This window comes from Mesorhizobium qingshengii (assembly GCF_900103325.1).
Classification (GTDB): domain Bacteria; phylum Pseudomonadota; class Alphaproteobacteria; order Rhizobiales; family Rhizobiaceae; genus Mesorhizobium; species Mesorhizobium qingshengii.
The window spans coordinates 54961-110661 of sequence record NZ_FMXM01000009.1; the positions used below are offsets into that span (position 1 = coordinate 54961).

The 55701-nt window shown below is 63.7% G+C and carries 55 protein-coding genes (2 of these 55 cut by a window edge); 24 read left to right on the plus strand and 31 right to left on the minus strand.

Features of this window, described 5'->3' with window-relative positions:
* The 6 genes from BLS48_RS15905 to BLS48_RS15930 all read right to left on the minus strand — a co-directional run.
* A protein-coding gene (locus tag BLS48_RS15905; RefSeq protein WP_091579037.1) for a cation diffusion facilitator family transporter crosses the window boundary here: on the minus strand, positions 1-565 show its 5' portion. Its footprint begins 383 nt before the window's first position; only the first 565 of its 948 coding nucleotides appear in the window; it begins with the start codon at positions 563-565; its stop codon lies off the left edge, out of view.
* A gap of 5 nt (positions 566-570) precedes the next feature.
* Entirely contained in the window at positions 571-2760 is a 2190-nt protein-coding gene (locus tag BLS48_RS15910) for an anthranilate synthase (protein WP_091579431.1), read from the minus strand.
* 247 nt (positions 2761-3007) lie between these two features.
* Positions 3008-4063 (minus strand): M14 family metallopeptidase, encoded by a 1056-nt coding sequence (locus BLS48_RS15915; protein ID WP_091579038.1) that lies wholly within the window; start codon positions 4061-4063, stop codon positions 3008-3010.
* 86 nt (positions 4064-4149) lie between these two features.
* Complete coding sequence (locus tag BLS48_RS15920; RefSeq protein ID WP_091579040.1) at positions 4150-5328, minus strand: MFS transporter; 1179 nt, start codon at positions 5326-5328, stop codon at positions 4150-4152.
* Between the two features lie 114 nt (positions 5329-5442).
* The gene (locus tag BLS48_RS15925; RefSeq protein ID WP_091579041.1) at positions 5443-6819 is read right to left on the minus strand and encodes an FAD-containing oxidoreductase; all 1377 of its coding nucleotides are present in this window, start codon (positions 6817-6819) and stop codon (positions 5443-5445) included.
* The gene (locus BLS48_RS15930; protein ID WP_091579043.1) at positions 6816-7277 is read right to left on the minus strand and encodes a DUF4126 domain-containing protein; all 462 of its coding nucleotides are present in this window, start codon (positions 7275-7277) and stop codon (positions 6816-6818) included. Before BLS48_RS15930 ends, BLS48_RS15925 begins: the two co-directional genes overlap by 4 nt.
* A gap of 184 nt (positions 7278-7461) precedes the next feature.
* Here BLS48_RS15930 and BLS48_RS15935 point away from each other — a divergent pair, with 184 nt between their 5' ends.
* Positions 7462-8019: a sugar O-acetyltransferase gene (locus BLS48_RS15935; protein ID WP_091579044.1), complete on the plus strand. Its 558-nt coding sequence runs from the start codon at positions 7462-7464 to the stop codon at positions 8017-8019.
* Between the two features lie 5 nt (positions 8020-8024).
* Here BLS48_RS15935 and BLS48_RS15940 read toward each other — a convergent pair whose 3' ends face one another.
* Positions 8025-9020 (minus strand): GlxA family transcriptional regulator, encoded by a 996-nt coding sequence (locus BLS48_RS15940; RefSeq protein ID WP_091579046.1) that lies wholly within the window; start codon positions 9018-9020, stop codon positions 8025-8027.
* A 127-nt stretch (positions 9021-9147) separates the two neighbouring features.
* Here BLS48_RS15940 and BLS48_RS15945 point away from each other — a divergent pair, with 127 nt between their 5' ends.
* Positions 9148-9792 carry a cysteine hydrolase family protein gene (locus BLS48_RS15945; RefSeq protein ID WP_091579434.1) on the plus strand — a complete coding sequence of 215 codons (645 nt, stop codon included), beginning with the start codon at positions 9148-9150 and terminating at the stop codon, positions 9790-9792.
* A 65-nt stretch (positions 9793-9857) separates the two neighbouring features.
* Here BLS48_RS15945 and BLS48_RS15950 read toward each other — a convergent pair whose 3' ends face one another.
* From BLS48_RS15950 to BLS48_RS15990, 9 genes are all read right to left on the minus strand, one after another.
* Entirely contained in the window at positions 9858-11537 is a 1680-nt protein-coding gene (locus BLS48_RS15950; protein WP_091579048.1) for a formate--tetrahydrofolate ligase, read from the minus strand.
* A 416-nt stretch (positions 11538-11953) separates the two neighbouring features.
* Positions 11954-13078 carry a DUF2333 family protein gene (locus BLS48_RS15955; RefSeq protein ID WP_091579049.1) on the minus strand — a complete coding sequence of 375 codons (1125 nt, stop codon included), beginning with the start codon at positions 13076-13078 and terminating at the stop codon, positions 11954-11956.
* Between the two features lie 104 nt (positions 13079-13182).
* The gene (locus tag BLS48_RS15960; protein ID WP_091579051.1) at positions 13183-14484 is read right to left on the minus strand and encodes a DUF6638 family protein; all 1302 of its coding nucleotides are present in this window, start codon (positions 14482-14484) and stop codon (positions 13183-13185) included.
* Between the two features lie 109 nt (positions 14485-14593).
* Positions 14594-15010, minus strand: a complete 417-nt coding sequence (locus BLS48_RS15965) for an endonuclease domain-containing protein (RefSeq protein ID WP_091579052.1) — start codon at positions 15008-15010, stop codon at positions 14594-14596.
* Between the two features lie 131 nt (positions 15011-15141).
* Positions 15142-17052, minus strand: coding sequence for an AAA family ATPase (locus BLS48_RS15970; RefSeq protein ID WP_091579054.1), 1911 nt, complete (start codon positions 17050-17052; stop codon positions 15142-15144).
* 24 nt (positions 17053-17076) lie between these two features.
* Positions 17077-18222 carry a hypothetical protein gene (locus BLS48_RS15975; protein WP_091579056.1) on the minus strand — a complete coding sequence of 382 codons (1146 nt, stop codon included), beginning with the start codon at positions 18220-18222 and terminating at the stop codon, positions 17077-17079.
* A gap of 40 nt (positions 18223-18262) precedes the next feature.
* On the minus strand, positions 18263-19351 hold the full coding sequence (locus BLS48_RS15980; protein ID WP_091579437.1) for a hypothetical protein: 1089 nt from the start codon (positions 19349-19351) through the stop codon (positions 18263-18265).
* 331 nt (positions 19352-19682) lie between these two features.
* Positions 19683-20072: a c-type cytochrome gene (locus tag BLS48_RS15985; RefSeq protein ID WP_091579058.1), complete on the minus strand. Its 390-nt coding sequence runs from the start codon at positions 20070-20072 to the stop codon at positions 19683-19685.
* A 160-nt stretch (positions 20073-20232) separates the two neighbouring features.
* Positions 20233-21090 carry a LysR substrate-binding domain-containing protein gene (locus tag BLS48_RS15990; RefSeq protein WP_091579060.1) on the minus strand — a complete coding sequence of 286 codons (858 nt, stop codon included), beginning with the start codon at positions 21088-21090 and terminating at the stop codon, positions 20233-20235.
* Between the two features lie 100 nt (positions 21091-21190).
* Here BLS48_RS15990 and BLS48_RS15995 point away from each other — a divergent pair, with 100 nt between their 5' ends.
* Complete coding sequence (locus BLS48_RS15995) at positions 21191-22087, plus strand: DMT family transporter (RefSeq protein WP_091579062.1); 897 nt, start codon at positions 21191-21193, stop codon at positions 22085-22087.
* 6 nt (positions 22088-22093) lie between these two features.
* Here BLS48_RS15995 and BLS48_RS16000 read toward each other — a convergent pair whose 3' ends face one another.
* Positions 22094-22705, minus strand: a complete 612-nt coding sequence (locus tag BLS48_RS16000) for a thymidine kinase (RefSeq protein WP_091579063.1) — start codon at positions 22703-22705, stop codon at positions 22094-22096.
* 239 nt (positions 22706-22944) lie between these two features.
* Here BLS48_RS16000 and BLS48_RS16005 point away from each other — a divergent pair, with 239 nt between their 5' ends.
* The 3 genes from BLS48_RS16005 (at position 22945) to choV (ending at position 26045) form a co-directional block, all read left to right on the plus strand.
* The gene (locus tag BLS48_RS16005; protein ID WP_091579065.1) at positions 22945-23880 is read left to right on the plus strand and encodes a choline ABC transporter substrate-binding protein; all 936 of its coding nucleotides are present in this window, start codon (positions 22945-22947) and stop codon (positions 23878-23880) included.
* Positions 23881-24012: 132 nt separating this feature from the next.
* Complete coding sequence (gene choW, locus BLS48_RS16010) at positions 24013-24867, plus strand: choline ABC transporter permease subunit (protein WP_091579066.1); 855 nt, start codon at positions 24013-24015, stop codon at positions 24865-24867.
* Complete coding sequence (choV, locus tag BLS48_RS16015; RefSeq protein WP_091579068.1) at positions 24864-26045, plus strand: choline ABC transporter ATP-binding protein; 1182 nt, start codon at positions 24864-24866, stop codon at positions 26043-26045. Before choW ends, choV begins: the two co-directional genes overlap by 4 nt.
* Positions 26046-26096: 51 nt before the next feature.
* On the opposite strand, the gene BLS48_RS16020 is transcribed toward choV, so the two are convergent.
* Entirely contained in the window at positions 26097-27503 is a 1407-nt protein-coding gene (locus tag BLS48_RS16020; RefSeq protein ID WP_091579069.1) for an ATP-binding protein, read from the minus strand.
* Complete coding sequence (locus tag BLS48_RS16025) at positions 27500-28216, minus strand: response regulator (protein WP_091579440.1); 717 nt, start codon at positions 28214-28216, stop codon at positions 27500-27502. Before BLS48_RS16025 ends, BLS48_RS16020 begins: the two co-directional genes overlap by 4 nt.
* A gap of 256 nt (positions 28217-28472) precedes the next feature.
* On the opposite strand from BLS48_RS16025, the gene BLS48_RS16030 reads away from it, so the two are divergent.
* The 4 genes from BLS48_RS16030 to clpS all read left to right on the plus strand — a co-directional run bounded on the left by BLS48_RS16030 (position 28473) and on the right by clpS (position 30065).
* Positions 28473-28775: a hypothetical protein gene (locus BLS48_RS16030; protein WP_091579071.1), complete on the plus strand. Its 303-nt coding sequence runs from the start codon at positions 28473-28475 to the stop codon at positions 28773-28775.
* Positions 28776-28813: 38 nt separating this feature from the next.
* Positions 28814-29089 carry a hypothetical protein gene (locus BLS48_RS16035; protein ID WP_091579072.1) on the plus strand — a complete coding sequence of 92 codons (276 nt, stop codon included), beginning with the start codon at positions 28814-28816 and terminating at the stop codon, positions 29087-29089.
* Between the two features lie 215 nt (positions 29090-29304).
* Positions 29305-29619, plus strand: a complete 315-nt coding sequence (locus BLS48_RS16040) for a hypothetical protein (protein WP_091579074.1) — start codon at positions 29305-29307, stop codon at positions 29617-29619.
* A 140-nt stretch (positions 29620-29759) separates the two neighbouring features.
* Positions 29760-30065: an ATP-dependent Clp protease adapter ClpS gene (clpS, locus tag BLS48_RS16045; RefSeq protein WP_091579443.1), complete on the plus strand. Its 306-nt coding sequence runs from the start codon at positions 29760-29762 to the stop codon at positions 30063-30065.
* A gap of 135 nt (positions 30066-30200) precedes the next feature.
* On the opposite strand, the gene BLS48_RS16050 is transcribed toward clpS, so the two are convergent.
* Genes BLS48_RS16050 through BLS48_RS16065 form a run of 4 tightly spaced genes read right to left on the minus strand, consistent with a single transcriptional unit; the run spans position 30201 to position 37143 of the window.
* Positions 30201-32279 (minus strand): hypothetical protein, encoded by a 2079-nt coding sequence (locus tag BLS48_RS16050; protein ID WP_091579075.1) that lies wholly within the window; start codon positions 32277-32279, stop codon positions 30201-30203.
* Between the two features lie 48 nt (positions 32280-32327).
* A complete protein-coding gene (locus BLS48_RS16055) occupies positions 32328-35150 on the minus strand; it encodes a DUF4159 domain-containing protein (protein ID WP_091579077.1) in 2823 nt (940 codons plus the stop codon).
* Complete coding sequence (locus BLS48_RS16060; RefSeq protein WP_091579079.1) at positions 35147-36139, minus strand: DUF58 domain-containing protein; 993 nt, start codon at positions 36137-36139, stop codon at positions 35147-35149. The genes BLS48_RS16055 and BLS48_RS16060 overlap by 4 nt, the downstream gene beginning before the upstream one ends.
* Entirely contained in the window at positions 36139-37143 is a 1005-nt protein-coding gene (locus BLS48_RS16065; protein WP_091579445.1) for an AAA family ATPase, read from the minus strand. The genes BLS48_RS16060 and BLS48_RS16065 overlap by 1 nt, the downstream gene beginning before the upstream one ends.
* A gap of 142 nt (positions 37144-37285) precedes the next feature.
* Here BLS48_RS16065 and BLS48_RS16070 point away from each other — a divergent pair, with 142 nt between their 5' ends.
* Genes BLS48_RS16070 through BLS48_RS16080 form a run of 3 tightly spaced genes read left to right on the plus strand, consistent with a single transcriptional unit; the run spans position 37286 to position 39806 of the window.
* Entirely contained in the window at positions 37286-37915 is a 630-nt protein-coding gene (locus BLS48_RS16070) for a DUF1285 domain-containing protein (protein ID WP_091579080.1), read from the plus strand.
* The gene (locus BLS48_RS16075; protein ID WP_091579448.1) at positions 37915-38547 is read left to right on the plus strand and encodes a CoA pyrophosphatase; all 633 of its coding nucleotides are present in this window, start codon (positions 37915-37917) and stop codon (positions 38545-38547) included. The genes BLS48_RS16070 and BLS48_RS16075 overlap by 1 nt, the downstream gene beginning before the upstream one ends.
* Positions 38544-39806, plus strand: coding sequence for a CCA tRNA nucleotidyltransferase (locus BLS48_RS16080; RefSeq protein ID WP_091579082.1), 1263 nt, complete (start codon positions 38544-38546; stop codon positions 39804-39806). The genes BLS48_RS16075 and BLS48_RS16080 overlap by 4 nt, the downstream gene beginning before the upstream one ends.
* 67 nt (positions 39807-39873) lie before the next feature.
* Here BLS48_RS16080 and BLS48_RS35950 read toward each other — a convergent pair whose 3' ends face one another.
* From BLS48_RS35950 to hemF, 5 genes are all read right to left on the minus strand, one after another.
* Complete coding sequence (locus BLS48_RS35950; protein ID WP_244529622.1) at positions 39874-40929, minus strand: S8 family serine peptidase; 1056 nt, start codon at positions 40927-40929, stop codon at positions 39874-39876.
* 11 nt (positions 40930-40940) lie between these two features.
* Positions 40941-41495 carry a hypothetical protein gene (locus BLS48_RS16090; RefSeq protein ID WP_244529624.1) on the minus strand — a complete coding sequence of 185 codons (555 nt, stop codon included), beginning with the start codon at positions 41493-41495 and terminating at the stop codon, positions 40941-40943.
* 332 nt (positions 41496-41827) lie between these two features.
* Complete coding sequence (locus BLS48_RS16095; protein ID WP_091579087.1) at positions 41828-42013, minus strand: DUF1059 domain-containing protein; 186 nt, start codon at positions 42011-42013, stop codon at positions 41828-41830.
* Between the two features lie 230 nt (positions 42014-42243).
* Positions 42244-42504 (minus strand): DUF1344 domain-containing protein, encoded by a 261-nt coding sequence (locus tag BLS48_RS16100; protein WP_091579451.1) that lies wholly within the window; start codon positions 42502-42504, stop codon positions 42244-42246.
* A gap of 313 nt (positions 42505-42817) precedes the next feature.
* Positions 42818-43732 (minus strand): oxygen-dependent coproporphyrinogen oxidase, encoded by a 915-nt coding sequence (gene hemF, locus BLS48_RS16105; RefSeq protein WP_091579088.1) that lies wholly within the window; start codon positions 43730-43732, stop codon positions 42818-42820.
* Positions 43733-43901: 169 nt separating this feature from the next.
* Between hemF and BLS48_RS16110 the strand changes: the two genes are divergently transcribed.
* On the plus strand, positions 43902-44159 hold the full coding sequence (locus BLS48_RS16110) for a hypothetical protein (RefSeq protein WP_091579453.1): 258 nt from the start codon (positions 43902-43904) through the stop codon (positions 44157-44159).
* Between the two features lie 27 nt (positions 44160-44186).
* Here the strand turns inward: BLS48_RS16110 and soxR are convergent, their stop codons facing one another.
* Positions 44187-44630, minus strand: coding sequence for a redox-sensitive transcriptional activator SoxR (soxR, locus tag BLS48_RS16115; protein ID WP_091579090.1), 444 nt, complete (start codon positions 44628-44630; stop codon positions 44187-44189).
* A gap of 131 nt (positions 44631-44761) precedes the next feature.
* Positions 44762-45220, minus strand: coding sequence for a tRNA (cytidine(34)-2'-O)-methyltransferase (locus BLS48_RS16120; protein WP_091579091.1), 459 nt, complete (start codon positions 45218-45220; stop codon positions 44762-44764).
* Positions 45221-45504: 284 nt separating this feature from the next.
* On the opposite strand from BLS48_RS16120, the gene BLS48_RS16125 reads away from it, so the two are divergent.
* The 5 genes from BLS48_RS16125 to BLS48_RS16145 are packed head-to-tail and all read left to right on the plus strand — an operon-like array spanning position 45505 to position 50654.
* Positions 45505-46062: a hypothetical protein gene (locus tag BLS48_RS16125; RefSeq protein ID WP_167365105.1), complete on the plus strand. Its 558-nt coding sequence runs from the start codon at positions 45505-45507 to the stop codon at positions 46060-46062.
* Positions 46063-46091: 29 nt separating this feature from the next.
* Positions 46092-47978, plus strand: coding sequence for an ABC transporter ATP-binding protein (locus BLS48_RS16130; protein WP_091579093.1), 1887 nt, complete (start codon positions 46092-46094; stop codon positions 47976-47978).
* Positions 47975-49858: an ABC transporter ATP-binding protein gene (locus BLS48_RS16135; RefSeq protein WP_091579095.1), complete on the plus strand. Its 1884-nt coding sequence runs from the start codon at positions 47975-47977 to the stop codon at positions 49856-49858. Before BLS48_RS16130 ends, BLS48_RS16135 begins: the two co-directional genes overlap by 4 nt.
* A gap of 3 nt (positions 49859-49861) precedes the next feature.
* Entirely contained in the window at positions 49862-50341 is a 480-nt protein-coding gene (locus BLS48_RS16140) for a GNAT family N-acetyltransferase (RefSeq protein WP_091579096.1), read from the plus strand.
* Position 50342: 1 nt separating this feature from the next.
* Positions 50343-50654: a DUF6665 family protein gene (locus BLS48_RS16145; RefSeq protein ID WP_091579098.1), complete on the plus strand. Its 312-nt coding sequence runs from the start codon at positions 50343-50345 to the stop codon at positions 50652-50654.
* Between the two features lie 61 nt (positions 50655-50715).
* On the opposite strand, the gene BLS48_RS16150 is transcribed toward BLS48_RS16145, so the two are convergent.
* Positions 50716-51060, minus strand: a complete 345-nt coding sequence (locus tag BLS48_RS16150) for a cupin domain-containing protein (protein ID WP_091579100.1) — start codon at positions 51058-51060, stop codon at positions 50716-50718.
* 315 nt (positions 51061-51375) lie between these two features.
* Between BLS48_RS16150 and petA the strand changes: the two genes are divergently transcribed.
* From petA to BLS48_RS16175, 5 genes are all read left to right on the plus strand, one after another.
* Positions 51376-51936 (plus strand): ubiquinol-cytochrome c reductase iron-sulfur subunit, encoded by a 561-nt coding sequence (petA, locus tag BLS48_RS16155; RefSeq protein WP_091579102.1) that lies wholly within the window; start codon positions 51376-51378, stop codon positions 51934-51936.
* A gap of 16 nt (positions 51937-51952) precedes the next feature.
* Complete coding sequence (locus BLS48_RS16160; protein WP_091579103.1) at positions 51953-53254, plus strand: cytochrome b; 1302 nt, start codon at positions 51953-51955, stop codon at positions 53252-53254.
* A 27-nt stretch (positions 53255-53281) separates the two neighbouring features.
* Positions 53282-54139: a cytochrome c1 gene (locus BLS48_RS16165; protein ID WP_091579105.1), complete on the plus strand. Its 858-nt coding sequence runs from the start codon at positions 53282-53284 to the stop codon at positions 54137-54139.
* A 196-nt stretch (positions 54140-54335) separates the two neighbouring features.
* Positions 54336-55481: an alpha-hydroxy acid oxidase gene (locus tag BLS48_RS16170; RefSeq protein WP_167365106.1), complete on the plus strand. Its 1146-nt coding sequence runs from the start codon at positions 54336-54338 to the stop codon at positions 55479-55481.
* Positions 55482-55670: 189 nt separating this feature from the next.
* A protein-coding gene (locus BLS48_RS16175; protein WP_091579108.1) for an adenine phosphoribosyltransferase crosses the window boundary here: on the plus strand, positions 55671-55701 show its beginning. It continues 515 nt past the right edge of the window; only the first 31 of its 546 coding nucleotides appear in the window; the start codon lies at positions 55671-55673; its stop codon lies beyond the right edge, outside the window.

Here is a 55701-nt window from a genome sequence, read left to right on the forward strand (position 1 = left end):
TCTGCCAGCCGGTCAATATCGCCCCGACCAGACCGCCAAAGACGCCGATCGAGGTGACGACGTCGGTCATGATGTGATTGCCGTCGGCGACCAGCGCCGGCGATTTCTCCGCCCTGCCGGCGCGGATCAGCGTCCAGGCCCAGAAGGCGTTGATGACGGTGGCGACGCCGTTGATGGCAAGGCCTTTCCAGGGCTGGTCGAGCGGCGCGGGCGCCTGCCAGGAGCGCCAGACCTCATTGAGGATCAAAAGGGCGGCGAGCACGATCAGCACGCCTTCCAAAACCGCCGAAAAGTATTCCGCCTTGTGGTGGCCGAAGGGATGATCCTGGTCGGCCGGCTTGTAGCTGACCTGGATCGCCCAGAAGGCGGCGACCGAGGCAATGACGTTGACGATCGATTCCAGCGCGTCCGAATAGAGCGCGACGGAGCCGGTGACGTACCAGGCGGCAAGCTTCAGGCCGAGCACGACAAAGGCGACCACGATCGACCAGAAGGCAAGGTTGGCGACCTTGCGCCTAGCTGCGGCCTTGGCCGCGATCGCCATCGTGCTTTCGGTTTCGGCCATCGAGGTCAGGCGGCCTTTTCCTTGGCCTTGCGCGGCAGATGGGCGACGATGTTCTCGATGATGCGCATGCCGGCATTGTGGCCGAGCGTCATGATCGATTCCGGGTGGAACTGTACCGCGGCGATTGGCTCCTTTCGGTGCTCGAAAGCCATGATGATGCCGTCCTCGGTCTCGGCCGTGACGATGAAATCGTCGGGCAGGCGCACCGGATCGGCGAAGATCGAGTGGTAGCGGCCGACGGTGACTTCCTTGGGCAGGCCGGAGAAGATGATGCCCGGCTTGGAGACGCGGATGCGTGACGGCTTGCCGTGCATCGGTATGTGCAGTTGCCTGAGTTCACCGCCATAGGCCTCGGCCAGGGCCTGCAGGCCAAGGCAGACGCCGAAGATCGGCAGGTCGCGGGCACGCGCCTTCTTGATGGTGGCGGCGCAGTCGAAGTCCTTCGGTGTGCCGGGGCCTGGCGACAGCACGACGAGATCGGGCTTCAGCCGGTCGAAGACCTCCTCCGGAACCGGGGAGCGCACGGTCGAGACATTGGCGCCGGTCTGGCGGAAATAGTTGGCCAGCGTGTGGACGAAACTGTCCTCGTGGTCGACGAGCAGGATGTTGACGCCGTCGCCGACGCGCGCGGTGGTGCGCTCGGTGCTGGCGGAATTGCCTGCTTTGGCGTCGCGGATGGCGGAGAGCATGGCGGATGCCTTCAGTTCGGTTTCGGCTTCTTCTTCCTCGGGAATGCTGTCGAAGAGCAATGTGGCGCCGGCGCGCACTTCGGCGATGCCGTCCTTGATGCGAATGGTGCGAAGGGTGAGGCCCGTGTTCATGTCGCCGTTGAAGTTGACCATGCCGATCGCGCCGCCATACCAGGCGCGCGGGCTCTTCTCGTTCTGCTCGATGAAGCGCATGGCCCAAAGCTTCGGCGCGCCGGTGACGGTGACCGCCCAGGCGTGCGACAGGAAGGCGTCGAAGGCATCCATGCCTTCGCGCAGGCGGCCTTCGATGTGGTCCACGGTGTGGATCAGGCGCGAATACATCTCGATCTGGCGGCGGCCGATGACGCGCACCGAACCCGGCTCGCAGACGCGCGACTTGTCGTTGCGATCGACGTCCGAGCACATGGTGAGCTCGGATTCGTCCTTCTTCGAGTTGAGCAACTTCAGGATCTGCTCTGAGTCGGAGATGGCATCGTCGCCGCGCTTGATGGTGCCCGAGATCGGACAGGTCTCGACACGGCGGCCATTGACGCGCACGAACATTTCCGGCGAGGCGCCGATCAGATATTCGCCTTCGCCCAGATTGATGAAGAAGGAATAGGGCGAGGGGTTGATCGACTTCAGCTTGCGCGAAATCTCGGACGGCTGCGTCTCGCAACGCTCGTAGAACATCTGGCCGGGCACGACCTCGAACAGGTCGCCGCGCTTGAAGCTCTCCATGGCGCGGCGCACCAGGTTGGCATATTCGCCCGGCTCATGGTCGCCGCGCGGCGGGATGCGGTCGGCGATCTTGAACGGCTCGGCGATTTCGTCGCGCGGCAGCCCTTCGGTCGAAAAACCTTCGCCCGCATAGTCGTAACGATCGGTCCAGGCCTTGGCCGAATAGTGGTCGACGACCAGGATCTCGTCGGGCAGGAACAGCACGAGGTCGCGCTGGCTTTGCTTGCGCTCGAGCTTGTAGTCGACCGGGTCGAACTGGAAGGCGAGGTCGTAGCCGAAGGCGCCGTAGAGACCAAGGTTGGCGTCTTCCTCGGTCTTGAACAGGGCAGTGATGGCGCGCAGCACGGTGAAGACGGAGGGAACACGGCTGCGCTCCTCCTCGGTGAAGACACGGCCGGGTTTGGCGACGTCGAGGCGGATCAGTTTCTTCGATGTCTCGGCGATGGTGACATCGGCCAGACTTTCCAGCGCCTGGCCGATGACCGGCAACAGCACCTCGCCACGGCTGTTCAACGCCTCGATACGCATGGCGCGACCGCGCGCCGAGATGACCAGCGGCGGATCGATGATGGCCGTGTCCCAGCGCGTGTAGCGGCCGGGATATTCGTAGTTCGAGGAAAACACCGCGCCCCGGCGCGAATTCAAGCCGTCGACATAGCTGTCGATCGCGCCCTCATAAGGCCGGTCGTGGCGCTCGCGGGTGATGGTTATGCCACCCGCCGTCACGAAGCTCTCAGCGCCGTTTTCCAGAACCTTCATCGTCATTGCCGTCTCCATCAGCGTCTTGGGTATGTCAGCTTCTTGGGGCAACGGACCCGGGAATGGCTTGAAAAAACAAATGGCCGCCCGGACTTTCCGTTGCGGCCACCCTCTATTTTCACGCGCACGCGTTCGAACAGGCCGCTGTCAGCAGGCCCACCACCAAATGGTCTTGGTCGAACGCATGTTCATGAAGATTCCCATAGCGGCGATTGACCAGCCGCGCAACTGGATTCCATGAAGGTGGTGAAGTTCAGTCCTCCAGCGTGCCGGACCTTGCGTCGGCGCTCTTCCTGTTGCCGACCAGTTTCAAGAGGTCCTCGCCGGCGCGGATGATGCGGCGCGAGCGGCGCGTCAGGATGAGTCCGTCCTGAGGCGCGAACACCTCCGTGCTACCGTCGGCTTCGCCCGGCGCATGGACGATGGTGGCCAGCCGCGTGCCCCTGGCGACGCGGTCGCCGGGCTTTACGTCGTAGAGCACCGCGCCGGCCCGGGGTGAGGGCATCATGTCGATGTTCTCCAGCGGGGCAACGACGCCGGTGAAGGGGCCGGGCGCGGGCAAGGCGCTATCGACGATCACGCCACGCGCCACCAGCAGCCGGTAGAGCCCGTCGGCGTCGGCGGCGGCGAGGGCGCCATCGACATCGAGGATGCCGCGATATTCGACCGTGGTGGCGACGCGACGGTCGAGCTTGGCCACATCGGCGGGAACGTTCTGGTAGGGCATGATCGAGGCGCCTTCGAAGGTGCCGTCGGTGTCTTCGCTCCACAGCACCACTGCATCGACGCCCATGGCGGCGGCGCAATCGGCTATGGCCGGCCACAGGCTGGTGTGGACGTAGAGATAGGCGAGACCTTCGTCGTCGCAATGCAGGTCGAGCACGATGTCGTGGCCGAGCGAAAGCTGCAGCAACCGGGTCTTCAGCCGCTGGTCGGCCGAACCAAGGGCGGCGTTGGGCAAAAGCGCGGTATCGGGCGCGGCGAGCAGCGGAAAGCCGCGGTTGAAGTTGGCGCGGGTGCCCAGATGAAAGCGGCCCTGGTGTTCGCCGAAATGATATTGCGCCCGGCCGATCGGGTTGGCCCAGGGCACGATGGTGATGTTGCCCTTGATGCGGCCCTCGGCCTCGGCCCTGTTGAGCATCGGCATCAGCGCGTCGATCGCGACGACGCCCGGCAACTCGCCGGCATGGAGTGCGGCCTGCAGATAGGCGGATGGGGCGGCCTTGTCGGCGCCGCCAAAGCGGAACACCGGGAATTCGTAGGAAACGCCTTCGCTTTCGCCGGCGATGCGTTCGATCGATTTCTGCATGGGATGTCTCCGAAAAGTCAGCGGAAGACATGCATCTTTGTTGCTAGGCTGTCGATTGGTCCAGCATCCGGCGCGATGGGCGCAAGCTACTCGGCAGGGGCCTGAAGGGTCGCAACGGATGCCGACCGGTCGAGCGCCTGCGACAGCACCGCGACGGCAACCGCCAGCAGGGCCAGGGCCGCGCCGACCAGCGGCAGGTTGGCATAGGAAACGCCGGCGGAAAGGGCCAGGCCGCCAATCCACGCGCCACTGGCGTTGCCGACATTGAAGGCGCCCTGGTTCAGCGTCGCGGCAAGGTTCGGTCCCTCGGAAGCCGCCTCGACGACGCGGATCTGCAGTGGCGGCACGACGACGAAGATCAGCAGGCCCCACAGGAAGACGATGCCGATGGCGACGCTGGCCATGGCGCCGAACTGCATGAAGCCGACAAACAGCAGCGCCAGCAACAGCAGCGTGCCGATGACCGTCGGCATCAGCTTCCAGTCGGCCAGCCTGCCGCCGATAATGTTGCCGATGGTCATGCCGGCGCCGAACAGCAGCAGCACCCAGGTGACCGCCGAGGTGGACAGGCCGGACACGTCGGTCAGATAGGGCTTGATGTAGGTGAAGACTGCAAACAGGCTGGCCGAGGCAAGGGCCGCGATCAGCATCGCCAACCAGACCTGCAGCTTGCCAAGCACGCGCAACTCGCCGCGCAGTCCGCCACCGCTCGGCTCGGTTACGTCGGATGGCACCAGCCAGGCGATGGCAGCGACAGAGATCAGGCCGATGCCGACCACGGCCACGAAGGTGGCGCGCCAGCCGAAGGCTTCGCCAAGCGCGGTGCCGGCGGGAACGCCGAGGATGTTGGAAAGCGTCAGTCCGGCAAACATCAGCGCCATGGCGCTGGCGCGCTTGTTGCGTGGCACCAGGCTGGCGGCGACGACCGAGCCGATGCCGAAGAAGGCGCCGTGGCCGAAGGCGGTGAAGACGCGCGCGGCCATCAGCGTCCAATAGTCAGGTGCGATGGCGCAGAACAGATTGCCGACGACGAACGAAGCGGTCAGCCCGACCAGCACAGGCTTGCGCGGCAAATGCGCCGTGGCCATGGCGACGACAGGCGCGCCGAAGACGACGCCGAGCGCATATCCGGTGACCAGCAGGCCCGCCGAAGGGATGGACACGCCAAGGTCGGCGGCGACCTCCGGCAGCAAGCCCATGATGACGAATTCGGTGGTGCCGATGCAGAAGGACGCAATGGCAAGCGCAAGAATCGGCAAGGGCATGGGGCGTCCAGACTGAATCGGTTCAAATGGAGACTGCGCGGAGGAGGATGCCGTGCGCAAGCGGCGTTGCTGCATTGCAGCAATGCAGAAAAGGAAGGGCTGGGCCGCAGGCCATCAGGCCAGCGGCGTCAGCTCCTGGGCGATGGTGGGCAGCAGTTCCGAGACATTGGGGTGGATGTGCACGGCGCGCGCCAGCGTGTCGACAGGCGTCTTGGCGTACATCAGGTCGAGCACGCAATGCACCGCCTCGTCGCCACCGGGGCCGAGCACTGAACAGCCAAGGATCTCCCGCGTATCGGCATCGACCAGGATCTTCATGAAGCCCTGCGTTTCGCCCTTTTCGACGGCGCGGCCAACGCGGGTCATCGGCCGCTGGCCAACCAGCGCGCGGCGGCCGGATTTCTTGACCGCTGCCTCGGTCATGCCGCAGCGGCCGAGCGGCGGATCGATGTAGAGCGCATAGGCCTCGATGCGATCGCTGACCTTGCGTGGATCATTGTCGAGCAGGTTGGCGGCGACGATCTCGTAGTCGTTGTAGGAGGTATGGGTGAAGGCGCCCTTGCCGTTGCAGTCGCCCATCGCCCAGATGCCGGGCACGCTGGTGCGCAACTGGTCGTCGACAGTGACGAAGCCGCGCTTGTCGACCTCGACGCCGGCCTTGTCGAGGCCGAGGTCGTCGGTGTTGGGAGTGCGCCCGAGCGCCAACAGCACATGCGAGCCGACCGCAGGCGCCTTGCCGGCGGAGAAGGTGACGGCGATGTCCTTGCCCTGTTTGGCGAAGCCGATGCCGTCGGCGCCGACATGGACGGATATGCCTTCGTTTTGGAGGATCGACAGTATGGCGGCGGAGACGTCCTCGTCCTCGCGGCCGGTCAGGCGCGGGCTCTTTTCGATGACGGTGACTTCGCTACCGAAGCGGCGGAACATCTGCGCGAATTCGAGCGAGATGTAGCTGCCGCCGACGACGATCAGATGGCGCGGCAACACGTCGAGATCCATCATCGAGGAATTGGTCAGGTAGTCGATGTCGTGGATGCCCGGCAAATCGGGCACCGAGGCGCGGCCGCCGGTGTTGAGGAAGATCTTCTCGGCGGTCAGCAGGTCGTCGCCGACGCGCACCGTGTTGGCGGATTCGAAGCGCGCATGGCCGCGATAGAGCGTGCATTTGTCCATGCCGGCGATCCAGGTTTCCAGCCCGGTGCGGGAGGCGCCCGAAACCTTGTCCTTGCGCGCCTTGATCGCCTTGTAGTCGACGCCGACAGGGCCACCGAGCGTCACGCCATAATCGGCGGCGCGGCGGGCGAGATGCGCGGCATAGGCGCTCGCCACCATCGTCTTGGTCGGAATGCAACCGGTGTTGACGCAGGTGCCGCCGACCAGCTTGCGCTCGATCAGCGCCACGCTCATGCCGGCTGCGTTCAGCCTGCCGGCGAGCGGTGTGCCGGCCTGGCCGGCGCCAATGATGATGGCGTCGAAGGTCTTCGCCGTCATGCGACCGCCGCTACGATCAGCAGACCGCCGATGATCGCCACCGCGTCCTCGATGAAGGCGGCGGGTGGATCCTTGCCGAAGCTTGCCGCCAGCCGGCCGCGCGCCTCGGCGCCGCCCAGCGTGCCGATGACAGCGCCGATGGCGCCGGCGATCAGGCCGCCGATGGTGGCGCCGCCAGTCGCGCCGATCACAGCGCCGGTAAAGGCGCCCATGATGATGCGTGCGCCGAACTGCTGCGGCACTTTGCGGCTCGGCGTCGACGGCAGTTGGTCGGTGACCAGCTCGACAATGGCCAGGATGGTGAAGATGCCGACAGCGGCCCAGTGACTCATGAAGCTCGCCCAGGTGCCGGCGACCGGCAGCCAACCGAGATAAGCGCCCCAGGCGACGGCGGCCGGCGCGGTCATGGCGCGAAGACCCGCAATGACGCCGATCAGGAGTGCGAGAATATACAACATGGTTGATCCCCTCGATCCCGGACCAGGACAGCCCGGCAAGAGCAGGCTAGCATAGGCTTTGGATTTGACCAGCGCATGACTGCGAAAATTGGAATGGATTCTGCGCTCGATGCCACAGTGACGCCGGCACTTTCCCGTTCATTGCAATTGTGCTTTGGCAATCACGTCAAATGGAGACACCGCCATGGCTGGAACCGAGCGCGTGAAAATGGCGACCGGGGAATGGTACACATGCCTCGATGACGAATTGGAGGCACTGCGCGTCTTAGCGCGCGACGCGGTTTTCGAGCACAATTCGCTGCCACCACGACAGCGCGGAAACCTCGGGCCGGGCCTGCAAGCCCTGCTCGGCAAGATGGGTGAGGGCGCTCGCATCGAGGCGCCTTTCCACTGCGCCTATGGCTTCAACATCTTTCTCGGCAACGGCGTCTTTCTCAATGCCGGTTGCACCATCCTCGACACGGCGACGGTGCGCATCGGCAACGGAACCCTGCTTGGCCCGAATGCGCAGATCTATTGCGCCGAGCATCACAGGGAGGCGACGGGCCGGCAAGCCGGGCTGGAAATCGCCAGGCCGGTCGACATCGGCGCCAATGCCTGGATCGGTGGCAGCGCCGTCATCCTCGGCGGCGTCAGCATCGGGGAGGGCGCCATCGTCGGTGCCGGTGCCATGGTGACGCGCGACGTGCCCGACAACACCACCGTGGTCGGTAATCCGGCACGGGCGATCAAGCGGAACTGAGCGGATCAGGACGAAAGGGCGTGCGCCATGCGCTCGTCCTGATCGGCGCGCTGCGAGAATTCGCGCCGGTACTGCGCCGGCGACGTCCTGAGCCGGGCGGCGAAATGCTGGCGCAGCGACGTGGCGCTGCCGAAGCCGGCCTCGAAGGCCACGATGTCCATCGATTTCTCCGTTGCCTCCAGCAGGCGCTGCGCCAGTTCGATCCGCTGGCTGGTCAGCCATTCGCCGAAACTGGTGCCGATCGATTTCTGGAAGCGGCGGGTGAAGGTCCGCCGTGTCAGGCCGGCGGCTTCGGCGACGCGGTTCAGGCTGTGCGTTTCGCCAAGCGTTGCGCGAACCGCGTCGAGGGCCTGGGTGAAACGGTCGGCGTCCGCGCTCCTCGCCACCGGGTGCTCGATGAATTGCGCCTGCCCGCCCTGCCGATGCGGGGACAGGACAATCTGGCGGGCGAGCCGAAGTGCGGCTTCCGCGCCGTAACGGGCGCGCACGATGTGGAGACAGCAGTCGAGGCCGGCGGCGACGCCGGCCGATGTCACGACGTCGCCATTGTCGACATAGAGCACCGAGGCATCGACAGCGATGTCGGGATGGAGTTTCTGCAGCTGCTCGGCATAGGCCCAGTGCGTCGCCGCACCGCGCCCGGAAAGCAGCCCCGCCGCGGCAATTGCAAAGGTTCCCAGACACAGGCCGACAATCAATGCGCCGCGCCGGTGCGCCTGGCGCAGCGCCTCCGTCAGCAGCGGTGCTGGCGGCTCGGCGAGATGGTGCCAGCTCGGGATGATGACGATGTCGGCGCCGTCGAACCCTTCGAGCCCATGCGGCGCGGCAACGGTCAATCCGGCTTCGGTATGGACCGGGCCGGCCTTGCCCGCGCAGATGCGGAAGTCGAAGCGCGGCAGGCCAAGTGCCGTCCTGTCCTCGCCGAACACCAGGCACGGCACGGAAAGATGGAACGGGCTGATGCCATCGAAGGCGAGGACGGCGATGATCGGGTCGGTCATGGGCGCTTCCAGCAATTGAATGCGGATTGTCCCAATTCTTTTGAATGATGTCAATCGGGACACTTTTGGTTGGCTGACGATCCGCCTATTTTCGACCCATCGCATTCAAGCCGGAAAGGAAAACACCATGTCTGACCCAGTCAACACCACACCGCGCCGGGCGCTGATCGTCGTCGATGTCCAGAACGACTATGACGGCGGCAACCTGGCCATCCAGCACCCGCCGTTTCGCGACAGCGTCGTCAATGTGGCGCGCGCCATGGACGCGGCGGCGGCGGCCGGCGTCAAGGTGGTGGTCGTCAAGCAGATGGCGCCCGAGACGTCGCCGATCTTCGCCAAGGGCAGCCATGGCGGCGAGCTGCATCCCGAGATCGCCAGGCGCGGCCGCGATCATTATGTCGAGAAGATGCTGCCCTCCGCCTTCACCGGCACCGACCTCGAGGACTGGCTGCGCGCCAACGCCATCGATACGATCACGGTCGTCGGCTACATGACGCACAATTGCGACCTGTCGACCATCATCCACGCGGTGCATATGGGCTTTGCGGTGGAATTCCTGTCCGACGCCACCGGCTCGGTGCCTTATGCCAACAGCGCCGGCTATGCCTCGGCCGAGGAGATCCACCGCGTGGTGACGATCATCCTGCAGTCGCGCTTCGCGGCCGTGCTGAAGACCGCCGAATGGGTCGAGTGCCTGAACACCGGCACCCCGCCGGAACGCGACACCATCTTCAGCTCCAACCAGCGGGCGCTGGCGCGCAACGCCGCATAGAGCCTCTGAAACAGGAAAGGCGCCGCATCGCTGCGGCGCCCTTTTGTTGTCGACACGGCAAGATCTCAGAACAGGCCTTCGATCTGACCGGCCTCGTTGAGGAAGATCTTCTCCGAGGACGGCGCCTTGGGCAGGCCGGGCATGGTCATGACCTCGCCGCAGATGATGACGACGAAACCGGCGCCGGCCGACAGCCTGACCTCGCGCACGGGCACGGTGTGGCCGGTCGGCGCGCCGCGCAGGTTCGGGTCGGTCGAGAAGGAGTACTGCGTCTTGGCCATGCAGACCGGCAGATTGCCATAGCCGGCTTCTTCCCAGGCCTTCAACTGGTCGCGCACCGACTTGTCGGCGATCGCCTCGGAGCCGCGATAGATGCGCTGGACGATAGTGTTGATCTTCTCGAACAGCGGCATGGCGTCGGGATAGAGCGGCGCGAACTGCGAGGCGCCGGATTCGGCCAGCGCCACCACCTTGTTGGCGAGATCCTCGATACCGGCCGAGCCCTTGGCCCAGTGCTTGCACAGGATCGCCTCCTCACCCATCGAGGCGACATAGTCCTTCATCGCCTGGATTTCGGCGTCGGTGTCGGAATAGAAGTGGTTGATGGCGACCACCGCCGGCACACCGAACTGGCGGATGTTCTCGATGTGGCGGCCAAGGTTGGCGCAGCCCTTCTTCACCGCCTCGACATTTTCCTTGCCGAGGTCTTCCTTCTTGACACCGCCATTCATCTTCATGGCGCGCACGGTGGCGACGATGACGGCCGCCGCCGGCTTGAGGCCCGCCTTGCGGCACTTGATGTCGAAGAACTTTTCAGCACCCAGGTCGGCGCCGAAGCCGGCTTCGGTGACGACATAGTCCGCCAATTTCAATGCCGTCGTGGTGGCGACGACCGAGTTGCAGCCATGCGCGATGTTGGCGAACGGGCCGCCATGCACAAAGGCCGGGTTGTTCTCCAGCGTCTGCACGAGGTTGGGCTGCATGGCGTCTTTCAGCAGCACGGCCATGGCGCCGTCGGCCTTGAGGTCGCGGGCGTAGACCGGCGACTTGTCGCGGCGATAGGCGACGATGATGTCACCGAGGCGCTTTTCGAGGTCCTTCAGGTCGGTGGACAGGCACAGGATGGCCATGACTTCCGAGGCGACGGTGATGTCGAAGCCAGCCTCGCGCGGGAAGCCGTTGGCGACGCCGCCGAGCGAGCAGATGATTTCGCGCAGCGCGCGGTCGTTCATGTCCATGACGCGACGCCAGACGACGCGGCGGGTGTCGATGCCGAGCTCATTGCCCCAGTAGATGTGGTTGTCGATCAGGGCCGACAAAAGGTTGTGCGCCGTGGTGATGGCGTGGAAGTCGCCGGTGAAGTGAAGGTTCATGTCCTCCATCGGCACAACCTGCGCATAACCGCCGCCGGCGGCACCGCCCTTGACGCCGAAATTCGGCCCGAGCGAGGCCTCGCGGATGCAGACGATCGCCTTCTTGCCGATGCGGTTCAGGCCGTCACCAAGGCCGACCGTGGTGGTCGTCTTGCCTTCGCCGGCAGGCGTCGGGTTGATGGCGGTAACGAGGATCAGCTTGCCGTCCTTGTTGCCCTTCACCGACTTGATGAACTCAGCGGAAATCTTGGCCTTGTCGTGGCCATAGGGCAGCAGATGTTCGGTCGGGATGCCGATCTTGGCGCCAATCTCCTGGATCTGCTTTTTCTTGGCGCCGCGCGCGATCTCGATGTCGGACTTCACTTCGGCCATGATGGCTTTCCTCTGGATTGGACGGTGGAGGGGACGGGTTTGATCTCTATCGCGAGCAGGTTGAAACCAGGCGCGGGCGCACAGGCATGTTCTAACCCTGTCGCTGCCGTGGCGTCAACTTGCATGCAACTATGTTTCCTGTGAAGAAAATTCCTCTGCGGCGGCCGACCTGCCATCGGTTCTTTCTGCTCCGCTTGCCGCGCCGTATAGAAGCCAGAGCAGAGGCGCTTCCGCCGTCTCAAAACAGCCGCACAATGCACGGAATGCGACAGAGGCGACGGCGCAAATTCGCCATCGCCCGAGCCTGAAGGGCATCGCGCTTGATCGGGTTCAGGCGATGCGCTTCAGGTCTTTGTTCTAGGCATGTCGCCCAAAGCCGAGGCCGCTTTGGGCGACATGCCTTGGGCTGTACAGCGTTACTGCATCAGGACGTTGCTGATTTCGACCATGTTGGAGCGCACCCTGAGCACGTAGAAGCCCATCGTCGTCAGGTGCGTCGGCAACAGCCAGCCATCCTCGCGGCCATTGGCGATGATGAAGGGCTGGATCTTCAGAGCCGAGACGAATTGCGAGTCCATCGTATCCCACAGGTTCTGCAGGTGCTTTTCCTTGATGACGTCCTCGAAATCGGCTTGGGCGCCTTTCATCAGGCCGTAATAGGCATAGAGCTGGCCATAGGCGAACCAGTAGCGGTCGTCGGCGCGGAAATCGAACCAGCCATTGTTGTGGTTCTCGGCGCGCTCCTTGAGGATCGCCGACGTCGAACCGATGTCCGACGAGATGCGATCGATATACTGCTTCAGATTGTCGGCGCGGGCATCGAAGGTGGCCTGGCAGGTGGCGAGCCGGGCGTTGAAGGAACGCAGCATGCGCACGGCGTCGCGATAATAGCTCGGCGTCGGCGTCTTGGGGCCGAACGGGTTCAGGCCGAAATACCAGGTCTCCTCGTCGAACTGCAGATTGCCGCGGGCATTCTGCAGATCGCTGTCGATCTGCGAGGTGGTGCGCACGCGGCCGAGATTGTCGGCAAGCTCGGTCGCCGTGCGCCGCACCGCCTGGTTGATGCCGCGCTGGAACGAAGCCTTGTTGTCCATCCACGGCGTGTGGTCCCAGTCGATGCCGAACAGGCCGACCTTGTAGAGGATCATCGACGAGATCCAGGCATTCTGGTTGACATTGAAGTCGGTGAGGTCGGCCGCCACCTGGGCGATGCCGGAGTTTCCGCAGGTCTTGGCGGTGTCGGTGCCGGCGCCGGCGGCGACTTGTTCGCCAGCGGAAATGTTGCGCTTCTCGAAGGTGTAAGTGTCGGGATAGTTCGGGTTGAAATTGTTCCACCACTGGGTGGCGTAGAAGAAATTGGCGTAGAGGCCGATCAGCACCAGCAGAGCCACGCCGACCGCGGCCTTCAGGATCCAGCCGCGCTGCGTGTACCAGCGCCCTGCCCACAGGAACGGCCACAGGACAACGCCGATGAGCAGGCCGATGCCGCGGCCGATCCACTGGAAAATCCGGGTGAAGAAGTTCACGATCGGATCAAGCATGGCGATGTCACCCCTCAAAGCATGATGCCAAAAAGTTGTAGACTTTCTGGATAACATCATGCGCCAAAACAACAAGTTAGAACGAAATGACGGCTCATTTCGTTCTAGTCAGTCAGGCCGTAGAGGCGTGTGCGAAACGCCACCTTGTCCTTCAAATATGTGGTTTTCAGAACGTCCACAACATGCGATCGCCAGGCGTCGCTGAAGCCGTCATAGTCCTTGTAGAAGCCCTGCTTGTTGAAGATGTAGCGTGAGACGAAGTCCGACGGCACGAAATCCGAGATCAGCCGGTTGGTCAGCCAGGCGTCAGGATGATCGGGCTTGGCGCGGACGACCAGGAAACGCTGCTGCGGGAAGACATCGTCGATCTTGAGGTGGCCAAGCTGGGCGATCTCGCGCTTGGCGGCGTTGAGGAAGGGAAAATTGCCGTCCCTGGTGATCAGGTCGGCATGGCTCTGGATCCAGGTCTGCAGCCAAACCTTGTCGACATCGGTCAGATTGCGGTCAGGTTCGGCGTCGCGGATCAACGCGCGCACCACCATCTCGGCACGGTGCTCGAGATAGCCCGATGCCTCGACCCAGGACGCGCGCGGCAGTTCGATGCGTCCGGTGGAGGCGAGGAACTTGAACACCTTGTCGGCATCGTTGATTGAGATATAGCTCACCTGCCACGGCCGCGAGCGGCGGAAGCCGGGGGCCGCCGGATCGCTGATCACCGTCGTCATATCCGGATCGACGAACACGTAGAGCCCGCCGAAATGGCTGGTCCAGTAGGCACTGTGGCGGAAGATGACCTGGTCCGGCACCAGCGCGTTCTCGCGGATGTCGCCGCAGACCTTGGCCAGTTCCACCATGCGGGTCAGCATGGCGTTGTCGCGCCAGGCGTCGGGCTCCTGCTTCAGCCGGTCGACGAGCTTGCCGAGTTCGGCGGCCTTGCCCAGCACGTCCTCCGCCGACAGCACCTTGAACTCGACCTGGTTGATCGACAACAGGTCCTCGATGTCGTTGACCTTGGGAACGGAATCCTCGATCTCGCCATAGATGACGTCCTTGATGGTCAGCGCGTCGATGGCGCGCTGGTTCTTGGACATGAACTCGAACATCAGTTGCGAGGTGTTGGAGAAAGCGGTGTGCACCACCGGCAGGTCGATCTGTGACGGCGTCAGGATGATGAAGCGGCGATTGACCTCGTTGGGATCGAGATAGTCAGGATCGCCGTATTCATCCGCCACCTCGGGCGAGAAGCCGGTGCGGTCGATCTGGAAGCTCTTCAGCCTGGTGGGCTCGAGGCCGAACGCGGCCAGCGCCTTGTTGTAGCGCAGGATGAGATGCGGCTCGTCGACCATCAGCAGCCGGCCATAGATCAGCTCGTTGTCGCGCAACAGGTCGGGTTTCTTGGTGGTCATGAGTGCAGTTCCAAAGCACGTTGCGGTGGAGGGCAGGACTCCAACGCTGACGCCCCCCTCTCCCCGTTCTTCACGGGGAGAGGGTAAGGGTGAGGGGCGGCGCGAACGATCAAGGACATGTCTCTCCATAGCCTTTGGCGGCAACAAATCGAAGCTCATGCGTCTCAATATGAGTTTCGAGGCGCCCCTCGATCGCAGCCAGTATCGTTTCGAGCACTTCTTCCCGGCTCTTCAAGACGTCGACATTCCAAAAACGGAGGACAGACCAACCGTTTGAAACCATGGAGCGATCCCTGGCCTCGTCATACTTGTTGTCGGCATGCTGACTACCATCGATCTCGACAACAAGCCGGCATTCCCTGCAGGCAAAATCGGCAAAATAGCTGCCTATTGGAAATTGCCGCACGAATTTATGACCGTTCAGTCTGCGGTCGCGCAGTTCAAGCCAAAGCGCGTTTTCAGCGTCATTGTCCGATTGACGCAGACGCCTCGCTCGACCCGTTGTCTCGATTTCCGGTCCACGCATGCGCTGCCCCTCACCCTTACCCTCTCCCCGTGAAGAACGGGGAGAGGGGGGCGTCAGCGTTGGCGCTTCGCCCGTCGGCATCGCAACTGCAACCTGTCCATTGGTGGCGAGGGTTCACAAGGGACGGAAACTCAAGCATTCCACAGCCCCTTCTTCTTCATTTCCTCCATTTCGCGCGCCGCCCGTTCGCGCAGGCGGGCGTCGCGCAGCAGCTTCTCCACCGCGGCGTCGTCGGACTTGTCGGAATAGCGGAACTCGCTGTCGGCGTAGCGGTTGATCTCCTGCATGACCATGTCCATCGAGAACGGGCCGCGCAGTTCCTCGATCATCGCCTTCTTCTCGTCGTAGCCCTTGTGCATGAAGGCTTCCGGCTTCTCGAACCAATCGTCGGGAAGCTCGATGTCCATGGCGCGCATCTTGATGGCGTCGGTGACATTCTTGATGGCGCGGCCGGTGAAGCGCGGCTCGGCATCCTTGATCAGGTGCAGATAAGTGCCGATGTCGGCCATCGATTTCGGCGCGCCGTTCTCCTTCATGTAGCGCTCATAGACCTTCATCAGCCCATCTTCCTGCGGCTTCTCATGCTCTTCATAGGCCTCGGTCACGGCGCGCTGGATCTCCTGCGCGGCGTAGAGCTTATGGTCGCCGAGCGGGATCTTGTGGTTCTTGCCGGCGAGCAACACGAAGATGTCGATGTAGTCATCGCGCGTCTGCGGACCGTCGACCAGCCAGCGGGCGCCGGCGCGCTGGCGCAGCGCGTCGTCGACATTTTCGGGGTAGTTGGAGAACATGCCGAACGAGCAGTTGCCGCGCACCACGGTTGCGGCACCGGCGAAGGCGTCCATCAAGACGCCGGTGATCTCCTGCTGGCCGGCCGAGGCGCGGTCGTCGGAGCGTCTGGCGGCCACCTGGTCGATGTCGTCGATGGTGCCGAAGCCGATGACGCGCGGGTTGAGCACATTGTTGATGAACTGGCGGCAGTTCTGGCCTGACTTGCCCTGATAGGACGAGATCTGGTCAACGCCGAAATTCTCGTAGGCGAAGGGATAACCGGCGACCTGGCAGTAACCGTTTACGAGACCGGCGATCATCTGGATCAGCGTCGTCTTGCCGGTGCCGGGCGCGCCATCGCCGATGAAGGTGAACAGGAAGCCGCCGAGCTCGACGAACGGGTTCAGCTCGTGCTCGAAATCGTAGGCCATCAGCATCTTGGCGAGCTTGACCGACTGGTATTTGGCGATGTGGTTGCCGACGACCTCTTCCGGCGTCTTGAAGGTCATCACCAGTGGCTTCGACCGCTTGCCCGGCGCGACGTCGAAACCGTCGAGGGTGAAATCGTCGACGTCGATGCGGATATGGGCGTTCTCGAACGGGCCGATGCCGTCGAAGCGGCCCTTGCGCGCCAGCAGGCCGTCGATGGCGACGCGGGCGAAGGCGCGTGCCCTGGTCATCAGGTCGGCGTCGTCGGAGGCTCCCGATATCGCCTTGTCGAGGCCGGCCAGGATCGACTTCACCGCATCCTGCGGCGTGTCGAACAGGAAGTCCGGCTCGGGACTATCGTTGGGCGCTTCGCCCTCGCTGTCGATCAGCTGGAACAGATAGGAGGCGAGGCTGAAGGCCGAAATGTAAGCCGAGGCTGACAGAAGTTTCTTGAAGGTGGACGCTTCGTCGCCTTCGAGCGGTGCGCGGGTGTTCTTTGCCTGCAGGCTTTCGAGGTCCGAGCCTTCGGCGAAGATGTCCGATATTGCGAGCGCGATGGCCGTGCCGCGCCGGGCGCGAAACAAAAGCGTGTGCTGGGGGATGGTCAGCAGCTGATCGTCGGGATGGACGGCACCGACGGTTTTCGACAGCTCGACCTCGCGCGTGCGGCGCACCGAGCCGACCGAGACGGTGGAGACGAAGCGGCGGTTGGTGCCGGCCAGCGCGGTGCCGGACTCGCGTGAGGGATCCTCCAGCACGACAATGCGAGTGATGAAGCTCTGCGCGGTGGCGCGATGCTTCTCGATCGCCGCTTCCGGAATGGTGGTCAGGCCGGTGTCCATGAAGGGTGCTCCGTGGTGTGACGGTCAGACGTCGCTGATGACCTGTCCGTTGGACAGGATATGGACCTTGTAGCCGGAAAAGATCTTCTGCGCCTCGCCGGCGGCATAGAGCGCCTGATAGGCCTCGTGCGGGATCAGTGCATGGTTTTCGTAGCTCGACACGCCCTGGCGCGCGGCCTCGAGGTCGTCGGTGTTGATGAAGAATTCCTGCGTCGTCTTCTCGCTCGAAAACAGCCCCTTGCGGCCGGGCTTCTCGCCCTTGGAATAGACCTCCTGGATGGTCCAGGTCAGGAGCCAGGCATTTTCCGGCTTGCGGACCTTGGCCAGAACCTCGGTCACCGTCGAGTTGTTCTCGGTAATCCCAGCCGAATAGAACGGGCCAAGCACGACGCGGCGCAGCTGCTTGGGATGCAACGGCTCGAAATCCTTGTCGAGGTTGACGGCAATGGTCGCCGGCGACAGCGTGTAGGCTGAGTTCTTCTCGGTGAAATCGTCGAAACGGTGGGCAAGCTCGGGATTAAGCAGGCCATCGACCGGCAGCGGAATGTCGACTGTCTCGTTGAGCTTGCCATTTCTGTCGACGAGCTGGCGGATCATCGCTTCGGAGGAGTCCTCGACCGTCACCATGTAGACCAGCGGCAGGTTGGCGCTGCCGTCGAACGTCGCCCAGTGGACGAGATAATAGGGCCGCGCCGTCTTCGGATTGACCGAGACCTTGGCCGTCTGCGCCAGCGTGAACGGGCCGAACGTGGTCTCGCTTTTCACGTCCTCGAGGTAGAGCCGCTCCGCCATCGACTTCTGCAGCGCCTCGGGGAATTCCTTGTGGCGCAGGATGAAGTCGGCCATTTCCTCGCGCAGCTCGCCGGCCAGCGGGATGTTGGCAAGCCGCGCGTCGGCCTGGCGGCGGTCGTTCTCCAGTTCCAGCAGGTTCTGGAAGACCGGGAAGCCGCTTTCGGCGCGCGAAATGCGGAACGTGTCCATGAAGCCCAGCCGGTTGCGCCAGCAGGAAAAGGACTTGTCGAGCCGGGCGATGTATTCGGCGACAATCTTGGCGACGATGCCATGCCGGTAGAGCGGCGAGCGGTCGTCGCGCATGAACACTTCGAGCCCGCTGAGTGCTGCCGTTATCGCCGAGAAATATCGCGCCGCCGCTTCGTTTTCGGGGGTCATGCTGTCAGCCCTGGGATTGTCGCACCGGTGCGTGCGGCAATTACTGCTGCACGTAGTTGGCCGAATTGTGCTTCTTCAGCACCTCGTCGAAGCGGCGGGCGAACGCATCGTCGGCCAGCTTCTTGCGGCGCTGGATGTCGGCGCTGGCGACCATGTTCTTCTCGTGCATCTCCAAGAGGTCGCCGATGTGCTTCTGCGAGGCAGCACCAATGCCGGCCATGGTTTCCTCGGCGGTGTTGTCGACCTGGCTGCCCAGCGTGTTGATCTTGTGGGCGACGTCCTGCTGGGCGGCGGTCTTCAGCGAATCTTCCAGCGCCTTATAGAGCACGATGCGCTGCTCGGTATCGATGGTCAGCTTGTTGATCAGCGTCGATTGCGCGGCGATCTGGTTGTTGAGCGAATCGACGAAGGTCTGGAACATCGAGGTGTAGCGCTCGAGCGTCTGGCTCTCGGCCAGCAGCTCCTGTTCCTTGGCCTGCTTCTCGTTGTATTCGGTGGCGAGCTTGGAGCGCTCGCCTTCGAGCTGCGTGCGGTCCTTCTGGCTGGTCGAGGCCGCGATCTTGTTCTCGATGTCGAGCAGCATCGGATTGAGTTCCTCGATGCGCTTCTGCACGGCTTCGAGGTTGGACATCGTGGTCTTGCGGCGCTCGATCACCTGCGACAGGCTGGCCTCGGAGGTCTTGTAGCGCTGGTCGAGAACCTCTTTCTGCGCCTTGAGGATGCCGACGATGGTGTCGGACTTGGCCAGCAGTTCCTGCAGATTGCCGGCCAGCGACATGTTGCGGACACGGTCGGTGCGCATGCGCTGCTTGCTCTGGCTGGAGAAGATGCCGATGAAACTCTCCCAGCCGGTGTAGTTCTTCATGCTCTCGAACTCGGCGCCGAAGACGTTGGTGGCATCCTCAAGCCCGATGATCAGGTCGGCGATGTTGCCTTCCATCACCTTCTGCTGCTTCAGCACGTCCTCGATGCGGGCATTCTCGATGTCGAAATTGGCGTCGCCGATCTTCTTGTCGGCGGTGGCGAGCGTATCCAGAACGGTACTGGACTGCTCGATCTTGGTGCGCATGTCCTGGACGACCTGCTTGGTCTTGGCAATTTCGGCATCGAAATTCTGCAATGTCGCCATTAGGGCCTCCCGCTTCGGCATCAGGTCGCTGGTTGCGAACAGCGGCGAATATATGTGGGGCATCCGGGGATTGAAAGACGCAAGACAGGGCCGGCCCGAAAACAAAAGAATTCGTCACGGTCTTGAAAGACAGTGAAGGCATGGTCATGGCGTGATTACCGCGTCGCGCGAGCGTAGTTCAGCTGTCATTGAACTTTCATGCCGGCAAAGCGACTGGGAAAGCGTTCAATCTCCGCCGATGCGGATGTCTCGAAATTCGACACAGCACTGAACCGGTCGAGGGCCTCGACAAACAGCTGGAGCGAGCACCGTCGCAAAGCGGCCGACGATGCTAGGGCTTCGGATCGGCCTTCAGATAGGCAATGACATTGGCGATGTCGTCGTCACTGGTCAGGCCGCCGAAGGCCATCTTGTTGCCAGGCACCTTCAGCTTCGGGGCCTTGAGATATTCGGCAAGGTTCGCCTCGTTCCAGACAAGGCCGGCGGCGCCGGCGCTCTTCATCGCCTCGGAGTAGTGGCCAAGGAAGCTCTCGGCGCTGCCGGCGGTGCGGCCGACGACACCCATCAGATGCGGGCCGACCTTGTCGCGATCGGTAGCCGCTTCGTGGCAGGCGATGCATCGGTTGAAGACGTGCTTGCCCAGCGCCGGGTCGCCTCCGGCATGGGCGGCAAGGGCACTGGCAAGGAGAAGGAGACCGGCAGGCGAAGCGGCTCGAAACATGGCTGACTCCGACGAGTTCTGGCTGGAACGAGATGACGCAAAATAGGACCGAGGCCTTAACAAACGCTGCATCGTGGCGGGATTGCGGAAGACGGGGCCAGCGCCTGATCTCGTATGCGCGGACGATGACCTCCGCAAGTCAGGCTTGGACCTCTGCGAGTCAGGCTTGCTGCGCCAGATCGCGGCGCAGGAAATCATTCAGCCGTTCGACCGCCGGCGTCGTCGACAGCGGGTTGCGCAGGATGCCGATTTCGAGATCGGGAAGCACGGGAAGCCCTTCATTGCCGCCGACGATGCGCAGCGAAGGCGGCACGCTGCGCTGAGCCAGGCCGGCAACCGCAAGCCCGGCTTGCACGACCGCGACAAGGCCAAGCAGGGAGGCGCTGGAATAGGTGCAGCGGTAGGACCGGTCGGCATCGCCAAGCGCCTGCAGGACATTCATCCTGGCGGCACAGCCAGGCTCGAACAAGGCGACGGGCAAGGGATCGCTCTCCCAGGCGACATGGTTGGGCGAGGCGACCCAGACGAAGCGTTCCAGGCGGATCACATCGAGCGCCTGCTCCGGCAGACGGGTGACGATCGCCAGGTCCAGCCGTCCCTCCGCCAGCGTCTTCACCAGCGCGGTCGATTGTTCGCAGATCAGTTCCACCGTCACCAGGGGATGCTCCGCCGCGAAGCGCGACAGCACCGGCGGCAAGAGGAACGCCGCATAGTCATCCGGTACGCCAAGGCGCACGCTGCCGGTTTCTTTCGGTCGGGTGACGCTTGCCCACGCCTCGTCCGAAAGCTTCAGCAGCCGACGGGCATAGATCAGGAAATCCTCGCCGATCGCATTGGGCGTGACCGTTCTCGGCCCCCGCACCAGCAGCTGGGTGCCGACCACCTCCTCCAGCCGCTGCATCTGCATGCTGACGGCCGACTGGCTGCGGCCGACGCGAGGCGCCGCATTGGAAAGGCTGCCGCTCTCGACGACGGCGACAAAGGTTTTCAGCAAATTGAGGTCAAGGGGAGCGGCCATGTTGCTATCAGCATATCGAATAGCTGGTCACAAATCTATTCGCTTGTTTGAAGGCTTTGTTGCTGTCCAGATAGCTATCCCAGCGCTGGAAAGACCAGGCATGACGGACACATCGAAAGCTCGCTTTCCAGCCGCTAGCCTTGCTCTGGCGATGGTGATTGCCGGTACGGTCGGCGCCTTCGTCACGGAATCGGGGCTGCATCCCGTGACCATCGTCTTCTGGCGTTGCGTGTTCGGCGCGGTATTTCTTTTCGTATGGTGCCTGCTGCGCGGTTATCTGCCGGATCGCACCCTGTCCTTGTCCCGCCTGGCGCTAGCCGCGCTTGCCGGCATCTGCATGGTGCTCAGTTGGACGGCCTTCTTCGCCGGCTTCACCATGACGTCGATCGCCACGACGACGATCGTCTACCATGTGCAGCCGTTCTTCGTGGTGCTGATCGGCGTGATCTTTCTCAAGGAGTGCATCTCGCTCGACCAGGTCCTGTGGATGCTGACGGCGTTTCTTGGCGTCGTGCTGGCCAGCGGCCTCACCATTTCGCACGGCCATGGCAACGCCAACTGGGCACTGGGCATTGGACTGACGCTGGGAGCGGCCATGCTCTATGCCGTGGCGACCATCCTGGCCAAAGGCCTTGGCCGGCAGCGTGCGGAAATCACCGTGCTTTGCCAGACCGTGGTGGGTGTCGTCATGCTCGCCCCGTTCGCGGCGGTTGGCCAGCACATCCCACTGGCGTCATGGGGTTGGCTGGCCGGCATCGGCGTCCTGCATACCGGCATTGCCTATGTGCTGATGAATTCAGCCTTTCCGCGCCTGACGACACCGGTGATCGGCGTCATCACCTTCATCTACCCGGTCGTTGCCATCATCATCGACTGGGCAATCTACGGGCATCCGCTTGGATTGGCACAGGCTGGCGGCATGGTGCTTATCGCGCTGGCAACACTTGGCGTGCGGCTTGGCTGGCGGTTTTCGAGATGGCATGTCTCGGCCGCGTGAGCTTGCTCAGGCCCCGACAAAGCCGATGAAGTCGTCGGGCGCCGCACGCCCCATCTCTTCTTCCCAGTGGCGGCGGCAGAGCGAGACGTAGACATCCTTGCCAATCGCCACCTGCTCGCCCTGCCGGGCGACCTTGCCGTCGGCGCCGAGGCGCACCACCATCGTCGCCTTGCGGCCGCAGCGGCAGATGGTGCGCACCTCGCGCAGATCGTCGGCGATGGCCAGCAGCGCGCGCGAGCCGGAAAACAGCTTGCCCTGGAAATCGGTGCGCAAGCCGTAGCACATGACCGGGATGTTCAGGCGGTCGGCGATGCGGGCGAGTTGCCAGACCTGCTCTTCCTCGAGGAATTGCGCCTCGTCGACGAAAACACAGTGCACCGTCGTATGCCCGTTGTGCTCGGCGACGCGGGCGAACAAATCGTCGCCGTCACGAAACATCTCGGCTTCCGTCTCCAGTCCGATACGCGACGAGATCAGGCCGCTATCTCCCTTGCGGTAGTGGCCGGCGACGAACAGCATCGTCGTCATGCCGCGCTCGCGATAATTGTACGACGCCTGCAGGAGCATCGTCGTCTTGCCGGCATTCATTGTCGCGTAGTGGAAGTAGAGCTTGGCCATGCCCGCCTTTTAAGCCGACTTGCCCCGGCGCGGGGAGGGGCGCCGTCGCATTCCCCCCAAAAAACACCACCCGCGCATTGCAAAAGCAGGAAGCGTGTCGCTGATTGGCCAGTCCGCGCCGTTGATCGTGATTGCCTTGACGCTTGAAACCGCACCAGAATGATGTTTGGCTGACGAAACAAGGCGGGCAGAGAAACCGTAATTACGCTTCGCCAAAGAATCACAATGGGAGAATATCTATGTCGCGTATGAATTCCTTCGTCGCCGGCCTTGGCCTGGCGGCTCTGTTGTCCACGAGTGTCGCCTATGCCGGGGATGCGGCAAGCTGCAAGACGGTGCGTCTCTCCGATGTCGGCTGGACCGACATCCAGGCGACGACCGGCATCGCTTCCGTGCTGCTCACCGCGCTTGGTTACGAGCCGAAGGTGATCCAGCTGTCGGTGCCGGTCACCATGGCGTCACTGAAGAACAAGGACCTCGACGTCTTCCTCGGCAACTGGATGCCGTCGATGACCAACGACATCAAGGACTACACCGCCGACGGTTCGGTCGAGACGATCAGCACGAACCTGACCGGCGCCGGCTACGGCATCGTCGTGCCGACCTATGTGGCGGACGCCGGCGTCAAGTCGCTGACCGACCTCGGCAAGTTCAAGGACAAGTTCAACGGCAAGATCTATGGCATCGAAGCCGGCAATGACGGCAACCGCATCATCCTCGACATGATCAAGAACCCGAAGGACAATCTCGAAGGCTTCGAGCTGGTCGAATCCTCCGAGGCCGGCATGCTGACGCAGGCCGAGCAGTCGATGAAGAACAATGAATGGATTGCCTTCCTCGGCTGGACGCCGCATCCGGTGATGGGCGCCATGAAGATCACCTATCTCGACGGCATGGGCGACAGCGGCTTCGGCGCCGCCACCGTGTTTACCAATGTGCGCAAGGGCTACACCACCGAATGCCCGAATGCCGGCAAGCTGATCGCCAATTTGAAGTTCAACCTGGATATGGAAGGCCAGATGATGGACGCGATCCTGAAGGGCGGTGATGCCACCACGGTTGCGACCGACTGGCTGAAGAAAAATCCGGGCGCGGTTGCACCCTGGATCGCCGGCGTGACCACCTTCGACGGCGGCGACGCTGCTGCGGCGATCAAGACCGCGCTTGGAAGCTGAGCCAACTGAATTCGGCAAGGCCGAACCAGGAAGGGCAGCCATCTTAGAAAAGGCTGCCCTTTTTCATATCCTGTGACAAGATGACGTTGGGCGAGCCGAGAGCAGGGCGGCTCCTGGACGAAGAGGGGTGAGATGGATCCGATTTCGCAATTCATGGTCGATCACAAGATCCCGATCGGCGCCTGGGGAAAGGCGTTCTTCGGCTTCCTCACCGACAATTTCGACACCATCTTCAGGGCCTTCTCCAATGGCCTCAATTTCCTGCTCGACGGGCTGGTCAACATCCTGCTGATGGTGCCGCCAGTGCTGCTGGCGCTGGTCATCGCGGCCATCGCCTGGCTGCTGCAGCGCTCGCGACCGCTCGCCATCGGCGTCTTCCTCGGGCTCATCTTCATCATCAACCAGAACCTCTGGAAGCAGACGGTGCAGACGCTGGTGCTGGTCGTCGCGGCGGCGGCCATGGCGATGGCCATCGGCGTGCCGCTCGGCATCTGGGCCGCGCACAAGCCGAAGGTCTACCGCGTCATGCTGCCGGTGCTCGACCTGATGCAGACTCTGCCGACCTTCGTCTACCTGATTCCGGTGCTGACCCTGTTCGGTCTTGGCAACGCGCCCGGGCTCATCGTCACCATCATCTTCGTCATCCCGACCGCGGTCAGGCTCACGCATCTCGGCGTCGTCTCGGTGCCGAAGTCGATCATCGAAGCGGGCGAGGCCTTCGGCGCCACCAAGAGCCAGCTGTTGTGGAAGGTGGAACTGCCCTCGGCGCTGCCGACCATCATGGCCGGGCTCACCCAGTCGATCATGTTGTCGCTGTCGATGGTGGTGTTCGCGGCGCTCATCGGCGCCGGCGGTCTCGGTACCGAGATCAACCGGGCGCTCGGTTCGCGCCGCATCGACCTCGGGCTCGAGGCTGGCCTGGCCATCGTCGTGCTCGCCATCGTGCTCGACCGAATGACCCGCATCGGTGTTGGAGGCAAGAAATGACCGTCGCCGTCGATTTCAGAAACGTCGATATCGTTTTCGGCGCCGACCAGGCCGGCTCGCTGGCGATGATCGACGCCGGTGCGACGCGCGCCGAGATTCTCGAGAAGACCGGCAACGTGCTGGGCTGCGCCGGCGCCAGCCTGACCGTCAACGAGGGCGAGATTTCGGTACTGATGGGCCTGTCCGGTTCTGGCAAGTCGACGCTGCTGCGGGCCGTCAACCGGCTGAACGTGGTGTCGCGCGGCCAGGTGCTGGTCAAGGACGGCGACAAGATCGTCGATGTCGTCACGTGCGACCAGGCCACCTTGCGGCGCCTGCGCCAGAAGCAGGTGGCGATGGTGTTCCAGCAGTTCGGCCTGTTGCCTTGGCGCACGGTGGAGGAGAATGTCGGCCTCGGCCTCGAACTTGCCGGGGTGCCGGAGGCCGAGCGCAAGGAACGCGTGCACCGTCAGCTCAAGCTGGTCAATCTCGACCAGTGGTCGAAGAAATACGCGCATGAGCTTTCGGGCGGCATGCAGCAGCGTGTCGGCCTTGCCCGCGCCTTCGCCACCGAGGCGCCGATCCTGTTGATGGACGAGCCGTTCTCGGCGCTCGATCCGCTGATCCGCACCAAGCTGCAGGACGAATTGCTGCAGCTGCAGGCCGAGCTGAAGAAGACCATCATCTTCGTCAGCCACGACCTCGAGGAGGCGCTGAAGATCGGCAGCCACATCACCATCATGGAGGGCGGCCGCATCGTCCAGACCGGCGCTCCGGAGGACATCGTGCTGCGGCCCGCCAACGACTACGTCCGCGACTTCATCGCCAATGTGAACCCGCTGTCGGTGCTGACCGCCTGGAACGTCATGCGCGACCGGCGCGACCTCGAACAGGGCAAGGACGGCTGGGTGTGGCTCGACCGGCGAAAGACGACGCGCTTCAAGATCGACGATCACGGGCTGGTGGCGGCGGCCGAACGCGACGGCAAGCCCGCGGTCTGGGTGTCATGCGCCGATGTCGAGAGCCAGCCGGAGGAAGTGGCGCAAGTGTTCTGGGCCAATCCCGGCACCTCGCTGAAAACGGTGATGCTTGCCATGCATCGCTCGCAGACCGCACCCGTGGCGCTGTTCGACGACCAGTCGCGCTTCGTCGGCGCCATCGGCATCCGCGATGTGCTCAGCGCGGTGCTGCGGCGGTAGTTTCTCCGGAACCCGAAGGCGACGAGGCGAAGCGATCTGGCGCGCCTCGTTCTACGCCGCCAGCGGCAGGCGCAGTTGCGTCAGCAGGCCGCCGCCCGGGTTGTTGGACAGGCTGATCTCGCCGCCGGCGGCGCGCGCTATGTTGCGCGCGATGGTCAGGCCGAGCCCGAGCCCGCCGGTCTGGCGGTTGCGGGATTGTTCGAGGCGCACGAAAGAGCCGAACACGGCGTCGATCTGGGCCTGCGGTATACCAGGCCCTTCGTCGCGGATGGTGAGCAGGATCATATTGTCCGACCGGCGCAGGCTGAGATGCGCCTTCTTGCCATAGGTCACGGCATTCTGGACGAGATTGGTGACGCAGCGCCTGAGCGCGACCGGCCGCGCCATGCAGATGAGGCCGCGTGAGCGGGTATCGTCGTCGAACGAGACGTCGTCGTAACTGTCGGCGACCGATTCCACGAGCGACCAGAAGTCGATGCGCTCGCTCTTCTCCTCGGTCACCTCGAAGGTGGCGAAGTCGATCACAGAACTGGCGATGCTTTCGACATCCGCGAGATCGTGCGCCAGCGCCTCGCGGACCGCCGATTTGCGCAGCAGCTCCAGGCGCAGACGCATCCGCGTCATCGGGGTGCGCAGGTCATGCGCCAACGCCGCCGCGAGATGTTCGCGGTCCTCGACATATTCACGCAACCTGGCCTGCATGGCGTTGATCGCCTTGGCGGCGGCACGCACCTCGCGGCTGCCCGACTCGGTGATCGGTGGGCTCTTCAGATCCTTGCCGATCCTGTTCACGGCGGTTTCCATCATCCGGTACGGTGCCGTCAGCCGGCGCAGCGACCAGATCGACATGATCACCACAAGCCCGGCGATCAGCGAATAGAGCGGCAGGCTGTCGAAGCTCAGGATCGGGCCGACGGGCGTGATCGGCTCGGTGAAGTTCAGCCATTGGCCGTCGGCGAAGCGCAGCGAGGCCGTCAGTTTGTCGCTTTGGGCGAAGTCGGCGGCCAGCACCAGAAGGTCGCGTTCCACCTGGCCGATATCGGGTCCCGGCGCCGTGCCGCTGGCGTCGTCGGCCTCGCGCGTCGCCGGATCGCGCCGCACGCGTGCGTCGGTGATGCCGAACTTCGACAGCCGGCCAACGAGGATGTCTTCGAGTTCGGCCAACTCGTCGTCGCCGGCGATCGACGAGGTGACCGCGGGCGTGTCCGAGACAGTGAGCGCGTAGGTGGAATTGAACAGGCCGGTCGCCGTCGTCTTGCGTTCCTCCGGCGTGGCGTCATGCATCAGCTGCACCAGCGAGAAAGCACGATCGTTGAGGCGATAAAGGTCGACGACGTCATTGGCGGCGGCGCGGTCGCGCGACACGATATAGAGGGTCGCGACCTGGCTGATCAGCAGGCCGGCAATGACGATCAGCAGCACCCAGACGGGCAAGGTCTGCGGCAGGAAACGTCTCATTCGGAAGTCGTCTCGGGCAGGAACTGGTAGCCGCCGCTGCGCACGGTCAGGATGAGCTTGGGCGTTTTGGGATCGTCTTCCATCTTGCGCCGCAGCCGGCTGACCAGGATATCGATGCTGCGGTCGAAGGAATAGTCGCTGTCGCCGCCGGAGAGTTCGATGAGCTGGTCGCGGGTCAGCACGCGTCCGGCGCTCTTGACGAAGGTCTGCAGCAGGTTGAACTCCGCCATGGTCAGCTCGACCCTGACATCGTCGGGCGCGGTCAGCCGCCGCCGCGAACAGTCCATCGTCCAGCCGGCGAAGCGGTAGAGCTGCTTGGTGGTGGCGCGCTTCGGCTCGGCGGCGCCGTTGCGCCGCAGCACGGCGCGGATGCGGGCCAGCAGCTCGCGCGGGTCGAAGGGTTTGGGCACATAGTCGTCGGCGCCCATTTCCAGGCCGACCACGCGGTCGGTCGTCTCGGTGACGGCGGTCAGCATGATGATCGGTGTCGAATACTGGGCGCGCAGGTCGCGGCACAGTTCCAGCCCGCTCTTGCCGGGCAGCATCACGTCGAGCACGATGAGATCCACATGCGAGCGGCGCAGGATGGTCTCCATCTCGGTGCCGTCGGCGGCAACCGAGGTGTGCAGGCCGCGCTTCTGGAAGAACTCCTGCAGCAGGTCGCGGATGCCCTTGTCGTCGTCGACGATCAGTATGTGTGCGTCGGATTTCACAGGTGCCCCGTCTCTGTTGCCGGCCAAGCTATCCTTGGTTGGTGAGCCACACGATAGAATTCGGGCCATATGTTGGCCAGTGCCTTGCATTTCAAGGTGGAGCGAAGCATCGGCGCCTTCGCCGGCCATGCAGAAACAATCCAGAAACAAAATTCTACAATCCGGAAAAACTCCTGAAAAAGTAGGACGGCATAACGGTGCCGTAGCGGTCAGGTCATTGGCTGCGACGCCAGTCTGCGGGTTCACGGATAAACCGATGCCAAGGTTGTCGATCAGTTTGTTGGGTGCGTTGCTGGGCGTTTGCCTGGTCACCGCCGCTGCCGGACAATCGGATGCAAAGGTGACGCCCACCACCCGGGCCGAACGTTGCGCCAATCTCAGCCGCCAATTCGACGAAGCCCTCGAAACCCACGCCACGGCAACGCAGGTCACCGCGGCAAAGGCACTTCAAAGAAAGGGAAACCGGTACTGCGCCGCCAAGAAACAGGCACAGGGCATCCGGATGCTCGCAAACGCTTTGAAGCTGCTTGGAGTGACGCCGAACGACCCGGTTCAGTGACACTCGAAACTCGACCCGCATAAAAAGGAAACGAAGCCATGAAGAAGTCCCTCCTGTCCGCCCTCGGCCTCGCCGTTGCTCTCGCCTTCTCGATGCCGGTTCTCGGCAATGCGGCCGCCACCACGACCGCTGCCCCGGCTGCTACCACCACGACCACCGCTCCTGCTACCACCGCTCCGGCCACAGCCGCTCCGATGAAGGCTGCCCCGAAGAAAGTCGCCAAGAAGGTCTGCAAGGTGACCAAGAAGCACAAGTGCCCGGTCAAGAAAGCCCCCGCGAAGGCCGCCCCGAAGGCTGCTCCGAAGAAGCCCTGATCGGTCCAAAGCCTGCTTTCTAACAAGGCCGTTCCAGCTGCAAGCCGGCTGGGGCGGCCTTCTGCAAGCGCATCGTCGAAGGGCGGTGCACCGGCGACGAAGCGGGTCGGCGAACCCGGCCCGATGGCGGCGAGGGCTGAAAACCGGCAGCTTCCAACCAAGCACTTCGATCATGTTTAACCCGTTTGCAACGCCGGCCGTGTAGGACAGTCCGCATGAAGAAGCGGCTTTCGTCCATTCTGCGTTCGATGGTGCTCGGTGGCCTGGTCGCCAGCGGCGTGGCCAGGGTGCTGATCCTGTTCACCGCCAGCCCGGTGCCGGATCCGGCGAGCGGGCGCACCGAGCCTTCGCTGTTCGCGCCGGCAATCTCCAGCACCTGGGACTACATCACGCCGGTACAGGCCTGGCTGCTGATCATACTCACCGGCGTGACGCTGAGCTGCGTTGTCGCGTGGCCGATCGCTGCGTGGATGGAACGCCGGGCGGATGCGGGCGGAAACCGCCGCATCTTTGGCCGTCAGGGCCGTTGAACCGCTACCAAGAATTCCCACATGATCGCCAATGACCGGGCTCACCCGCTGCCGGTCCGCGTGCCAATCAAAATGGACGATCGCTTTGGCCCGTGGCAAAATGCGGGGCGAAACTGTCGATGGCGAGACTGTCGGTTCCGATGCCTGAAATCACCACAAAACCGCGCGTCCAGGTCAAGCCGCAGACCGAACGGCCGAAACTCTACAAGGTCATCCTCATCAATGATGATTTCACGCCGCGCGAGTTCGTGGTGACGGTGCTGAAGGGCGAATTCAAGCTCAGCGAAGACCAGGCGCACAGGATCATGATCACCGCGCATCGGCGTGGCGTCTGCGTCGTCGCGGTGTTCACCAAGGATGTCGCCGAGACCAAGGCGACACGGGCCACCGATGCCGGCAAGGCCAAGGGTTACCCGCTGCTGTTCACGACCGAACCGGAAGAGTGAGGAGTGGTCGCCCGTAGGGCGATCAATCGACAACGATTTGTCGATTGAAACGACGAACGCCCGGAGCCATAGCGGAGGGCAGCGGCTCCAGGGCGGTTTTCCCTTCTCCCACAGGGGGAGAAGGAAAAGGTGCCACTACCGTCCCTCGCGGTACCACATCGAACCCATTGCCAGAAGCAGCAGGCCGAGGCCGAGGAAACCGCCGAACAGCGGCACGCGCGAGACGGCCTTGAGCACACTGTCGTCGGTGGTGCGCAGGCCGATCCAGTCGCTGCCGGACGCGGCGCCCGCCGAGCGCACCGGCACGATGGAGGGCAGCGTCACGTCGCTGCCAAGGGCCGCGGATGGCGTCAGTCGGCGCACGCTGCCGCCGGTCGTTTCCGCCGGTGCCTTCAGGCGGTTCTCGGTGGAGATGACGTCGGCGAATTCCGGCGCATTGACCGGTCCGACATGGGCAAGTGCGGTGAGGTCGCCGTTGGCGACCTGGTAGAGGCCGATTTCACTGGTCTCGACACTGCCGAGGAAGACGCCGGGTTCGGATTTCTGGAGCTTGACGGTCATCGTCTTGCCGGACGGAGTGATGATCTGCGCGGCGCCAGGATCATCGGCCATGGTCTGGCGCCGGATTTCCAGAACCATTCCACGACCGTCGGCGGTCAGCCGCTCCTCCTCGAGTTCGGGCTCCTTCATCAGCCAATGGGCGATGCGCCGATAGAGCTGGACATGCGGACCGCCGCCCTCGAAGCCGCGCGCCCACAGCCAGCCCTGATCGGAGAGAAGCATGCCGACGCGGCCTTCTCCCTTGTGGTCGAGCAGCAGCAGGGGCCGGTTGTCGGCGCCCTTCATCACCACTTCGCCTTCCGGGTTCTGCACGCCGATGGTGCGGAACCAGCGGCTCCAGTGCGGCGGCTCGGTGGCGGAGCCATCCAGCCCGCGCGTCACCGGGTGACGCTGGCCGAGATCGGTGAGGCGCGGATAGAAGGCCTTGTCGACCACCTCGCCGGTCGGCATCGCCGGCAAGGCCGACATCAGCGGCGTGCGCGCGATCGAGCTTTCGCCGGCATATTCGGGGCCGGCCGCGATCAGCAGCGCGCCGCCCTTTTCGACGTATTCGGAGATGTAGTCGTAATAGAGGATCGGCAGCACATCACGGTGCTGGTAGCGATCGAAGATGATGAGGTCGAAATCCTTGATCTTCTCGACGAACAGTTCGCGGGTCGGGAAAGCAATCAGCGACAATTCGTTGATCGGCGTGCCGTCCTGCTTTTCCGGCGGCCGCAGAATGGTGAAATGGACGAGATCGACCGAGGCATCGGATTTCAGCAGATTGCGCCAGGTGCGCTCACCCGCATGCGGCTCGCCTGAGACGAGCAGCACACGCAGGTTCTCGCGGATGCCGTCGATCAGCGCGATGGCGCGGTTGTTGGCGTCGGTCAGCTCGCCCGGCTCGCGATCGATGGCGAGTTCGACGATGTTGCGGCCGGCGCCCGGAATGGTCACTTGCAGCGGCATGGCCTGGCCGACGGTGGCATGCTCGACCGCGACCTGCTCGCCATTGACCGAGACGCGCACGTCGACCGGGCCGGTTTCGTTTTCCGTTGAAATGACCCGGTATGTCATGTCGAGCGGCTTGCCGACGATGCCGAAGCGGGGCGCGTTCTCGAAGCGGATGCGGCGATCCTTTTCGTGGTCGTTGCCGGTGATCAGGGCATGCAGCGGGGCGTTGAAATCGGGTGCGCCAGCCGGCGTGTCGTGCACCTCGCCGTCGGTGATCATGATGGCGCCGCCGATGCGCGACGGCGGCACGTCACGGAAGGCACCCTCGAGCGCGCCGAAGAGCCGCGTTTCGGTGCGCTCCTCGGCGGCTTCGGACTTGCCTGCCTCGACAACGCGCACGTCGAACTGCTTGAAACGGCCAAGACGCTGCTGGAGCCCGGCCAGCGCCTCGTCGGTCTGCCTGGCTCGGTCGCCGATATCCTGGCTCTGGCTGCGGTCGACGATCAGGGCGACGACGCTTTTCAGCGGCTCGCGCTCCTCATTGAGGAACACCGGGTTGAACAGGGCGGCGGCCAGCGCCAGCAGGGCGACGAAGCGGAAGATCGCGCCGCGCTGGCGAAACCACAGGCCGAGGGCCGCGAGCAGGATCAGCGGTACCAGCACCACGGCCAACAATGGCCAGGAGATGAGGGGCTCGAAGGAGATCGACCAGTTCATGCGTTACCCCGGTCGATCCGCGTGGGGTGTGCAAGAAAGAACGTCATCCTACTGCCCCAGCCGTTCGAGCAGTATGGGCACGTGCACCTGGTCGGATTTGTAGTTTCCGGTCAGCATGTACATCATGATGTTGACGCCGGCGCGCAGCGCGTAGATGCGTTGCATCGGGTCGGCCGGCACTGTCGGCAGCAACGGATCGCCATTCTCGTCGACCGCCCAGGCGCCGGCGAAATCATTGGCGGTGATCATGATCGGCGAAACGCCGTCGCCGGTGCGCACCGGCCGGTTCTCGGCGTTGCTGGCGTCGAGCGACGCCTCGACCCAGAGCGGGCTGCCGGCGAAGCGGCCGGGAAATTCGGGCAGGATGAAGAAGGATTTGGTCAGCACGTGGTCGGACGGCACCGGTTCCAGCGGCGGCACGTTGAGATTGCCGAGGATGTCGCGCAGCCGCTCCGTCGCCGGGCTGGCCGAATCGGCGCCGATGCCGTTGGCGAACTGGTCGCGCGTGTCGAACAGCACCGTCCCGCCCTGCTGCATATAGGCGTCGATGCGGGCGATCGCGGCCTGGCTCGGCAGCGGTGCCGCCGGATCGATCGGCCAGTAGATCAGGGGATAGAACGACAGCTCGTCCTTCGAGATGTCGACACCCGCGGGCGCGCCCGGTTCCAACGCTGTCTTCTCGATCAGGAAGCGGGTCAGGCCCTCCATGCCGGCGCGGCTGATCGAGTCGTCGCCCGGCACGCCGGTCAGCACATAGGCAATGCGGGTTTTCGAAATCGCCTCGATTGCTGCCTGGTCGCCCGGTTTGGCGTCGTCGGCGCGGGCAAGGTCGGCATGGCCGACCAGCGCGCCGAGCGCAATCAGGATCGCGGCGATGGTTGCCGCGGCACCGGCACGGCGCGGCCGGCGCGAAAGCAGTCCGCCCATCCACAACACCACCAGCGTATCGAGCAGCATCAGCGCCAGGGCGGCCACGACCAGCGCGCCCTTCAGGTTGTGCGATTCATCAAACGCATACTGGATTGAGGTGATCGGAATAGTGATTTGCGGGCGTGCCAGCGGCGCGAAGGTGCTTGTGGCCTCGAGCAGGTTGTGGGCGAAGACGCCGGTCTCGGAGCCGTAGAGGCCGGGTGGGTTCTCGAAAGTCACAGGCAACGAGCCGGCGGCCGGCACCAGCGGCCGCGCATCCGGCGTCGGCGGCACCAGCGAGCCGTCGGCCGAAATCATGCGATAGGGCGCCAGCGAGGTGGCGGCGGCTTCGGCACTGGCGACCGCCGCGCCCTGGTTGCGCGACAGCTGCACGAGGCGGCGCAGCATCTCGACGAAGCTGCCCGAGATCGGCAGATTCGACCATGTCGCCTCGGGCGTGACGTGGAACAGCACCAGCGTGCCCTTGCCTTTCTTCAATCCGGTGACCAACGGCGTGCCATCGGCGAGAGCCGCCCAGGTGCGCTCGACGATATCGGGCGTCGGCTCGGCCAGCACCTGTCTGGTAACGGTGACCTCGGTGGGCGGGGCAAGATCGGCGAACGGACCGGCCTTGGGAAATTCGGTGACCGGCTGCGGCGATGTCCATGACAGCGCGCCGCCGAGCGAACGCTCGCCGGTGCGCAGGCGGACCGGCAGCAGGTCATCGTCATTGCCGGCGGCGGCCAGCCGCGAGCCGGCGAAACGTACCAGCGTGCCGCCATTGTCGACCCAGTCGACCAGCCTTTGCCGGACCTGTGCGGGAATGGTGCCGATGTCGGCCATGACAATCATCGCCGGCTTCTGGTCGAGGATCTGCGGGATGGCATCGGCGAGGTCGGCGCTAGAGGGCTCGACGAGATCGGCGAAGGGCTGCAGCGCGCGCCTGATGTAGTAGAGTGGCGACAGAAGCGGCTGTGCCTGGTCGGCCTCGGCCTGCGACAACAGTCCGACGCGGCGGCGCTTGGAGCTTTCGTCGAGGACACGCACGGCGCCGGCCTGGCGCTCGCCGTCGAGCGCGATCGAGGCGAAGTCGTTGCGCAGTTCGAACGGCACCGCCATGGTGCCGGCGGCGGTGGATTCGCCCGGCGCAAAGGTCAGCGTCGCATCGGCGATGCGGCGGCCCTTGTCGTCGAAGGCGCCAGCGGTCACCTGCGCCGGGGCGGGGTCGCCCGGCGCGCGGATGGCGGTCAGCGCAAAGCCGTCGACCTGGTTCTCGGCGGCTGTGAGGCCGGTCAGCGAAAGCCGGTCGGCGGTTGCCCAGACGACGCGGGCGGCATTTCTCGACAAAAGCGTGTTGAAGGCGGCCTCGTCACCCTTTGCCGCCAGGCCGTCGGCGAGTACGGCGACGCTGGCGCCAGGCAAGGTGTCCAGCACGCCGGCGACGCGGGCATAGACAGCGGGCCGGTTGGTCGGGATCGGTCGCGGCTTGGCGGCGCGCAGCCGGTCAAGAGCCGTGGCGGCATCGAAGGGGCCGATTTCCGAATTGGGCTTTTCGGCGGTGAAAGCGATGATGACCGGCACGCCATTCGAGCCGGCGTCAGCTATGAGCCGCTCAGCGGTGGCGACGCGTTTGCCCCAATCGGCGGCACTTGCCCAATCATTGTCGATGACCAGCGCACGGGCCGCACCCTCGGCAGGCAACTTTTCGCGCGGATTGAACACCGGTTCGGCGAGTGCCGCGACGACCAGGGCCGCCATCAAGAGCCTGAGCAGCGTCAGCCACCACGGGCTTTGCTGCGGCGTCTCCTCGCGCTTCATCACGCGCGCCAGGATTTTCAGCGGCGGGAAGATTTCGCTCTGCGGCTTGGGCGGTGTCAGCCGCAACAGCCACCAGATCACCGGCAGCGCCAGCAGGCCCCACAGCACCATGGGAGCGCCAAAGGAGAGCGGCAGCCAGCTCATGCGCTGACCTTTCCGGCATGGTCGCCACCGGCGGCCAGCCCGGCATGACCGCCACCAGCGATCAGCCCGGCATGACCACTGGCGGTCAGCCCGGCATAACCGCCATCGGCGGTCATGGCCATGTGCAGGCGGACCAGCGCGTCGGAAGCGAGCCGGTCCGTATGGTTGACGGTAAAGCTCCAGCCGAGGCGCTTGCACCAGGCGGCCAGTTCCTGGCGTCGGGCGGTGTAGAGCAGGCGGTACTCATCGCCGAGCATTTCGGCGCGACCGGCGGTCAGCTTGTCGCCGGTCTCGGGATCGGTGAACTCGGTGCGGCCGGCATAGGGGAAGGTTTCCTCGGCCGGGTCGGCGACTTCGATCAGGTGCGCGCGCACGCCGTGGCGGGCGAGCACATCAAGCCAGGCCATCGTTTCCTCGACCGGGTCGAGGAAATCGCTGGCGATGACGATGTCGCAGAAGCGGCGGATGCCGGACAGATCGGGTTTTGCCGGCAACTCGCCGGCATGCATGAGCTGGGCGGCGATGCGCTCGGCACCGTTGCGGGCGGTGAACGGATCAGTGAGATCCGGCCAGGCGATGCGCTCGCCGCTGCGCGACAAAAGCTCGGCCATGGCCAGCGCCAGCACCAGCGCGCGCGATTGCTTGGAAACGCCGGCGCCGGTCGACTTGTAGAGCATGGACGGCGAGGGGTCGGCCCACAGCCAGACCGTATGGGCGGCTTCCCATTCGCGATCGCGCACATAGGTATGATCGTCGCGGGCCGAGCGGCGCCAGTCGATGCGCGAGGCATCGCCTTCGACATAGGGCCGGAACTGCCAGAAATTCTCGCCGATGCCGCGCTTGCGGCGGCCGTGCCAGCCGGCGATCACGGTGTTGACGATGCGGCGCGCCTCGACCAGCAGGTCAGGCACAAGCGAGGCCCGCAACCGGCCACGGGCGAGCGCGTCGCGCGTCGCTGCCGGAGCCTGGACTTCGCCGATGCGCGCCATCAGATGCCTTTTGCCAGCTTTGCCACCACGTCGCGCACGCTGGTGCCTTCGGCGCGGGCGGCGAAGGTCAGCGCCATGCGGTGCTGCAGCACCGGCTCGGCCAGCGCACGGACGTCGTCGATCGAGGGCGCCAGCCGTCCCTCATAAAGCGCGCGCGCCCTTGTGCACAGCATCAGCGCCTGGCTGGCGCGCGGGCCGGGGCCCCAGGCGACATGCTTGTCGGTCTCGGCGTTGCCCTGGCCGGGGCGCGCCGAGCGCACCAGCGTCAGGATCGCCTCGACGACGCTTTCAGGCACCGGCATGCGGCGGATCAGTGTCTGGATTTCCTTCAGCCGCACCGGTTGCAGTACGTTCTGCGCTTTCGCATCCTCGATGCCGGTGGTTTCCAGAAGGATGCGGCGTTCGGCCTCGATTTCGGGATAGAGGATGTCGACCTGCATCAGGAAACGGTCGAGCTGCGCCTCGGGCAGGGGATAGGTGCCCTCCTGTTCAAGCGGGTTCTGCGTCGCCAGCACATGGAAGGGCGCCGGCAGGTCGTAACGGGCGCCGGCAATGGTGACGTGATACTCCTGCATCGCTTGCAAAAGCGCCGACTGGGTACGCGGCGAGGCACGGTTGATCTCGTCGGCCATCAGTAATTGCGCGAAGATCGGCCCGGAGATGAAGCGGAAGGAGCGCTTGCCGAATTCATCCTGCTCCATCACTTCCGAGCCGAGGATATCAGACGGCATCAGGTCGGGCGTGAACTGGATGCGACGCGAGTCGAGGCCGAGCACGATGCCCAGCGTCTCGACCAGCTTGGTCTTGGCGAGGCCCGGCACGCCGACCAAAAGCGCGTGGCCGCCGGCCAAAAGCGCCACCAGCGTGCGTTCGACGACGCTCTCCTGGCCGAAGATGACCCGGCCGACCCCGTCGCGGACCCTGGAGATATCGGCCAGCGCCTTCTCGGCTTCGGCGATCATGTCTTTTTCGCTGATCTGGCTTTCCTTGACCATCACGCTCATGCCGCATCGATCCTTGTGGTTGGAAATACCGGCCCGCACCATAGCACAGGTTGCTGCGATTCGGCCTCGCGTGGCGCCTATGCCGAAACTTAAATCACAGACCTAGGCTGACAAGCGGAACAACAGTGACTATTTCGTGACCATGACGGAACACTCCGAACATCGCGAACAAAGCCTTACGAGCGCCACCGAGGCGCGCGGTCTCGAGGCGCTGATCTCGCGCGCCGCCCGCGCCGGCAAGGGCGCCGCGCCGGTGGAACGCTGGAATCCCGACTTCTGCGGCGATCTCGACATGGAGATCAAGGCCGACGGCACCTGGTTCTATTTGGGCACGCCGATCGGCCGCATGCCGCTGGTGCAGCTTTTCTCCTCCGTGCTGCGCAAGGACGCAGACGGCAGGACCTATCTGGTCACGCCTGTGGAAAAGGTCGGCATCCGCGTCGCCGATGCGCCGTTCATAGCCGTCGAAATGGATGTTTCGGGCAGCGGTGACGCACAAGCCATCACCTTCCGCACCAATGTCGGCGATGTCGTGGAAGCCGGGCCGGAGCGGCCGCTGCGCTTCGTCGACGAGAGCGAAACCGGCGGGTTGAAGCCCTATGTGCTGGTGCGCGGCCGGTTGGAGGCGCTGGTGGCGCGGCCGGTGATGTACGAGCTGGTCGGGCATGGCGAGGAAATCGAGATCGGCGGCAAGGCAATGTTTGCCGTGCGCTCGAAGGGCGCGGTGTTTCCGATCATGCCGGCGGACCAGCTGAAGCGGCTGAGTGCGTGATGGACCAGACGACGCCGAGGCCGTTTTCGTCAGCCGATTTTCGCGCGCGCTTCGCCGCGCAGCCGGATGCGCATGCCGGCGACGACTATGGCGATCATCGCTTCAATCCTGGCCATCCGCGCCTTAGCCAGGCCAAGGCGCTGCGCGATGCCGCGGTGCTGATCCCGGTGGTCGATCACGACGGCGACGCGACGGTTCTTTTGACCAAACGGGCCGAAAAGCTGCGCAGCCATTCGGGGCAGGTGGCCTTTCCCGGCGGCACCATCGATGCCGCCGATGCCAGCCCGGAAGCGGCGGCGCTGCGCGAGACCTTCGAGGAGATCGGCCTTGGCCAGGATCGCATCGAGATCATTGGCCGTATGCCCGATTACGTCGCCGGCAGCGGCTATCGAATCGCACCGGTGCTGGGCATCGTGCGGCCCAGTTTCCAGCTGACGCTCAACGCCGACGAGGTCGACGCCGCCTTCGAAGTGCCGCTGCGCTTCCTGATGGACCCGGCCAATCACAAGCGCGACAGCCGCATGTGGAACGATCTCGAATGGTTCTTCTACGATATGCCTTATGGCGACCGGCGCATCTGGGGCGTCACCGCCGGCATCATCCGCACGCTCTATGAAAGGCTCTATGCGTGAATGTCTCTATCGCGGGCAGGGCCGACTGGCTCGGCAATATGCATCTGCAGCGACTGCTGTCCGTTCTGGCGGAGGTCGGTGAAGAAGCACGTGTCGCCGGCGGCGCCGTGCGCAACGCGCTGATGGGCCAGCCGGTCGCCGACATCGACATCGCCACCACTTGCCTGCCGCAGGAAACCATCCGCCGCGCCGAGGCGGCAGGCTTCAAAGCGGTGCCGACCGGCATCGAGCACGGCACGGTCACGGTGATCGCCGGCGGCAAGCCTTATGAGACCACCACCTTGCGCGCCGACATCGAGACCGACGGCCGCCGCGCCAAGGTGTCGTTCGGGCGCGACTGGAAACTTGACGCCGAGCGGCGCGATTTCACCATCAACGCGCTCTATGCGCAGGCCGACGGCACGGTTGTCGACCTGATCGGTGGCGTCGCCGACATCGAGGCGCGCCGGCTGCGCTTCATCGGCGATCCGGAAGCGCGCATCCGCGAGGATTATCTGCGCATCCTGCGGTTCTTCCGCTTCTTCGCCTGGTACGGCGACGGCCGGCCGGACGCCGAAGGGCTGAAAGCCTGTGCCCGGCTGAAGGATGGGCTGGTCCAGCTTTCGGCCGAGCGCATCTGGGCCGAACTGAAGAAGCTTCTGTCGGCGCCCGATCCGTCGCGGGCGCTGCTGTGGATGCGCCAGGCCGGCGTGCTGACCAGCGCGCTGCCCGAGAGCGAGAAATGGGGCATCGATGCCATCCATGGAGTGACCAAGGCCGAGAAGGATCTGGGCTGGGCGGCGGATCCGCTGCTCAGGCTGGAGGCGATCGTGCCCCCGGATGCGGCGCGCATGAAGACGCTCGCCGACAGGCTGAGACTGTCGACGGCGGAGGCCGAACGCCTGCGCCAATGGGCGCTTGCCACTATCGTCGAGCCGAAGACGACCGAGAGCGAGCTGGCGAAAAGGCTCTATCGCGGCGACCGGCAGGGCTTCGTCGATCGTCTGCGGCTATCGCTGGCCGCAGCCCGGGTGCGTGCCGTCGAGGACAATGACGCTCTGCTCGAAGCCGGCGGCTTTTCGCGCCTGCTGGCCTTTGCGCTCAAATGGGAAAAACCGCTGTTTCCGCTGAAAGGTGCCGATTTGACCGCGCTCGGCGCCGTTCCTGGGCCGAAGCTTGGCGAAATCCTCAAGAACCTCGAGGCGGAATGGATCGAAGCCGGATTTGCCCCCGATCGCGACGCGTTGCTTGAACGTGCCGCGAAGGCGCTTGAAACGTAGAGCAGCTCACCGTTTCACGGAAAGGGCAAACCGAGGCGGCGATTTGGCCGGGCGAAGCTTCGCCCGTCTACTTGATCGCTACGGGAGCCAGGGCGCGCGAAAGGCTTGCCTCGCCCTTGCCATAGACGGCGGCGCTGTAGTTGACCAGCGTGTCGGTACGAGCCGTGTTGAGCAGATCGTTGGTGATCTGCGTCGCGGTGGCCTTGGTGAATTTGCTGCCGATGATCGCAGCGTATCCCGAAATGATCGGCGCGGCGAAGGAGGTGCCATAAAGGCCTGTCTTGTCTCCGGTAACACCGACCACAAGGAAGTGGCTTTGCACAAGCGTGTTCGAGCCGGCATAGTTGGAGTACCAGGCAAGCTGGGCCTTGTTGGATGTCGTGCCATTCGTGGATAGGGCGCCGACGAAGATCGCCGAGGCTTTGCCAACCAGAGCGAGGTCGAGATAGTCCTGCTGACCGCCTGTGACACCGCCCACGGCAACCGCATCGTTGCCCGCTGCCTTCGAAACAACGGCCGTTCCTTTGGTGGCATAGGAGATGATGGAGGCTTCCTCGGGACTCCATCCGATCTGGTTCAGGCGGTAGCCCGCTTTGGCGTACATGCCATAGCTCAGGTTGAGCACGTTCAGGCCGGGCGCCAGGCTGACGGCCGAGCTTGTTGAGAAGTCCTTCGACCTGATGGTCGCGAAGGGCGCGATCATGCTGGCTTCCTCGCGCGTCCATTCACCGTGGCGCTGGGTTTGAACCCCGACACCGAAATTGCCGGAGAAGCGCGACGTACTGGAGAAATCATCGACGATCGTAATCGTGACGCCCTTGCCCTTGTATCCCGCAGCCCAAGCGGCGCCTACGTCGGGGCTCATCCACCCCTGCACCGCTTGTGTGCCCGCGGCAGGGATCGTTGCGCTCACGCATGTGGACAGGCCGCCGCCGTGGCACAGCGCGGCCATCTCGTCCGCATTGACCGCCTCCTGTGCCGACGCCATCGACGCCGACAGGATGGTGAGAGCCGTGGCGATACCAAATTTCAAGCAACTACCTGACATGCTCTTACTCCGTTCAAACAAGAACCAAGACGGGCGATCGCCAATTTCGGAGCGAGATGATTTTCTCATTTGCATCCTCCCGGCGATCAGAAAGTAACACGGTAATTCAGCCAGAGGTGCTGGCTCTCCGGTTTAGCGTTAACCAGATATTTCAAGGTTTCCTCTGGCGCCATTTCGCTGGCCGCGAGCCGGCAATTGACGCTGTAGGTGCCCAAATCGCCGTAGTTCGCTTCGCAGGGCTTTTCAGTGAGGTTGCCGCCGATGGTCGCGGTGAGCGACAAGGAAAAAGTGCTGTTCGCACTCGGGTGCATCTGCGTGAGGAAACCAAGCTTGAGGCTGGGCTCGATGCGATACTTCTCGCCTTCTTCTCCGGTGCCAAATCCCCAAAGGATGCCGGTATCCTCCGTGATCTGGGTCAGCAGGTCGACGTGCATGTCGACCCAGCTGGCGCGGTACCATTGGTTGAACGATACCCGGCTGCCGTTCTGCAGTTCATAACCGCCGTCGCCCAGGCCTCGCGCGCGATCGCTGAGCGGCGAGCCCTGATGGATGTCGACCAGCGATGTCGTCATTTCCTGTGCAATCGCCGGAGACGCCGCAAGGAGCCCGTACAGCAGGAGCGCCGTCGTGCGGAAACTCACTCGATTGCCGGACCTTCCGCGCATGCGCGAAATACCTCGCCCCACCGATTCCGGACCAGTGCCTGGTGGCGACGGACTTCTCTTGCAGCCCACTGTAGCCGGATTATTCGCCCGACAGTGGCACGGGTTCGGTTACCGCAGGGTTTATCTTAGCTGATACAAATATGATTTTTTGGCCCCGCAGGGTCTGTGCCCGCGCCGCGTCGTTCAGGCGGCGCGCTTGATCAAATCGCCCGCGAGGGCATCAAGTGCCGATCGCGGGCGTCTCAGCCAACGTTCATTGTCTGCTGGTGCCCGTTTGCCGTAGCTGACAAGCCCAGGCGGCGCAAAACCTACGCGGCGTCGCGGACCTTCTCGATGCGCGAGCGGATCGCCTCGATCATCGTCTCGCGGATGACCGTCTCGCCATGCGTCTCGCGCATGTGATCGACAGCACGGCGCATGACCTCGGCCTCTTCGTCGGCACGTGTGTGCCAGTCACAGCCGGGAACGAGCGACCCGCAGTGAAATTCCTTCATGGGATTCTCCTTTTCCTCCGTGGAGCCTGTTCGAGGCTCCGGCACTTTTTTGGCTCATGTCCAATTCCAGGATTGGATCTTCGGACCACGAGCGGGTGGGCAGCATAACACAGATGGGGTGGTGTTAGTTGCGGTCAACGGCAAAAAGGCGGAGCAGCGCTGCTCCGCCTTCTTACGCTACCCCAAAACAGGGCCAGACATCGTCTCGTCCTGCTCGGGCGGACCGGCCATCACTTCACGATCTTGACTGCCTCGGCAACCTTGTTCTTGCCGCTCATGTCCCATGAGACTCTGACCTTCTCACCGACCTTCAGGCCAGGATCCTTGAAGGTCTCGGGAAGCGTAAAGGTAGATCCGTTGTCGAGCACAAGGCTCATGGCCGTCGCGTCGAAGGTCTTGATCGTTCCGGTGGTGTGCTTGACGGCGGCGAACGCCACCGAACCGGAAGCGAGAAGGGCAGCCGCTGCAGCCGAAACAATGATCTTGCGCATTGCGAAGTACTCCTGGAAAGGAGCGGGCATCCTTTTGACGAGGATGTCCCGCATCGTCTGGGCCGTCCGGTCGCGTCGGGTCGCGGCTCGCCTTGTCTTGACGCAATTCCGAACGGGAAACCGTTTCGCACTTTCCCGGAATTGCGCTCAGGCGAACCGCCGGCGCTTCCCGACCCGACCCGACAAATAGGCCAGTCTTTTCAAGCGCCTATTAGACGAAAAAGAAATCTTTCGAGGCACCGTGTGCCACATTCCATGCCCATTTCGAGCGAATGGGACATCAATGCGACCTCACATCCTACTCACCATTTTGTTACGGCCATCGAACCTCTGGCGGCAGGCTGGAGAGGATGGAGGCGACATTGCCGCCAGTCTTCAGGCCGAAAATGGTGCCGCGATCGTGAAGCAGATTGAATTCGACGTAGCGGCCGCGGCGGATGAGCTGTTCGTCGCGGTCGCCGTCGGTCCAGTTCTCGTTGAAATTGGCGCGCACGAGATGAGCATAGACAACGAGAAACGAGCGCCCGACATCCTGGACGAAGTTGAAGTCGGCGTTCCAGCCGCCTTTGTCATCACCCGAATGCAGCCAGTCGAAGAAGATGCCGCCGGTGCCGCGCGGCTCGTTGCGGTGCGACAGATAGAAGTACTCGTCGCACCAGGCCTTGAATTTCGGGTAGTCGGCCACGTCGGCGTTCTTCTCGCAAGCAAATTGCATGGCGCGGTGGAAGGCGATCGTATCGGGATCGTCCTGGCTGCGGCGGCGATCGAGCACCGGCGTTAAATCGGCGCCACCACCGAACCATTGTCTGGATGTGACCACCATGCGCGTGTTCATGTGCACGGCCGGAACGTTGGGGTTCCACGGATGCGCGATCAGCGAAATGCCAGATGCCCAGAAGCGCGGGTCTTCCTCGGCGCCTGGCATCTGCTTCCTGAATTCGGGTGAGAACTCGCCATGGACGGTCGAGGTGTGGACGCCGACCTTCTCGAAGACGCGGCCATGCATCATCGACATGGTGCCGCCGCCGCCGCGACCCTCGTCGCGTTCCCAGGGCGCCTTTTCGAAACGGCCGGGTGACCATGAGGCCAGCGGGCCCCCAAGATCCTGCTCGATCTGTTCGAACCCAGCGCAGATGCGTTCGCGCAGCGCCTCGAACCACAACCGCGCCTTCATCTTCTTCTGTTCGATGTCGGCGGGCAGGCCTGCCGGTATTTCGGGTCGTTCCAAGTGCCGTCTCCGGTTGCGGGCGGCGAGTCCTACAAATGACTCGTCTTTTGCCGGCGCGATCCCTAATCTCTTAAGGGACAGGGTCAAGTCACTTTGGTTTCGCGCATGATCCTTTCCGAAACTCGATTCCGATTTCGGGGTCATGCGCTACGGTGCAAGGAGTTGTTTCGTGCGCACCCCGGCAAGACCGCCGCTGGATGGCCTGAAGAAAAGGCTCGACCAAAGCCGGGCCGAGCGTGCGCGCATGCCGCGCGACGGGTTCCTGCGCGAGACCTTCCTGCTGCCGCGCTCCGATGCGCGGCTCAAGGCCAAGGAATGGTTCGATCGCTTTCCCAAGCAAGCCTACTGGACCGAGATCGAAAGCTGGTTCGAGCGCCCGGGGGACCTCATCGAATTCACCATCAGGCGATTGCCGGCGGCTGACTGAAGCGCGGCATGCTCCCGGCAAGGGGGCTCAGTCCGCCACCAGTCGCCTTGCGCCGGTGCCTTCCCTTGCCAGTCGGTCGCCCTTGTTCCTCAGCGGGCATTTGTCGATCGACATGCAGCCGCAGCCGATGCAGTCGGTCAGCCCGTCGCGCAGTTTCTTCAATTGGGCGATCTTGTGGTCGAGCCCGTCGCGCCAGGCGGTCGACAGCAGGCTCCAGTCGTCGCGCGTCGGCGTGCGGCCCTCTGGCAGGGATGCCAAGGCTGTGCCGATCTCGGCCAGCGAGATGCCGACCTCCTGCGCGACCTTGATGACCGCCACCCGCCGCAGCACGTCGCGGCCGTAGCGACGCTGGTTGCCCGATGTGCGGTGGCTGCGGATCAGGCCGCGGGCCTCGTAGAAATGCAGCGCCGACACCGCCACTCCGCTGCGCGCGGCCACCTGGCCGACCGTCAATTCCGTTACCGGTGCCATCCCTGATTTTTCCGCTCTGATTTTTTCCGCTTGACCTCAAGTTAAGTTGAGCTTGTAGCGAAGAAAGCCTGGATGCGCAAATGTAGGAGAAGGCGATGTGCGCCTGGGTGAAGATGACGGGTGGCGAACTCCTATCCGAGCTGCCGGATGGCTTCGCCCGCCACCATGGCGACGGACAACGCGACGTTGATGCTGCGCGCCGCGCCCTGCATGGGGATGGTCAGCCGCGCATCCGCCGCCTGATGGACAGGATCCGGCACGCCTGCGGATTCGCGGCCGAACAGGAGAATGTCTCCCTTGGCGAAGGCGAAGCTCGTATAAGCGGTCGAGGCTTTGGTCGACAACAGCACCAGTCGGCGCGAGTCCGCCTTGCGCCAGTCCTCGAAGGCGTGCCAGTCGACATGCCGGGTCAGGTCAGCCATTTCGAGGTAATCCATGCCGGCTCGCTTGAGCGCCCGGTCGGAGAGCGGAAATCCGGCCGGTTCGATGATATCGACGCCGAGCCCGAGGCAAGCGGCGAAGCGCAGGATTGTACCGGTGTTGCCGGCGATATCAGGTTGATAGAGCGCGATGCGGAGACGATCGTTCATTTCCGCGTCCTTCTAATAAGTGGCAGATCGGCCACAGCGGCTTCGCGGTTTTGGAAATTCCTGGACCTGCGGGTGGCCATTTTCTGCGAAGTCGGGTATGTCAGGTCCATTGTCAACCCGAACCGATGGAGGGGTAATTCATGATGACCATGCACATCCAGCGCCCCTCTCGTGGGCTTACCTGCCTGCTGGCGGTTTCGGTACGACGATTCTCCTGACTCTCTAAGACTTGATCGCACCGATTCCCGCCGAAACGCTTTTTCGGCACCCGAAGGAATCCTGCGATGTTTTTCAAACTGTCAAAGGGGCTGAACGCCCCGCCTGAACATGTCCAGACCGATGCTTGCCGTCGTGTCCAGACCGACGCAATGCGCGCCTCCGGCCGAATGCCGGCGGACGATGTTGCTTCGCCTTTTTATCTCTATTTTCATACGGAGGACGGATCGATGTTCGATCCCTACAGAATACCTGGCTCGAGGAGCCTGCATATCCACCGGCTGCCGACCTGGGCGCTGCTGATCGGCGACACCTATTCGTCGGCCGTTCACGCCGAGGTCCGCCGCCGCCCGCATCGCGGCATGCTGCCGGATGTCGATTTCTCGCGTGCGGTTCCCGACCCGAGCCGGCCGTCGCTGGTGCGCCGGATCATCCGGCTGGTGCGGCCCGGCCCGAAAATCCGGGTCGTGGACAATTCGCCGTCAGGATCGTCAAGCGCGGCTGTCGGCGAAAAGCCGGCGAACCCCTATATTGCGCGAAGCAGGGCCGACGGTCCGGAGGATTCCGGACCGTCGGCCCTCGACGCCATGCAGTCCGAGGACTTCGTACGTTCGCGCGCCGCGTAGGCGGAAAACAGATTTCATGAGCATGACCTATGTTGTTGTTTAGCTGGTTTGAAAAAAAGCTCGATCCGTTCCCGGCAGCGGAACCGGTCGAGCCGCCCAGGACGCTGGTTGCCTTCTGCCTGCACTACACGCGCGGCGCCTGGCCCTATATCCTTGTCGATGCGGTGCTGGTGACGGCTATCGCCATCGCGGAAGTGTGGATGTTCGGCTTTCTCGGCCGCATCGTCGACTGGCTGTCGGCCCAGAACCGCGAAACCTTCCTGCAGACGGAGGGTTGGAAGCTGGCCGGAATGGCCTTCATCGTGCTGTTCGCGCTGCCCGGCACGGTATGGCTGCATTCGCTGCTCAACCAGCAGACGCTGATGGGTAACTATCCCATGCGCATCCGCTGGCAGGTGCACCGCTACCTGCTCAAGCAGTCGATGAGCTTCTACCAGGACGAGTTTGCCGGCCGCATCGCCACCAAGCTGATGCAGACGGCACTCGCCGTACGCGAATGCGTCATCAAGGTGATCGACGTCTTGAACTACGTCATCGTCTATTTCCTGGGCATGCTGTTCATCGTCGGGTCGGCCGACTGGCGTCTGGCCGCTCCGCTCGGCGTCTGGCTGGTCGGCTACATCCTGTTGCTGCGCTACTTCATCCCCAGGCTGGGCAAGGTCGGCGAGGAGCAGGCCAATGCACGTTCGACCATGACCGGCCGCGTCGTCGACAGCTACAGCAACATCCAGACGGTCAAGCTGTTCAGCCATGCACGCCGTGAAGCATCCTTCGCCAAGGAGGGCATGGCCGGCTTCCTGGACACGGTCTACCGGTCGATGCGGCTGGTGACCGTGCTTTTCGGCTCGCTCTACATTCTGAACGCGCTGCTCTTGTTCTCGGTCACCGTCATCTCGCTATGGCTTTGGCTTGGGCAAGCCGTGACGATCGGCGCGGTCGCCGTGGTCATCGGCCTGGTGCTCAGGATGTGGGGCATGTCGCAGTGGATCATGTGGGAAATGTCGGGCCTGTTCGAGAACATCGGCACGGTCCAGGACGGCATCGCCTCGATCTCGTTGCCGCGGCTGGTCGAGGACAGGCCTGATGCAAAGGACATCACCGTTTCCAGGGGTGAGATCCGGTTCGAGGATATCCGCTTCCACTACGGCAAGCAGAAAGGCGTGATCGAAAACCTGTCGCTGGCGGTGAAGCCGGGCGAGAAGGTCGGCATTGTCGGCCGCTCGGGCGCCGGCAAGTCGACGCTGGTCAACCTGCTCTTGCGTTTCTACGATCTTGAAAGCGGAAAGATCCTGATCGACGGCCAGGAGATCGCGGCGGTCAAGCAGGATTCGCTGCGTGCGCAGATCGGCATGGTCACGCAGGACACCTCGCTGCTGCATCGCTCGGTGCGCGAGAACATCCTCTATGGCCGGCCCGACGCCAGCGAAGAGTTGCTTGTCGAGGCAGCGCGGCGCGCCGAGGCGCTGGATTTCATTGCCGGGCTTTCGGATGCCAATGACCGCAAGGGGTTCGATGCCCATGTCGGCGATCGCGGCGTCAAATTGTCCGGCGGCCAGCGGCAGCGCATCGCCATTGCTCGCGTTATGTTGAAGGACGCACCTATACTTATCCTTGACGAGGCGACGTCGGCGCTGGATTCCGAAGCCGAAGCGGCGATCCAGGAGAATCTCTACAAGCTCATGCAAGGCAAGACCGTCATCGCCATCGCGCACCGGCTGTCGACCATCGCGGCGATGGACAGGCTGGTGGTGATGGACAAGGGCCGTGTCATCGAGGAAGGTTCGCACGAGGAACTCGTCGCCAAGGGCGGGCTCTACGCGCAGCTCTGGCAGCGCCAGTCGGGCGGGTTCCTGCTCGAGGACGGCCCGGCCGACGCCGCCAATGACGCACTTGCAAAGGGCCAAGCTGCCGAATGATGACTGCCGTCTATCGCTGGTTCGAGAACTGGGTCTATCCGTTCAGGGAGCCGGCGAACCTTCGGCCACCATCGAGCGTTGGCGGCTTTCTCTGGCACTATGTCGGCCAGGCGAAGTTCGCCTTCTTTGCCATGCTGGTCATCGGCGGCATCGCGCCGCTGGTCGAAGCCGGCCTGTTCTACTTCGTCGGGCGGCTGGTCGATATTCTCGACCAGCTGCCCGGCGAACGCAGCTGGCATGCGCTGTGGAATGCCGCCGGTCCTGAACTGGTGTTCATGATCGCGGTGGTGCTGGTCATCCGCACCATCGTCGTCGGGCTGTCGGCGCTGGTCGACGAACAGACGATCACGCCCGGTTTCTACAATCTGGTGCGCTGGCAGGCTCACCGCCATGTGTCGCGCCAGTCCTACGCCTTTTTCCAGAACGATTTCGCCGGCCGTATCGCCACCAAGGTCTGGCAGGCCGGGCAAGCCACCGGCGACCTGATGGAAAGCTTCATCGAGGTCGTCTGGTTCATGGTCGTCTATACGGTGACGACGCTGGCGCTGGTCGCGGGGCTCGATCTCAGGCTTGCGGTGCTGGTGGTGATCTGGATCGTCGCGTTCGGCGGGCTGGCCAAGCGCTATCTGCCGGCAATCCGCAAGCACGCCGAGGCCACCGCCGAGGCGGGCTCGATGATCAACGGCCGCATCGTCGATTCCTATTCCAACGTGCAGACGCTGAAGCTGTTCGCGGCCGACGGCGACGACCGCTACATCAGGAACGGCTTCGACATCTATCTCGATGCGTTGCGCCCGTTCACCCGCCGGCTGACCGGCGTTCGCATGGCGCTGACGACGCTGTCGGGCATCATGATCACGGCGATCGGCTGCTTTGCCGTCTATCTCTGGGTCGAGGGCTCGATCACCGTCGGCGCGGTCGCCTTCACGCTGTCGCTGGTGCTGCGGCTCAACATGCTGCTCGGCCGGCTGATGATGCAGCTCAACAGCATCCTGCGGAACCTCGGCGTGCTGGAAAATTCCAAGGCGCTGATCTCGCAGCCGCTCGGCCTCACCGATGCGCCCGACGCGAAGGAGCTTGTCGTGGCCGGCGGACGCATCGACGTGAAGAAGGTCGAGTTCCACTACGGCAAGGGGTTCGGCGTGCTCAACGGCATCGACCTCGTGGTGCGGCCGGGCGAAAAGGTCGGACTGGTCGGGCCGTCCGGCGCCGGCAAGACGACGCTCGCCAACCTGATCCTGCGGCTTTACGATCTGGAAGGCGGATCCATCACCATCGATGGCCAGGACGTCTCCAAAGTCACGCAGAATTCGCTGCGTGCCAATATCGGCGTCGTCAGCCAGGACACCGCACTGTTCCACCGCTCGCTGCGCGACAACATCAAGCTCGGCATGCCCGATGCGACCGACGCCGAGGTGATTGCCGCGGCGAAGAAGGCCGAGGCGCACGACTTCATCCTGACCTTGCGCGACAACAGGGACCGTGCCGGCTACGAAGCCTTTGTCGGCGAACGCGGCGTCAAGTTGTCGGGCGGCCAGCGCCAGCGCGTGGCGATCGCCCGCGTCTTCCTCAAGGATGCGCCGATTCTGATTCTCGACGAGGCGACCTCGGCGCTCGATTCCGACATCGAGGCGGCGATCCAGGAGAATCTCGCCAGGCTGATGGAGCACAAGACGGTCATCGCCATCGCCCATAGGCTGTCGACGATCGCCGCACTCGACCGCCTCGTGGTGCTTGACGGCGGCCGCATCGTCGAACAAGGCACGCATGACGAGCTGGTGGCGCTCGACGGGCTTTATGCAAGGCTGTGGAAGCGGCAGTCCGGCGGCTTCCTCTATCACGAGGACAGCGTGCTCGAAGAAACGCGGCCGGCGGAGTAGGGCATGGGTGCATCGCCAGAGGTCGGCGCGGCGATCGGCTATGTGCTCAAGCGGCTCCGGCCAACCATGCCGGGCTTCGACGCGCTGAGGGAAGAGAGCCGGTCGGAAGGTTATTGGATGCTGGTGCGCCTGGCGGATGGCTGGGCAAGCGGCCGCAACAAGTTCCGGAAGCGGGGCGAGGCGCTGTTCGGGGCCTGGCATGGCCGGGAACTCGCCGGCGTGTGCGGGCTGAACATCGATCCCTATTTCGAGGGTAGGGAGCATGGCCGGGTCCGGCACCTGTTCGTCAGCGCGCGTCACCGCCGCAGCGGCCTTGGCCGAATGCTGGTCGAGACCGTCATCTACAGGGCACGTCACGATTTCGCCGTGCTCAACACCAGAGCACCGCAAGAAGCCTTCGGCTTCTATGAACGGCTTGGCTTTCAGCCGGTGTTGGGTGAAGAATTCGTCACGCACCGCATGTCGTTCGAAAAAGGGGGCTGAAATGTCCTTGCGTCCGTCATCTCATCTTGCCGGCACCTCGGCCGCCGAAGCCGCCTTCGACGCCCTTGGCCATGAGATCCTGGCCGAGAAGGCGGCGGCACTGGGCCGTGCCGGTCAGCGGGTCGAGGAAACGCTGGTCCGGCTGCGCGACAATGCCGACGAGCACCTGCGCGCCCGGCTTCTCAAGGAGGCCGCCGAGGCGGTTCACGGCTATTTCATCCAGCGCGAGCTGTGCGGATTGCGAAAGCACGACGCCGTCATCCGCGAATACAACATCCCGAAGGCGGTTCTGGTCAGGCTCGGCGCGAAATAGGTCTGTTTTGTTTGACCATGATCCTTGCCGAAAACCGGGTTTCCACTTTTCGGGATCCTGGTCACTCCAGCCACTCGGTAATGAACGTACCGTTCTCGTGGATGTCGGTCGTTTCCAGCGGACCCGGGCCGAGATTGGTGAATTTGTGTGGCGTGTTGGGTGGAACGATCAGGATCTGGCCGGCGGTGGCCTCGATCTCCTGGTCGCCGACCGTGAACAGGCCGGTTCCCTGGCGGATGATGAAGATCTCTGCGTAGGGATGCGTGTGCAGCCGCGGGCCGCCGCCCGTGTCGGGCAGATAGTTGAAGATCAGGCAGGAGTTGGAGCCGTAGGCGCCGCATTGCAGTTCGCCCTTCCAGTGGTCGGAGCGAACAGCCCATTCCTCGCGATCGATGACATGCGCCATGCGGCCAAGGATAGATCACACCGGTGTTGTGAGTCGAGGCAAACAAGAACACCGGATTTTGCTGATATTTCCCGGTTGTTTAGCGATGTTCGACGGCTATTCGACGTCGCTTTGCCCGGTGGCGGATTTTGTCCCCGCGACAATCTGCCCATGTGCCTTCACCCGTCTGGACAAAAACGGGCTTCACGCATAAACCGAAGTCCAAATGCCGGAGGAATTCGCTAGCCTGTTCGCCATGCGCTGTCGGGTTGGCGTGAATGAGCGGGGAACAAGGCTCGGCCACCGGCGCGGAAGAGGCGAAAGGATCAGGCACCCGTGAGCGCAACCGACATCCACGATCCCAACCGTCGAGACTTTCTCTACGTCGCCACCGGCATGGCCGCGGTGGTCGGCGCGGGTGCCTTCGCGTGGCCGTTCATCGACCAGATGCGCCCCGATGCCTCGACGCTGGCGCTCGCCTCGGTCGAAGTCGACGTCTCATCGCTGACGCCGGGCATGTCGCTGATCGTCAAGTGGCGCGGCAAGCCGGTCGTGGTGCGCAACCGCACCGAACAGGAAATGAAGGACGGCGAGGCGGTCAAGCTCGCCGATCTCAAGGATCCGATCGCGCGCAACGCCAATCTGCCGGCCGATGCCCCCGCGACCGACGCCAACCGCACCACGCCCGGCAAGGAAGCCTGGATGGTGATGGTCCAGGTCTGCACGCATCTGGGCTGCATCCCACTCGGCCAGGAAGGCGATTTCGGCGGCTGGTTCTGCCCGTGCCACGGCTCGCAATACGATACGGCCGGCCGCATCCGCAAAGGTCCGGCGCCCGAGAACATGGCAGTGCCGGTATTCAAGTTCATTTCCGATACCAAGATCCTTATCGGTTGAGGCAGGGGATATTTCGATGAGCGAGGGACACTCGACCTATACGCCCAAGACCGGTCTCGGACGCTGGTTCGACGCCCGCATGCCGCTGCCGCGGCTGGTCTATGACAGCTTCGTCGCCTATCCGGTGCCGCGCAACCTCAACTATGCGTGGACCTTCGGCGGTATCCTCTCGATCATGCTGGTGGCGCAGATCCTGACCGGCATCGTGCTGGCCATGCACTACACGGCCGACACCAATCTCGCCTTCGGCTCGGTCGAGAAGATCATGCGCGACGTGAATTCGGGCTGGCTGCTGCGCTACCTGCATTCGAACGGCGCCTCGTTCTTCTTCGTCGCTGTCTACATCCACATCTTCCGTGGCCTCTACTACGGCTCCTACAAGGCGCCGCGCGAGCTGCTCTGGATCCTCGGCTGCATCATCTATCTGCTGATGATGGCGACCGGCTTCATGGGCTACGTGCTGCCATGGGGCCAGATGAGCTTCTGGGGCGCCACCGTCATCACCGGCTTCTTCAGCGCCATTCCGCTGGTTGGCGACTGGATCCAGCAGCTGCTGCTCGGCGGCTTCGCCGTCGACAATCCTACGCTCAACCGTTTCTTCTCGCTGCACTATCTGCTGCCGTTCATGATCGCCGGCGTCGTCGTGCTGCACGTCTGGGCGCTGCATGTCGTGGGCCAGTCGAACCCGACCGGCATCGAGGTCAAGTCGAAGACCGACACCGTCGCCTTCACTCCCTACGCGACCATCAAGGACGCGTTCGGCATGATCGTGTTCCTGTTCGTCTTCGCCTATTTCGTCTTCTACCTGCCGAACTATCTCGGCCACCCGGACAACTACACGGTCGCCAACCCGCTGAAGACCCCGGCCCACATCGTGCCGGAATGGTACTTCCTGCCGTTCTACGCGATCCTGCGCGCCATCACCTTCAACGTCGGGCCGATCAATTCCAAGCTCGGCGGCGTGCTGTGCATGTTCGGCGCCATCGCCATGCTGTTCCTGGTGCCGTGGCTCGACACCTCGAAGGTGCGCTCGGCGGTCTACCGTCCCTGGTACAAGCTGTTCTTCTGGCTGTTCGTGGTCGATGCCATCCTGCTTGGCTGGCTCGGATCGCAGCCGGCGGAGGGCAGCTATGTGTTCATGGCGCAGATGGCAACGCTGTTCTACTTCGCCTTCTTCCTGATCGTGCTGCCGGTGCTCGGCCTGATCGAGACGCCGCGAAGGCTGCCGAACTCGATCACAGAGGCGGTGCTCGAGAAGAACAAGGGCGGCAGCGGACATCCGGCGGGCGCCACGGCCGCGCCAGAGACCAAGGGCTGAGCGGTAGAGAATCTAAGGGGATTTGGCATGAAAAAGATTCTCACCTCGCTGGCGCTGATCGGCCTTGTGGCCGCTGGCACCGGAGCGATCGCGGCCGAAGAGGCACACAACGCGGCCGCGCCGACGCATTTCCCGATCAACGAGCCGAAGGAGATGAGCTGGAGCTTCACCGGCCCGTTCGGCACCTATGACAAGGCGCAGCTGCAGCGCGGCCTGAAGGTTTACAAGGAAGTCTGCTCGGCCTGCCATTCGATGAATCTGGTGGCGTTCCGCACGCTTTCGGACCTTGGCTATTCCGACGCCCAGATCAAGACGCTGTCGGCCGAATACACGATCCATGACGGTCCCAACGATGCCGGCGACATGTTCGACCGTCCCGGCAAGCCGTCGGACCATTTCCCGGCGCCATTCGCCAACGAGGAAGCCGCCGCTGCCTCCAATGGTGGTGCTGCTCCGCCCGACATGTCGCTGCTGGCCAAGGCGCGCGGGGTCGAGCGCGGCTTTCCGCAATTCGTCTTCGACATCTTCACCCAGTATGCCCAAGGTGGCCCGGACTACATCCATTCGCTGCTGACCGGCTACGACCAGACACCGCCAGCCGGAATGGTCATCCCGGAAGGCACGCACTACAACCCGTACTTCATGTCCGGCGTGTCTCTGAAGATGCCCAAGCCGCTCTCCGACGGCCAGGTGACCTATGACGACGGTTCGCCGCAGACGATCGATCAGTATTCCCGCGACGTGTCGGCTTTCCTGATGTGGGCGGCCGAGCCGCACATGGAAGACCGCAAGAAGACCGGCTTCCGCGTGCTGGTGTTCCTGCTGCTGTTCGGCGCGCTGGTCTATCTCACCAAGCGCAAGGTATGGGAAGGCGTGGCGCACTAAACCGCGCCGAAGGAAATACGATTATACAAGGGCGCCGGAAGGCGCCCTTTTTGCTTGCTGGAGCGGCATTGCCGGCGACCTGGCGGTTATTGCCGTCTTGGTCGAACAAGTCCGTTGGCATGGCGCCATGTGATTGATATGCCACGCAGGACCAGAGGCGAAGGATCGCCAACGACAGGGCGTTTGGAATTCGATGATGCGGCTCAGCGACTGTCACAATTTTTCAGACTTCCGCCGCATGGCGCAACGGCGGCTGCCGGGCCCGATCTTCAATTACATCGACGGCGCGGCCGACGACGAGGTCACCTATCGCCGCAACACCGAGAGCTTCGAGACCTGCGACCTGGTTCCCAACGTGCTGCGTGGGGTGAGCGAGATCGACATGTCGGTGACGGTCATGGGCCAGAAGCTGGCGATGCCGGTCTACTGCTCGCCGACCGCCTTGCAGCGGCTGTTCCATCATCAGGGCGAGCGCGCGGTCGCCAGGGCCGCCGCCAAATACGGGACGATGTTCGGCGTCTCCTCGCTTGGCACCGTCAGCCTCGAGGAGGCGCGCAAGATCAGCAGCGGCCCGCAGGTCTATCAGTTCTATTTTCACAAGGACCGCGGCCTCAACAGGGCAATGATGCAGCGGGCAAAGGAGGTCGGCGTCGAAGTGATGATGCTGACCGTCGACAGCATCACCGGAGGAAACCGCGAACGGGACAAACGCACCGGCTTTGCCATTCCCTTCAAGCTCAACCTCGCAGGAATGCTGCAGTTCGCGCTCAAGCCGGCCTGGGCGATCAACTATTTCACCCATGAGGGGTTCAAGCTGCCGCAACTGGACGAGCATGTCGACATGGGCGGCGGCACGATGTCGATCAGCCGCTATTTCACCGAAATGCTCGATCCGTCGATGACATGGGACGATGTCGCCGAGATGGTCAGGCTGTGGTCGGGGCCGTTCTGCCTCAAGGGCGTCATGTCGGTGGAGGACGCCAGGCGCGCTGTCGAGATCGGCTGCAGCGGCATCGTGCTGTCGAACCATGGCGGCCGGCAGCTGGATGGCTCGCGGGCGGCTTTCGACCAGCTGGCCGAGATCGTCGATGCGGTCGGCGACCGGATCGACGTCATCATGGATGGCGGCGTGCAGCGCGGCACGCATGTGCTGAAGGCGCTGTCGCTCGGCGCCAAGGCCGTCGGTGTCGGGCGCTACTATCTGTTTCCGCTCGCGGCGGCTGGCCAGCCGGGCGTCGAACGGGCGCTCGAACAGATGCGGGTCGAGATCGAACGCGGCATGAAGCTGATGGGCTGCAGTTCGATCGAGCAATTATCACGCGAGAACCTGCGTTTCCGGTAGCCGGCCGGGAAGGGGCCCCGCCATGGCGGATACGGAAGATCGCCGCGCCGACGAGGCCAATCCTTTGCCGGATGCGCTTGTCTCGACGGCCGCATCGCGCTAGCCGTTGTCGGCCGCGCAGGGTTACGATCGACCCTCGCGGCACCTCGTCCCTGTCAGCCGAACCTGGATCACCCGGAGCCGCCTCTCATGAAACCTTCGCTCGAAGACACGCTGCTTG

Bases quoted from the DNA above. Each gene is read 5' to 3' on its own strand.
- BLS48_RS15910 (WP_091579431.1), bottom strand. From the start codon at position 2,760: ATGACGATGAAGGTTCTGGAAAACGGCGCTGAGAGCTTCGTGACGGCG.
- BLS48_RS15915 (WP_091579038.1), bottom strand. From the start codon at position 4,063: ATGCAGAAATCGATCGAACGCATCGCCGGCGAAAGCGAAGGCGTTTCC.
- BLS48_RS15920 (WP_091579040.1), bottom strand. From the start codon at position 5,328: ATGCCCTTGCCGATTCTTGCGCTTGCCATTGCGTCCTTCTGCATCGGC.
- BLS48_RS15925 (WP_091579041.1), bottom strand. From the start codon at position 6,819: ATGACGGCGAAGACCTTCGACGCCATCATCATTGGCGCCGGCCAGGCC.
- BLS48_RS15930 (WP_091579043.1), bottom strand. From the start codon at position 7,277: ATGTTGTATATTCTCGCACTCCTGATCGGCGTCATTGCGGGTCTTCGC.
- BLS48_RS15935 (WP_091579044.1), top strand. From the start codon at position 7,462: ATGGCTGGAACCGAGCGCGTGAAAATGGCGACCGGGGAATGGTACACA.
- BLS48_RS15940 (WP_091579046.1), bottom strand. From the start codon at position 9,020: ATGACCGACCCGATCATCGCCGTCCTCGCCTTCGATGGCATCAGCCCG.
- BLS48_RS15945 (WP_091579434.1), top strand. From the start codon at position 9,148: ATGTCTGACCCAGTCAACACCACACCGCGCCGGGCGCTGATCGTCGTC.
- BLS48_RS15950 (WP_091579048.1), bottom strand. From the start codon at position 11,537: ATGGCCGAAGTGAAGTCCGACATCGAGATCGCGCGCGGCGCCAAGAAA.
- BLS48_RS15955 (WP_091579049.1), bottom strand. From the start codon at position 13,078: ATGCTTGATCCGATCGTGAACTTCTTCACCCGGATTTTCCAGTGGATC.
- BLS48_RS15960 (WP_091579051.1), bottom strand. From the start codon at position 14,484: ATGACCACCAAGAAACCCGACCTGTTGCGCGACAACGAGCTGATCTAT.
- BLS48_RS15965 (WP_091579052.1), bottom strand. From the start codon at position 15,010: ATGCGTGGACCGGAAATCGAGACAACGGGTCGAGCGAGGCGTCTGCGT.
- BLS48_RS15970 (WP_091579054.1), bottom strand. From the start codon at position 17,052: ATGGACACCGGCCTGACCACCATTCCGGAAGCGGCGATCGAGAAGCAT.
- BLS48_RS15975 (WP_091579056.1), bottom strand. From the start codon at position 18,222: ATGACCCCCGAAAACGAAGCGGCGGCGCGATATTTCTCGGCGATAACG.
- BLS48_RS15980 (WP_091579437.1), bottom strand. From the start codon at position 19,351: ATGGCGACATTGCAGAATTTCGATGCCGAAATTGCCAAGACCAAGCAG.
- BLS48_RS15985 (WP_091579058.1), bottom strand. From the start codon at position 20,072: ATGTTTCGAGCCGCTTCGCCTGCCGGTCTCCTTCTCCTTGCCAGTGCC.
- BLS48_RS15990 (WP_091579060.1), bottom strand. From the start codon at position 21,090: ATGGCCGCTCCCCTTGACCTCAATTTGCTGAAAACCTTTGTCGCCGTC.
- BLS48_RS15995 (WP_091579062.1), top strand. From the start codon at position 21,191: ATGACGGACACATCGAAAGCTCGCTTTCCAGCCGCTAGCCTTGCTCTG.
- BLS48_RS16000 (WP_091579063.1), bottom strand. From the start codon at position 22,705: ATGGCCAAGCTCTACTTCCACTACGCGACAATGAATGCCGGCAAGACG.
- BLS48_RS16005 (WP_091579065.1), top strand. From the start codon at position 22,945: ATGTCGCGTATGAATTCCTTCGTCGCCGGCCTTGGCCTGGCGGCTCTG.
- choW (WP_091579066.1), top strand. From the start codon at position 24,013: ATGGATCCGATTTCGCAATTCATGGTCGATCACAAGATCCCGATCGGC.
- choV (WP_091579068.1), top strand. From the start codon at position 24,864: ATGACCGTCGCCGTCGATTTCAGAAACGTCGATATCGTTTTCGGCGCC.
- BLS48_RS16020 (WP_091579069.1), bottom strand. From the start codon at position 27,503: ATGAGACGTTTCCTGCCGCAGACCTTGCCCGTCTGGGTGCTGCTGATC.
- BLS48_RS16030 (WP_091579071.1), top strand. From the start codon at position 28,473: ATGCCAAGGTTGTCGATCAGTTTGTTGGGTGCGTTGCTGGGCGTTTGC.
- BLS48_RS16035 (WP_091579072.1), top strand. From the start codon at position 28,814: ATGAAGAAGTCCCTCCTGTCCGCCCTCGGCCTCGCCGTTGCTCTCGCC.
- BLS48_RS16040 (WP_091579074.1), top strand. From the start codon at position 29,305: ATGAAGAAGCGGCTTTCGTCCATTCTGCGTTCGATGGTGCTCGGTGGC.
- clpS (WP_091579443.1), top strand. From the start codon at position 29,760: ATGCCTGAAATCACCACAAAACCGCGCGTCCAGGTCAAGCCGCAGACC.
- BLS48_RS16050 (WP_091579075.1), bottom strand. From the start codon at position 32,279: ATGAACTGGTCGATCTCCTTCGAGCCCCTCATCTCCTGGCCATTGTTG.
- BLS48_RS16055 (WP_091579077.1), bottom strand. From the start codon at position 35,150: ATGAGCTGGCTGCCGCTCTCCTTTGGCGCTCCCATGGTGCTGTGGGGC.
- BLS48_RS16060 (WP_091579079.1), bottom strand. From the start codon at position 36,139: ATGGCGCGCATCGGCGAAGTCCAGGCTCCGGCAGCGACGCGCGACGCG.
- BLS48_RS16065 (WP_091579445.1), bottom strand. From the start codon at position 37,143: ATGAGCGTGATGGTCAAGGAAAGCCAGATCAGCGAAAAAGACATGATC.
- BLS48_RS16070 (WP_091579080.1), top strand. From the start codon at position 37,286: ATGACGGAACACTCCGAACATCGCGAACAAAGCCTTACGAGCGCCACC.
- BLS48_RS16075 (WP_091579448.1), top strand. From the start codon at position 37,915: ATGGACCAGACGACGCCGAGGCCGTTTTCGTCAGCCGATTTTCGCGCG.
- BLS48_RS35950 (WP_244529622.1), bottom strand. From the start codon at position 40,929: ATGCAAATGAGAAAATCATCTCGCTCCGAAATTGGCGATCGCCCGTCT.
- BLS48_RS16095 (WP_091579087.1), bottom strand. From the start codon at position 42,013: ATGAAGGAATTTCACTGCGGGTCGCTCGTTCCCGGCTGTGACTGGCAC.
- BLS48_RS16100 (WP_091579451.1), bottom strand. From the start codon at position 42,504: ATGCGCAAGATCATTGTTTCGGCTGCAGCGGCTGCCCTTCTCGCTTCC.
- soxR (WP_091579090.1), bottom strand. From the start codon at position 44,630: ATGGCACCGGTAACGGAATTGACGGTCGGCCAGGTGGCCGCGCGCAGC.
- BLS48_RS16120 (WP_091579091.1), bottom strand. From the start codon at position 45,220: ATGAACGATCGTCTCCGCATCGCGCTCTATCAACCTGATATCGCCGGC.
- BLS48_RS16125 (WP_167365105.1), top strand. From the start codon at position 45,505: ATGTTTTTCAAACTGTCAAAGGGGCTGAACGCCCCGCCTGAACATGTC.
- BLS48_RS16130 (WP_091579093.1), top strand. From the start codon at position 46,092: ATGTTGTTGTTTAGCTGGTTTGAAAAAAAGCTCGATCCGTTCCCGGCA.
- BLS48_RS16135 (WP_091579095.1), top strand. From the start codon at position 47,975: ATGATGACTGCCGTCTATCGCTGGTTCGAGAACTGGGTCTATCCGTTC.
- BLS48_RS16140 (WP_091579096.1), top strand. From the start codon at position 49,862: ATGGGTGCATCGCCAGAGGTCGGCGCGGCGATCGGCTATGTGCTCAAG.
- BLS48_RS16145 (WP_091579098.1), top strand. From the start codon at position 50,343: ATGTCCTTGCGTCCGTCATCTCATCTTGCCGGCACCTCGGCCGCCGAA.
- BLS48_RS16150 (WP_091579100.1), bottom strand. From the start codon at position 51,060: ATGGCGCATGTCATCGATCGCGAGGAATGGGCTGTTCGCTCCGACCAC.
- BLS48_RS16160 (WP_091579103.1), top strand. From the start codon at position 51,953: ATGAGCGAGGGACACTCGACCTATACGCCCAAGACCGGTCTCGGACGC.
- BLS48_RS16165 (WP_091579105.1), top strand. From the start codon at position 53,282: ATGAAAAAGATTCTCACCTCGCTGGCGCTGATCGGCCTTGTGGCCGCT.
- BLS48_RS16170 (WP_167365106.1), top strand. From the start codon at position 54,336: ATGCGGCTCAGCGACTGTCACAATTTTTCAGACTTCCGCCGCATGGCG.